61 protein-coding genes (2 of these 61 only partly in view) are annotated in these 57,671 nt (G+C 47.6%); 17 read left to right on the forward strand and 44 right to left on the reverse strand.

Annotated features, from left to right (window positions below; genetic code table 11):
- The 3 genes in view from dsdA to MHH91_RS12470 are tightly spaced (at most 17 nt apart) and all read right to left on the reverse strand, a layout consistent with a single transcriptional unit that may run on beyond the window.
- Positions 1–1,052: the 5' portion of a D-serine ammonia-lyase gene (gene dsdA, locus MHH91_RS12460; protein WP_013352775.1), read on the reverse strand. The gene continues 298 nt to the left of window position 1, outside the view; only the first 1,052 of its 1,350 coding nucleotides appear in the window; it begins with the start codon at positions 1,050–1,052; its stop codon lies off the left edge, out of view.
- A gap of 17 nt (positions 1,053–1,069) precedes the next feature.
- On the reverse strand, positions 1,070–1,846 hold the full coding sequence (locus tag MHH91_RS12465; RefSeq protein ID WP_013352776.1) for an SDR family NAD(P)-dependent oxidoreductase: 777 nt from the start codon (positions 1,844–1,846) through the stop codon (positions 1,070–1,072).
- Between the two features lie 5 nt (positions 1,847–1,851).
- Positions 1,852–2,811 (reverse strand): MBL fold metallo-hydrolase, encoded by a 960-nt coding sequence (locus MHH91_RS12470; protein ID WP_013352777.1) that lies wholly within the window; start codon positions 2,809–2,811, stop codon positions 1,852–1,854.
- 394 nt (positions 2,812–3,205) lie between these two features.
- Between MHH91_RS12470 and proC the strand changes: the two genes are divergently transcribed.
- Entirely contained in the window at positions 3,206–4,048 is an 843-nt protein-coding gene (proC, locus tag MHH91_RS12475) for a pyrroline-5-carboxylate reductase (protein ID WP_013352778.1), read from the forward strand.
- Positions 4,049–4,410: 362 nt separating this feature from the next.
- On the opposite strand, the gene MHH91_RS12480 is transcribed toward proC, so the two are convergent.
- Positions 4,411–5,289, reverse strand: a complete 879-nt coding sequence (locus tag MHH91_RS12480) for a LysR family transcriptional regulator (protein WP_013352779.1) — start codon at positions 5,287–5,289, stop codon at positions 4,411–4,413.
- 138 nt (positions 5,290–5,427) lie between these two features.
- On the opposite strand from MHH91_RS12480, the gene MHH91_RS12485 reads away from it, so the two are divergent.
- The 3 genes from MHH91_RS12485 to MHH91_RS12495 all read left to right on the forward strand — a co-directional run bounded on the left by MHH91_RS12485 (position 5,428) and on the right by MHH91_RS12495 (position 7,793).
- A complete protein-coding gene (locus MHH91_RS12485; protein ID WP_013352780.1) occupies positions 5,428–5,751 on the forward strand; it encodes a GlpM family protein in 324 nt (107 codons plus the stop codon).
- A gap of 136 nt (positions 5,752–5,887) precedes the next feature.
- Complete coding sequence (gene namA, locus MHH91_RS12490; RefSeq protein WP_014470634.1) at positions 5,888–6,904, forward strand: NADPH dehydrogenase NamA; 1,017 nt, start codon at positions 5,888–5,890, stop codon at positions 6,902–6,904.
- Positions 6,905–7,019: 115 nt separating this feature from the next.
- A complete protein-coding gene (locus tag MHH91_RS12495) occupies positions 7,020–7,793 on the forward strand; it encodes an alpha/beta fold hydrolase (protein WP_013352783.1) in 774 nt (257 codons plus the stop codon).
- Between the two features lie 49 nt (positions 7,794–7,842).
- Here the strand turns inward: MHH91_RS12495 and rpmG are convergent, their stop codons facing one another.
- Together rpmG and rnz are read right to left on the reverse strand one after the other, a co-directional pair.
- Positions 7,843–7,992, reverse strand: a complete 150-nt coding sequence (gene rpmG, locus MHH91_RS12500; protein ID WP_003226511.1) for a 50S ribosomal protein L33 — start codon at positions 7,990–7,992, stop codon at positions 7,843–7,845.
- A 78-nt stretch (positions 7,993–8,070) separates the two neighbouring features.
- A complete protein-coding gene (rnz, locus tag MHH91_RS12505) occupies positions 8,071–8,997 on the reverse strand; it encodes a ribonuclease Z (RefSeq protein WP_013352784.1) in 927 nt (308 codons plus the stop codon).
- Between the two features lie 208 nt (positions 8,998–9,205).
- On the opposite strand from rnz, the gene zwf reads away from it, so the two are divergent.
- Positions 9,206–10,675: a glucose-6-phosphate dehydrogenase gene (gene zwf, locus MHH91_RS12510; protein ID WP_013352785.1), complete on the forward strand. Its 1,470-nt coding sequence runs from the start codon at positions 9,206–9,208 to the stop codon at positions 10,673–10,675.
- An 87-nt stretch (positions 10,676–10,762) separates the two neighbouring features.
- Here zwf and gndA read toward each other — a convergent pair whose 3' ends face one another.
- Together gndA and MHH91_RS12520 are read right to left on the reverse strand one after the other, a co-directional pair.
- Complete coding sequence (gene gndA, locus MHH91_RS12515; protein ID WP_013352786.1) at positions 10,763–12,172, reverse strand: NADP-dependent phosphogluconate dehydrogenase; 1,410 nt, start codon at positions 12,170–12,172, stop codon at positions 10,763–10,765.
- A gap of 108 nt (positions 12,173–12,280) precedes the next feature.
- Entirely contained in the window at positions 12,281–13,525 is a 1,245-nt protein-coding gene (locus MHH91_RS12520; protein ID WP_025649868.1) for a DNA polymerase IV, read from the reverse strand.
- 76 nt (positions 13,526–13,601) lie between these two features.
- Between MHH91_RS12520 and MHH91_RS12525 the strand changes: the two genes are divergently transcribed.
- Entirely contained in the window at positions 13,602–13,883 is a 282-nt protein-coding gene (locus MHH91_RS12525) for a hypothetical protein (protein WP_013352788.1), read from the forward strand.
- A gap of 33 nt (positions 13,884–13,916) precedes the next feature.
- Entirely contained in the window at positions 13,917–14,753 is an 837-nt protein-coding gene (locus MHH91_RS12530) for a membrane protein insertase YidC (RefSeq protein ID WP_013352789.1), read from the forward strand.
- A gap of 92 nt (positions 14,754–14,845) precedes the next feature.
- Here the strand turns inward: MHH91_RS12530 and MHH91_RS12535 are convergent, their stop codons facing one another.
- From MHH91_RS12535 to mce, 3 genes are read right to left on the reverse strand one after another with little or no spacing between them, the layout of a single operon-like run.
- Entirely contained in the window at positions 14,846–15,961 is a 1,116-nt protein-coding gene (locus tag MHH91_RS12535) for a tripeptidase T (protein WP_014472086.1), read from the reverse strand.
- Between the two features lie 16 nt (positions 15,962–15,977).
- Positions 15,978–17,501 carry an acyl-CoA carboxylase subunit beta gene (locus MHH91_RS12540; RefSeq protein WP_014472087.1) on the reverse strand — a complete coding sequence of 508 codons (1,524 nt, stop codon included), beginning with the start codon at positions 17,499–17,501 and terminating at the stop codon, positions 15,978–15,980.
- Positions 17,488–17,916, reverse strand: coding sequence for a methylmalonyl-CoA epimerase (gene mce / locus MHH91_RS12545; RefSeq protein WP_013352792.1), 429 nt, complete (start codon positions 17,914–17,916; stop codon positions 17,488–17,490). The genes MHH91_RS12540 and mce overlap by 14 nt, the downstream gene beginning before the upstream one ends.
- Before the next feature lie 93 nt (positions 17,917–18,009).
- On the opposite strand from mce, the gene prli42 reads away from it, so the two are divergent.
- Complete coding sequence (gene prli42 / locus MHH91_RS12550; RefSeq protein ID WP_153015200.1) at positions 18,010–18,105, forward strand: stressosome-associated protein Prli42; 96 nt, start codon at positions 18,010–18,012, stop codon at positions 18,103–18,105.
- A gap of 13 nt (positions 18,106–18,118) precedes the next feature.
- Here prli42 and MHH91_RS12555 read toward each other — a convergent pair whose 3' ends face one another.
- From MHH91_RS12555 to brxB, 6 genes are all read right to left on the reverse strand, one after another.
- Positions 18,119–18,649, reverse strand: a complete 531-nt coding sequence (locus tag MHH91_RS12555; protein WP_013352793.1) for a L,D-transpeptidase — start codon at positions 18,647–18,649, stop codon at positions 18,119–18,121.
- Between the two features lie 68 nt (positions 18,650–18,717).
- Positions 18,718–19,671, reverse strand: coding sequence for an aromatic acid exporter family protein (locus MHH91_RS12560; protein ID WP_013352794.1), 954 nt, complete (start codon positions 19,669–19,671; stop codon positions 18,718–18,720).
- A 76-nt stretch (positions 19,672–19,747) separates the two neighbouring features.
- Positions 19,748–20,470: an amino acid ABC transporter ATP-binding protein gene (locus tag MHH91_RS12565; RefSeq protein WP_014470639.1), complete on the reverse strand. Its 723-nt coding sequence runs from the start codon at positions 20,468–20,470 to the stop codon at positions 19,748–19,750.
- Positions 20,463–21,122: an amino acid ABC transporter permease gene (locus MHH91_RS12570; protein WP_014470640.1), complete on the reverse strand. Its 660-nt coding sequence runs from the start codon at positions 21,120–21,122 to the stop codon at positions 20,463–20,465. The genes MHH91_RS12565 and MHH91_RS12570 overlap by 8 nt, the downstream gene beginning before the upstream one ends.
- A gap of 61 nt (positions 21,123–21,183) precedes the next feature.
- Positions 21,184–21,951 carry a transporter substrate-binding domain-containing protein gene (locus MHH91_RS12575; RefSeq protein ID WP_013352797.1) on the reverse strand — a complete coding sequence of 256 codons (768 nt, stop codon included), beginning with the start codon at positions 21,949–21,951 and terminating at the stop codon, positions 21,184–21,186.
- A gap of 246 nt (positions 21,952–22,197) precedes the next feature.
- A complete protein-coding gene (gene brxB, locus MHH91_RS12580) occupies positions 22,198–22,635 on the reverse strand; it encodes a bacilliredoxin BrxB (RefSeq protein ID WP_003153223.1) in 438 nt (145 codons plus the stop codon).
- A gap of 180 nt (positions 22,636–22,815) precedes the next feature.
- On the opposite strand from brxB, the gene MHH91_RS12585 reads away from it, so the two are divergent.
- Positions 22,816–23,712 (forward strand): YegS/Rv2252/BmrU family lipid kinase, encoded by an 897-nt coding sequence (locus MHH91_RS12585; RefSeq protein ID WP_013352798.1) that lies wholly within the window; start codon positions 22,816–22,818, stop codon positions 23,710–23,712.
- Positions 23,713–23,756: 44 nt separating this feature from the next.
- Here the strand turns inward: MHH91_RS12585 and MHH91_RS12590 are convergent, their stop codons facing one another.
- The 8 genes from MHH91_RS12590 to MHH91_RS12625 form a co-directional block, all read right to left on the reverse strand.
- Positions 23,757–25,016, reverse strand: a complete 1,260-nt coding sequence (locus MHH91_RS12590; protein ID WP_013352799.1) for a dihydrolipoamide acetyltransferase family protein — start codon at positions 25,014–25,016, stop codon at positions 23,757–23,759.
- A gap of 21 nt (positions 25,017–25,037) precedes the next feature.
- Positions 25,038–26,021: a 3-methyl-2-oxobutanoate dehydrogenase subunit beta gene (gene bfmBAB, locus MHH91_RS12595; RefSeq protein ID WP_013352800.1), complete on the reverse strand. Its 984-nt coding sequence runs from the start codon at positions 26,019–26,021 to the stop codon at positions 25,038–25,040.
- Between the two features lie 12 nt (positions 26,022–26,033).
- Positions 26,034–27,026 carry a thiamine pyrophosphate-dependent dehydrogenase E1 component subunit alpha gene (locus tag MHH91_RS12600; protein ID WP_013352801.1) on the reverse strand — a complete coding sequence of 331 codons (993 nt, stop codon included), beginning with the start codon at positions 27,024–27,026 and terminating at the stop codon, positions 26,034–26,036.
- Between the two features lie 22 nt (positions 27,027–27,048).
- Positions 27,049–28,470: a dihydrolipoyl dehydrogenase gene (gene lpdA / locus MHH91_RS12605; RefSeq protein WP_013352802.1), complete on the reverse strand. Its 1,422-nt coding sequence runs from the start codon at positions 28,468–28,470 to the stop codon at positions 27,049–27,051.
- Positions 28,460–29,575, reverse strand: a complete 1,116-nt coding sequence (gene buk, locus MHH91_RS12610) for a butyrate kinase (protein WP_088030540.1) — start codon at positions 29,573–29,575, stop codon at positions 28,460–28,462. Before buk ends, lpdA begins: the two co-directional genes overlap by 11 nt.
- Positions 29,576–29,592: 17 nt before the next feature.
- The gene (gene bcd / locus MHH91_RS12615) at positions 29,593–30,687 is read right to left on the reverse strand and encodes a branched-chain amino acid dehydrogenase (RefSeq protein ID WP_013352804.1); all 1,095 of its coding nucleotides are present in this window, start codon (positions 30,685–30,687) and stop codon (positions 29,593–29,595) included.
- Between the two features lie 13 nt (positions 30,688–30,700).
- Positions 30,701–31,594 (reverse strand): phosphate butyryltransferase, encoded by an 894-nt coding sequence (gene yqiS / locus MHH91_RS12620; protein ID WP_013352805.1) that lies wholly within the window; start codon positions 31,592–31,594, stop codon positions 30,701–30,703.
- A gap of 122 nt (positions 31,595–31,716) precedes the next feature.
- Positions 31,717–33,786: a sigma-54 interaction domain-containing protein gene (locus MHH91_RS12625; RefSeq protein WP_013352806.1), complete on the reverse strand. Its 2,070-nt coding sequence runs from the start codon at positions 33,784–33,786 to the stop codon at positions 31,717–31,719.
- Between the two features lie 153 nt (positions 33,787–33,939).
- Here MHH91_RS12625 and MHH91_RS12630 point away from each other — a divergent pair, with 153 nt between their 5' ends.
- Positions 33,940–34,182: a DUF2627 domain-containing protein gene (locus MHH91_RS12630; protein WP_013352807.1), complete on the forward strand. Its 243-nt coding sequence runs from the start codon at positions 33,940–33,942 to the stop codon at positions 34,180–34,182.
- 29 nt (positions 34,183–34,211) lie between these two features.
- On the opposite strand, the gene prpB is transcribed toward MHH91_RS12630, so the two are convergent.
- From prpB to ytaF, 10 genes are all read right to left on the reverse strand, one after another.
- Positions 34,212–35,117 (reverse strand): methylisocitrate lyase, encoded by a 906-nt coding sequence (gene prpB / locus MHH91_RS12635; protein WP_013352808.1) that lies wholly within the window; start codon positions 35,115–35,117, stop codon positions 34,212–34,214.
- An 18-nt stretch (positions 35,118–35,135) separates the two neighbouring features.
- Positions 35,136–36,563 carry a bifunctional 2-methylcitrate dehydratase/aconitate hydratase gene (locus MHH91_RS12640; protein ID WP_014470643.1) on the reverse strand — a complete coding sequence of 476 codons (1,428 nt, stop codon included), beginning with the start codon at positions 36,561–36,563 and terminating at the stop codon, positions 35,136–35,138.
- Positions 36,564–36,588: 25 nt separating this feature from the next.
- A complete protein-coding gene (gene mmgD, locus MHH91_RS12645) occupies positions 36,589–37,686 on the reverse strand; it encodes a citrate synthase (protein ID WP_013352810.1) in 1,098 nt (365 codons plus the stop codon).
- 23 nt (positions 37,687–37,709) lie between these two features.
- Entirely contained in the window at positions 37,710–38,843 is a 1,134-nt protein-coding gene (locus tag MHH91_RS12650; protein WP_013352811.1) for an acyl-CoA dehydrogenase, read from the reverse strand.
- A gap of 30 nt (positions 38,844–38,873) precedes the next feature.
- The gene (locus tag MHH91_RS12655) at positions 38,874–39,725 is read right to left on the reverse strand and encodes a 3-hydroxybutyryl-CoA dehydrogenase (protein WP_014472089.1); all 852 of its coding nucleotides are present in this window, start codon (positions 39,723–39,725) and stop codon (positions 38,874–38,876) included.
- Positions 39,726–39,745: 20 nt separating this feature from the next.
- Complete coding sequence (locus MHH91_RS12660) at positions 39,746–40,927, reverse strand: acetyl-CoA C-acetyltransferase (protein ID WP_013352814.1); 1,182 nt, start codon at positions 40,925–40,927, stop codon at positions 39,746–39,748.
- A 139-nt stretch (positions 40,928–41,066) separates the two neighbouring features.
- Positions 41,067–41,804, reverse strand: a complete 738-nt coding sequence (locus MHH91_RS12665; RefSeq protein WP_013352815.1) for a glycerophosphodiester phosphodiesterase — start codon at positions 41,802–41,804, stop codon at positions 41,067–41,069.
- A gap of 87 nt (positions 41,805–41,891) precedes the next feature.
- Complete coding sequence (locus tag MHH91_RS12670; RefSeq protein WP_013352816.1) at positions 41,892–42,518, reverse strand: N-acetylmuramoyl-L-alanine amidase family protein; 627 nt, start codon at positions 42,516–42,518, stop codon at positions 41,892–41,894.
- A 19-nt stretch (positions 42,519–42,537) separates the two neighbouring features.
- Positions 42,538–42,864 (reverse strand): hypothetical protein, encoded by a 327-nt coding sequence (locus tag MHH91_RS12675; RefSeq protein WP_038462916.1) that lies wholly within the window; start codon positions 42,862–42,864, stop codon positions 42,538–42,540.
- Between the two features lie 308 nt (positions 42,865–43,172).
- The gene (ytaF, locus tag MHH91_RS12680; protein WP_013352818.1) at positions 43,173–43,808 is read right to left on the reverse strand and encodes a sporulation membrane protein YtaF; all 636 of its coding nucleotides are present in this window, start codon (positions 43,806–43,808) and stop codon (positions 43,173–43,175) included.
- A 147-nt stretch (positions 43,809–43,955) separates the two neighbouring features.
- Here ytaF and MHH91_RS12685 point away from each other — a divergent pair, with 147 nt between their 5' ends.
- From MHH91_RS12685 to MHH91_RS12715, 7 genes are all read left to right on the forward strand, one after another.
- Entirely contained in the window at positions 43,956–44,588 is a 633-nt protein-coding gene (locus MHH91_RS12685; RefSeq protein ID WP_013352819.1) for a helix-turn-helix domain-containing protein, read from the forward strand.
- 292 nt (positions 44,589–44,880) lie between these two features.
- Entirely contained in the window at positions 44,881–45,018 is a 138-nt protein-coding gene (locus tag MHH91_RS12690; RefSeq protein ID WP_014470646.1) for a hypothetical protein, read from the forward strand.
- A gap of 93 nt (positions 45,019–45,111) precedes the next feature.
- On the forward strand, positions 45,112–46,230 hold the full coding sequence (locus tag MHH91_RS12695; protein WP_038463265.1) for an NADH-dependent flavin oxidoreductase: 1,119 nt from the start codon (positions 45,112–45,114) through the stop codon (positions 46,228–46,230).
- A 126-nt stretch (positions 46,231–46,356) separates the two neighbouring features.
- Complete coding sequence (locus MHH91_RS12700) at positions 46,357–46,569, forward strand: spore germination protein (RefSeq protein ID WP_014470647.1); 213 nt, start codon at positions 46,357–46,359, stop codon at positions 46,567–46,569.
- 124 nt (positions 46,570–46,693) lie between these two features.
- On the forward strand, positions 46,694–46,906 hold the full coding sequence (locus MHH91_RS12705) for a spore germination protein (RefSeq protein WP_013352823.1): 213 nt from the start codon (positions 46,694–46,696) through the stop codon (positions 46,904–46,906).
- 185 nt (positions 46,907–47,091) lie between these two features.
- Positions 47,092–48,273, forward strand: coding sequence for an alanine racemase (gene alr, locus MHH91_RS12710; RefSeq protein ID WP_013352824.1), 1,182 nt, complete (start codon positions 47,092–47,094; stop codon positions 48,271–48,273).
- A 60-nt stretch (positions 48,274–48,333) separates the two neighbouring features.
- A complete protein-coding gene (locus tag MHH91_RS12715) occupies positions 48,334–48,468 on the forward strand; it encodes a hypothetical protein (protein WP_014470649.1) in 135 nt (44 codons plus the stop codon).
- On the opposite strand, the gene spo0A is transcribed toward MHH91_RS12715, so the two are convergent.
- The 9 genes from spo0A to xseA form a co-directional block, all read right to left on the reverse strand.
- Entirely contained in the window at positions 48,463–49,263 is an 801-nt protein-coding gene (gene spo0A, locus MHH91_RS12720; protein WP_013352825.1) for a sporulation transcription factor Spo0A, read from the reverse strand. The genes MHH91_RS12715 and spo0A overlap by 6 nt on opposite strands.
- 280 nt (positions 49,264–49,543) lie before the next feature.
- A complete protein-coding gene (gene spoIVB, locus MHH91_RS12725) occupies positions 49,544–50,824 on the reverse strand; it encodes a SpoIVB peptidase (protein ID WP_014470651.1) in 1,281 nt (426 codons plus the stop codon).
- A gap of 163 nt (positions 50,825–50,987) precedes the next feature.
- Positions 50,988–52,718 carry a DNA repair protein RecN gene (gene recN / locus MHH91_RS12730; protein WP_013352827.1) on the reverse strand — a complete coding sequence of 577 codons (1,731 nt, stop codon included), beginning with the start codon at positions 52,716–52,718 and terminating at the stop codon, positions 50,988–50,990.
- A 31-nt stretch (positions 52,719–52,749) separates the two neighbouring features.
- Entirely contained in the window at positions 52,750–53,199 is a 450-nt protein-coding gene (ahrC, locus tag MHH91_RS12735; RefSeq protein WP_013352828.1) for a transcriptional regulator AhrC/ArgR, read from the reverse strand.
- Positions 53,200–53,295: 96 nt separating this feature from the next.
- Positions 53,296–54,141 (reverse strand): TlyA family RNA methyltransferase, encoded by an 846-nt coding sequence (locus MHH91_RS12740; protein ID WP_013352829.1) that lies wholly within the window; start codon positions 54,139–54,141, stop codon positions 53,296–53,298.
- The gene (gene dxs, locus MHH91_RS12745; RefSeq protein WP_014472093.1) at positions 54,138–56,039 is read right to left on the reverse strand and encodes a 1-deoxy-D-xylulose-5-phosphate synthase; all 1,902 of its coding nucleotides are present in this window, start codon (positions 56,037–56,039) and stop codon (positions 54,138–54,140) included. Before dxs ends, MHH91_RS12740 begins: the two co-directional genes overlap by 4 nt.
- A 142-nt stretch (positions 56,040–56,181) precedes the next feature.
- Entirely contained in the window at positions 56,182–57,072 is an 891-nt protein-coding gene (locus MHH91_RS12750; protein WP_013352831.1) for a polyprenyl synthetase family protein, read from the reverse strand.
- Complete coding sequence (locus MHH91_RS12755; RefSeq protein WP_013352832.1) at positions 57,062–57,316, reverse strand: exodeoxyribonuclease VII small subunit; 255 nt, start codon at positions 57,314–57,316, stop codon at positions 57,062–57,064. The genes MHH91_RS12750 and MHH91_RS12755 overlap by 11 nt, the downstream gene beginning before the upstream one ends.
- Positions 57,316–57,671 carry the final stretch of an exodeoxyribonuclease VII large subunit gene (xseA, locus tag MHH91_RS12760; protein ID WP_014470653.1) on the reverse strand. It continues 988 nt past the right edge of the window, so the window shows 356 of its 1,344 coding nt (coding positions 989–1,344); the start codon falls outside the window, past its right edge; it ends in the stop codon at positions 57,316–57,318. The genes MHH91_RS12755 and xseA overlap by 1 nt, the downstream gene beginning before the upstream one ends.

A 57,671-nucleotide genomic window follows, 5' to 3' on the forward strand; every position in this document is an offset into this window, starting at 1 on the left:
ATAAGAGGGCCGGCCAGTCCGGACGGCCTTCCCACCGCAAGTCCGTCGGCGGCCGTTTGATTATCAAGACCGATATCCTGCACGCTGATTCCGTCATGCAAACCGGAAAACAGCCCTAACAGCATACACGGTGAGTGCGTCGGCTCCCCGAAAAAAATATGGACATGTTCGCCATAGACCAGCTTTAGCGCAAGCGCGACGCCGCCCGGGCCTCCTCCGACCCCGCACGGCAGATAGACGAAAAGCGGCTCATCAGCATCAGGCTTTATGTTCATTTGATCGAGCTGCTTTTTCACACGTCCCCCCGCAACAGCATAGCCCAAAAACAGATCCCGTGAATGCTCATCATCAATAAAATAACAATAAGGGTCCTGCTGCGCCTGAATACGCCCCTCTTTAACAGCCAGACTGTAGTCTGCTTCGTATTCGATGACGCGGACCCCTTTTTCCCGGAGCAGCTCCTTTTTCCACTGCTTTGCGTCACCGGACATATGCACGGTCACACAAAAGCCGAGCTTCGCGCCGATTATGCCGATACTAAGGCCTAAATTGCCTGTAGAGCCGACGGCTATAGAATATTTCGAGAAAAAATCAGTAAACCGCTTCTCAGTCAATATGCTGTAATCATCATCTTTTGAGAGCATTCCCGCTTTTTGCGCGAGGTCTTCTGCATGCTTCAGCACTTCGTAAATCCCGCCGCGGGCTTTAATGGAACCGGAAATCGGCAGTTCATCGTCGCATTTCAAAAGCAGACGCCCAGGGAAAGCCCGGCCGGCGCTGTGTTCCAGACGTTTCTTCATTTCATTGATCAAGACAAGCGGAGATTCAATGAGACCTCCCGCCTCTTTCGTCTCCGGGAAAGCTGATGCGATATAAGGCGCAAACCGGCGCAGCCTTTCTTCCGCTTCAGCAATCTCCTCATTCCATTCAGCGGCATGTTTTATGTGATCATCGTTTTTGTGCGGGTTGATCCAAAAGACTTCACGCGCCTCCGCCATTTGCCTGACGAAAGGCTCTTCCATCAATGCCGTGCGTATATCCCGATCAGACATTTGCCTTCTCCCCCTTGTTACTTTTTCTTTAATACCCGGCCGGCCAGTTTTTCTGTAAACGAAGGGAAAAGCTGATACAGCTTCGTCCCGAGGCTCATCCATCCCGGAAGATTAATTTCCCGTTTATCCGTCAAAATCACGGACGTAATGCGCTCTGCCACACGGTCGGCATCAAGCATCCATCTGCCGACGCTTTTAACATAACTGCCCTCTTTATCTGCAATTGTAAAGAAGTCTGTTTTGATCGGTCCGGGATTAACCGTTGTCACAGCTACACCCGTACCGGCCAGCTCGAGCCGCAGGGCATTGGAATACCCTAAAACGGCATGTTTCGTAGCGGAATAAAGGCTTGATTTCGGCGTCGCCAGTTTGCCGGCCTGTGAAGCGATATTGATAATATGGCCGCTTTTGGCATGAAGCATCACCGGCAGACAGGCTTTCGTACAGGCGATTAATCCGAATACATTGACTTCAAACATTGACTTCATATCATCTAAAGATGAATCCGCCGCAGTTTCAAAAATACCGAACCCCGCGTTGTTAATTAATACGTCAACATGACCGATTAAACGCCTTACGTTTTCAGCTTCTTCTGCATGCCGGACGTCAAACGGAATGACATCACACCGTCCGCCCCGCGCAGTAATCGTATTTTTCACTTCCTGCAAGCGGTCTTCCCGCCTGGCGGATAAAAAAACATGGGCCCCTTCTGCCACGCAGGAATATGCAAGCCGTTCTCCAAGTCCGCCTGATGCTCCTGTGATCCAAATCCGTTTATCCGTTAATCTGCCCATTTCATTCACTCCTTTACAGCTTTAAACATCAAAGTGTTTCCCGACTGAAAAGATACGGCCTTCCCTTCAGCGGCCAGCACGTCAAGATGGCCGATCGTTTCTGACATTGTTAAAAACAATTCGTTTTCATACACAGCCGGAAACAGCCGCCGGCATACTTGGAAAGCCGTCAGCGTTTCCTCTGACAACAGGTGCAGCACATAGTCCGCCCGGTTTCTCTGTTTTTCAAGCCGCCTGTCAGCAGCTGGCCTTACGTCTGTCAGCAGATCGCCGTGCCCCGGATATAAAAAAGCCGGGTTGATGTCATACAGCCGTTTCATTGATTTCAAATAGTCGAGCATCGGGGATGAGCGCACACTCCCCTTTTCCGGAGCCTCCAGAATCGGATTGGTGGAGCTGTTGGACAAAAGCAGATCACCGCTGAACATTTCACCGTTTTTTTCATGGTAAAGCGCAATATGAGAAGCGGCATGACCCGGAATCTCAAGCACCGTCCAGCCATCAAGCCCGTCAATTTCCCCGCCTTCTCCCACTGTTTTCGTTAGCGGACGGTTTGCTGAAAATAAGTATGACAGCTTAACTGTTTTATGTATGTCTTCAGGTGTCAGAGGAACGCCCATTTCGGTCATAAGGGACAGAAAAAAATCCTCCTGCCGGGCGATATACGACTGATCCTGAGTCATGTACCTGTCATTCAGCGGATGCCCGACAACTTCCGTGTCATCAGAAAAAATGTGCAGCAAACCTGAGTGATCCGCGTGATGATGAGTGAGCACCACTTGTTCTATATCCGCTGCGGAGACCCCGTGTTCTTTAAGCTGCATTGAGAGTGATTCAGCCGCTTCCTTTGTATTCGGGCCGCAATCAATAAGGGTTAATGCGTCATCTTTTACTAAATAAACGATAACGTCGCCGACTGCAAACGGAGTCGGCACACGTATCGGAATGATCTTTCTCGCTGCCATATTTACGCTCCTTCGTTCTTTTCATTCCTGAATACTCATATTTTAGCCTTTTCTCATCCCTGTGTCATTATTGCCGCATATCAGAAAAAAAGATTGACATCCCGCTCTGCTGCATAGCATAATGAACAACAAACTAGAAAAAACGGAACGCGATGACGAGGAACTAGTATATAAACAACGGCAGCAGAGAGCAATGTCCCCGGCTGAAAGACATTGCGGCCCTCTTGTTTACAGAACCTGCCCTCAGAGCGGTTAGGAAAACCTAAACGTATCCCTCGTTACGGGATTTGAGCTGAGCACGGCTGATTCGTGCTAATGTAAGGTGGTACCGCGAAACCTTTTCGTCCTTTTTGACGGGAAGGTTTTTTGTGTTTTGGAAAGAAGGAGGATTTATATGAAGAAAATCGGTTTTATCGGGGCCGGATCAATGGCGGAAGCAATGGTGAACGGACTGCTGCAGAGCGGACTGACAGCCCCCGGACATATATACATGACAAACCGGTCAAATGACAGCCGGCTTGAAGAACTTCAAGACACGTACGGCGTGAAACCATGCCGGGATAAAGAAGAGTTTTTCAGCAATACCGACATTATCGTTCTCGCCTTTAAACCGAAAGATGCGGCAGAAAGCATTGAGAACATTCGCGAATACGTTAAAGATCAGCTTGTGATTTCTGTCATCGCAGGGCTGACGATTCACACCATTCAGCATTATTTCGGCAGAAAGCTTACCATCATCCGGGCGATGCCGAATACATCCGCGGCCATTCAACAATCGGCGACCGGTTTTTCTGCAAGCCCTGAGGCGAGTGAGGCTGAAATCCGGATGGCAAAAGAACTGCTGGAAACAATCGGAGAAGCGACGCTTTTTGAGGAAAAACACCTTGATGCCGTCACAGCCATTGCCGGAAGCGGCCCCGCCTATGTGTACCGATATGTCGAAGCGATGGAAAAGGCCGCCCTTCAAGTCGGCCTGCCGGAAGAGACGGCAAAAGAGCTGATTTTACAAACCATGGCTGGAGCGACGGAAATGCTCAGAAAAAGCAGCAAACGACCTGAGCGCCTGCGCAAGGAAATCACAAGCCCGGGCGGCACAACGGAAGCAGGCCTTCGCGCTTTAAACGAGCGCCGCTTTGAAGAAGCCATCATACACTGCATTACAGAAACCGCAGCCCGGAGCGCAGAAATTAAAGAACAATTCGCAGGCTCCGTTCTGCAAAAGACGGATCAATCATAAAGCATGGGGCTCCCCATGCTTTTTTTCGTCCATTTACAATTTCGGAAGACCGCTAACGGCTTACAGGTTTCTTTTCTTGCACTTATGAAAGAGGACGAGCGAGCAAAAGCGAAAAATAAGACTTTCCTGAAAAAAAGTTTGAAGCCGGGCTGCACCCATGAGGCAAAATCACATGTAGGGGAAGAACACATTAATCAAAAGCGGTGCATTGACGGTTGAGCTTCAGGACGAAGGCGTGAGCCGGCCCCCGGTGATGCCCATCAGTTTACCGGGGCGACGCCGCAGTTATCTTAATTCCTCGGGTCACTTATTTTGTGCCGGTCCATTATCCTCATCCTGCTTAAACGGCATATCAGGCTTCTTCAGACAGAAGCCTGATGGATCGCAACCCATTCTTTTATGCATTGAATCAGTTTCTGAACAGAAGGTGTCTGCGTCTCCTTTGCACGAGCTGTCAAAATGCCGATCTGCCTGCAGACATACCGGTCGAGCCGTTTGATGAGCACATCACAATCATTCACCAAAAGCTGCGGCAAGAGGCTGATCCCCAGATTGTTCCGCACCATTGCAATAATCGCTTCATCCCCTCTGATTTGATAGGCGATCCGCGGCGTGATTTTTTCTTCCTTCAGCACTTTCAGCACATCAAAATGTGTCTCCGGATAAGGCACGATACATTTGACGGACTCCATGACATGTAAAGGAACCGTTTCACATTGCGCCAATTCATGCTGCGGACTCATCACTACTACAATCGGGTCCTCGGCCAACGGGTAAAAATGCCTCTTCCCGCTGTGGGATGTCCCGATCGCCGCATCAACCTGATCGTCTTTCAGCCATTCTTCCAGTTCAGTTGAATTCCCTTCAAACAAATGCACCTTAATGGAAGGATACAGCACATTAAATTCTCTCAAAATTTTCGGCAGCCATTTTACCGCCACACTCGTAACAGTGCCGAGCCGGATTTCTCCTCTTTCTAATCCATTAATATTATCAACGGTTTCAGACAATTTTTCATAGTTTTTTTGAATTTCCTTCATAATATGTAACACTTTCAAGCCATTTGCGGTGGGCCTCACTCCATGCCGCTGTCTGATCAGAAGCGGAAAACCGTACTCTTCTTCTAATTTACTGATCATTTGGCTGATGTTCGGCTGTGTGTAATTCAATATGGCAGCGGCTTGGGTCAGGCTGCCGCTTTCAACCGTTTTAATAAAGGCTAAATGTTTCTTTAAATCCAACCGGCTTCATCTCCCAGATATCATTTCTTATTATCCAGCGCATTAGTTATATTTAGTTTACTTATACATCAATCAAAAATAAAATGGCAATGTCTCCATAATTATACTTGATAACAAACAGAAGGTGAGCGTTCCAGCATGAGTTTTCTCATTCAATTTTTGATCGGCGGCACCGTTATGGTGGCTGCTGCGTTTTTAAGCAAATCGAAATACTTATTTTTATCAGGCGTTATCACATTGCTGCCGATCATGACGTTGCTGAATATACAATTGCAGCTGAAAAATATGAGCGCCGACGATTTCAGAGCAGCTCAAAAAAACGGAATATTCGGTGCGTTCGGCGCGGTGATTTTCATCAGCAGTATTTTTATCCTGACAAACTGGTTCAAAGGAAGCCACTCCGTCATCGGTGCGTTTCTTATCTATATCTGCTATATGATCGCCTGTAAATGCCTGTTATGAAGATACAGCCCCCCTGTATAAAAAAATGCCCGGTCAGAACAATAAGAACATTACGCTCAGTTGTGAGCAGTTTATATGACTGAATGATCATAAGTTGTTATAATCAATTTCTAAAACATTCCGGGAGGCGAAATAAATGGCCAGAAAATTATTTACACCATGGACCGTTAAAGATGTAACGATCAAAAACCGTATTGTTATGGCACCGATGTGTATGTATTCCTCACATGAGAAGGACGGAAAACTGCAGCCTTTTCATATGGCGCACTACATATCGCGCGCAATCGGACAGGTCGGCCTGATAATCGTTGAAGCGACAGCTGTGAATCCGCAGGGACGCATTTCCGATCAGGATTTGGGCATTTGGAGCGACGATCATATCGAAGGTTTTGCCAAACTGACGGAACAAGTGAAAGCGCAAGGTTCAAAAATCGGCATTCAGCTCGCGCACGCGGGACGTAAAGCTGAGCTTGACGGAGACATTTACGCTCCTTCAGCCATTCCGTTCGACGAGCAGTCCAAAACACCGGCTGAAATGACGACAGAACAAATTAAAGAAACCATTCAGGAATTCAAACAGGCGGCGGCACGCGCGAAAGAAGCCGGCTTTGACATTATCGAGCTTCATGCGGCACACGGCTACTTAATGCACGAATTTTTGTCACCGCTGTCCAATCACCGCACAGACGAATACGGAGGATCACATGAAAATCGCTACCGCTTCTTAGGCGAGACGATTGACGCCGTCAAGGAAGTATGGGACGGCCCGTTATTTGTCCGTGTTTCTGCATCTGATTATACAGACAAGGGGCTGGACATTGCCGATCACATCGGTTTTGCGAAGTGGATGAAGGAACAGGGAGTCGACCTGATTGATTGCAGCTCAGGCGCACTCGTTCAAGCTGATATTAACGTCTTCCCCGGCTACCAAGTGAGCTTCGCAGAGAAAATCCGCGAGCAGGCCGAAATCGCAACAGGCGCCGTCGGTTTGATAACGACGGGAACAATGGCGGAAGAAATTCTGCAGAACAACCGCGCTGACCTTATTTTTGTCGCGAGAGAACTTCTGCGCGATCCGCACTTTGCAAGGAGTGCAGCGAAGCAGCTGAATACGGAAATACCGTCGCCGGTTCAATACGACAGAGCATGGTGACAGAAGAGACAGCCGGAGATTTTTCGATCCGGCTGTCTCTTTTTTTATTTTTTGAGAAACGATTGCCGAAGCTTCTCCGTCTTCCCTATAGAACCAATTAGAGGGGATGACTCCAATGAAAGCAGCATGGATGGAAAGGACATACTTGATTGACGGATGTCCGTTTTATACTAAACACCGTAAAGGTGCCGGCGAAGTGACGATCGTCTTTGAAGCCGGCTACGGCACTTCTTCTGAAACATGGACATCATTACTCGCTGACATAGATGAAGAATTTGGGGTTTTCACATATGACAGGGCCGGAATCGGCAAAAGCGGACAAAGCAAAAACAAGAGAACGGCGGATCACATGGTACAGGAATTAAACGCTCTACTGCTTAAAGCCGGCGTCAAGCCTCCTTACCTTGTCGTCTCGCATTCATACGGCACGATTATCAGCAGACTCTGGGCGAGCCGAAACCGCCGGGATATTCTCGGGATGGTATTGCTTGACCCGGTTTCTGAGGATCAGGAGACAAAAGTGCTTCCGCTTCTTCCCGAGGAAATGAAAGCCGCCTATCTGAAACAGTTCATACTAGAAGGATCACATGCGGAATTTTTGACGAGTCTTCGGCAGATTAAGCACCAGCAGCTTCATTTCAGCGATATGCCGCTGTTGATTTTATCATCGGGAGAGCGGGATGAGCGCTTAAAGCACGCGCATGAACAATGGGTAAACCTGCACAGAAATATGCTTGATATCTCGCATCAAAGCGGATGGATTCAGGCCAAAAACAGTTCTCACGCCATTCATCACGATGAACCGCACATCGTCCACCTGGCCATTTATGATGTTTGGTGTGCGGCGCGCCAGCAAATGAATGCGCCTGCCTATCAGGCGGTAAACTGATAAAACAAAAGCCATTGTGCCGCGGCACAATGGCTTTTTTATTCGTGATCTACTTTGTCTCACGGTGCAAAGTATACTTTTTCAACCGGGGTGAATACTTTTTCAGTTCTAACCGGTCCGGATTCGTCCGTTTGTTCTTCGTCGTAATATAATTTCTGTCCCCTGTCTCTGTGCAAGCCAATGTCACATTCACACGCATCATTTTCACCTCACGATCAAATCGTAACAATTACGTTTTATTATAGATCATCAAACAAAAATGTCAAGCGCACATTTTTTAAGAGCGCTCCACGGCAACCTCCATAAAGTCAAAGGCGACCTTACTGTTTTCAAATACCGCTTTCGCCTCATGTTCCAGCCGCTCTATCGGCGCTTCGCCTTGATACCTGGCGCTGATATGAGTTAAGATCAGCTGTTTGGCGCCTGCTTTTTTTGCTGTTTGCGCGGCCTGTTCTGTCGTCGCGTGATAATAATTATGCGCGAGCTTTGCATCTTCCTTGGCAAACGTCGCTTCATGAACAAGTACATCGGCATTGCGCGCCAGTTCCGTTACCCGCTCTGATACACGGGTATCCCCGGAAAAAGCGACGATTCTTCCCTTTTTCGGCGGCTCCAAAAAATCCTCACCATTAATTATTCTTCCATCGTCAAGCGTGACTGTTTCGCCTTTTTTGATTTTCTGGTAGACAGGTCCGGGCGGAATATTCATTTCTTTCAGTCTGCCGGCCTGCAATGCACCGGGAATATCCTTTTCCTGAATCCGATAGCCGAACGCTTCTACACCGTGAATGACGGATGCTGCGGTGACGATGAATTGGTCATCCTCAAAAACCGTTCCCTCTTCAATTTCATGTATGGCAAGAGGATAAGTCAAATGTGTCGCCGTCACTTTCAGGCTTGTTTCGATAAATGCTTTTATGCCTTTTGGCCCGTAAATCGCCAGCTCTTCTTCACCGCCTTGAAACGACCGGCTTCCCAATAAACCCGGAAGGCCGTAAACATGGTCGCCGTGAAGATGTGTGATGAATATCTTTTCAATTTTCCTCGGTTTAATTGTTGTATGTAAAATCTGATGCTGAGTGGCTTCCCCGCAATCAAACAGCCATACGGAGCGCCTTTCTTCAAGAAGCTTCAGCGCGACGGACGTTACGTTTCTCGTCTTTGCCGGCATGCCGGCCCCCGTCCCTAAAAATATTAATTCCACAATGCTTCCTCCTAGATCTTTGTACTACTAAGGATACAGGATCAGGCTGAAAATGTGAATTCGCCAGGGGCGCCCCCGGCATGATTAATTTTTTTCCGCAAACCGCAAAAAACAGGCTGAAATGTTTGCTTTCAATGAATTTTAGATTTAAAATGAAGGAAATATGCGGGGTTTTAAACCATGCTTCAGATAAAGTGAGGTACTCTAAGTGAAAACAAACGACAAACCAAAAGCAGTAATTGTAATATTTGGTGCCACAGGGGATTTGGCAAAACGAAAACTTTACCCATCCATTCATCGTTTATATAAAAATGGTCAAATTGGTGAAGAGTTTGCAGTTGTAGGTGTTGGAAGAAGACCTTGGTCAAACGAGGACCTCCGGGAAACCGTTAAAACGTCTGTTTCTTCGGCTGGGCAAAAAGACACAGACGATTTCACGTCTCATTTTTATTACCATCCGTTTGATGTAACGAATCCGGGTTCCTATCAGGAGCTGAATGTCCTGCTTGACCGGCTTGAGCATACATATGAAATCCCGAACAACAGAATGTTTTACTTGGCGATGGCCCCTGAATTTTTCGGCACTATCGCAAAATCGCTTAAAAACGAAGGTGTCACGGCGACAAAAGGCTGGTCCCGTCTCGTAATTGAAAAACCGTTCGGCCACGACCTGCCGAGTGCGAAAGAGCTTAACAAAGAAATACGCGAAGCGTTCACAGAAGATCAAATTTATCGGATCGACCATTACTTAGGCAAGCAAATGGTTCAAAACATCGAAGTCATCCGGTTTGCGAATGCACTGTTTGAGCCGCTGTGGAATAACCGCTACATCTCAAACATCCAGATTACGTCAAGTGAAGATCTCGGCGTTGAGGACCGTGCGAGATATTATGAGAAATCAGGCGCACTCCGCGATATGGTTCAGAATCATATTTTACAAATGGTCGCTCTTTTGGCGATGGAACCGCCGATTAAACTGAACACGGAAGAAATCCGCAGCGAAAAAGTGAAGGTGCTGAGAGCGCTACGCCCTGTCGCTCAAAACGAAGTGAATGATTACTTCGTCCGCGGACAATACCAAGCCGGAACGATCGACGGCACCCCTGTAGCGAGTTATACGGATGAGCATAACGTAGCGCCGGATTCCAATACGGAAACATTCGTGTCCGGTAAGCTGTTAATCGATAACTTCCGCTGGGCCGGCGTTCCGTTTTATATCCGCACAGGAAAACGGATGAAAGAAAAATCAACGAAAATTGTCGTTCAATTTAAAGACATTCCGATGAACCTTTATTACGGCAATGAAACGAATGTAAATCCGAACCTGCTTGTCATCCACATTCAGCCGGATGAAGGCATCACTTTATATCTGAACGCTAAAAAATTAGGCGGAGCCGCACACGCTCAGCCGATTAAGCTGGATTACTGCAGCAACTGCAGTGATGAAATGAACACACCGGAAGCCTATGAAAAATTAATTCACGACTGTCTGCTCGGCGATGCGACGAACTTCGCCCATTGGGATGAAGTAGCGCTTTCCTGGAATTTCGTCGATGCGATTTCCGAAACATGGGCTGCCGACAAAACCCTTTCTCCGAATTATGAAGCCGGATCAATGGGACCGAAGGCTTCGGATGACCTCTTGGAAAAAGACGGCCTTCACTGGTGGAATATATAATAATCAAAAAACCGCGGCGCCGTTCATTACGGCCCGCGGTTTTTACATATCAGAAAAGCCCCCGCAATAATTGCGGGGGCTTTTTCATTACTTCATCCATTCAGTATGGAAAATGCCTTCTTTATCCGTGCGTTCATACGTATGCGCGCCGAAGTAGTCACGCTGCGCTTGAATTAAGTTTGCAGGAAGCACTGCCGTACGGTAGCTGTCGTAATACGCAAGTGCGCTTGAGAACGAAGGTACCGGCACGCCTTGGGCTACCGCAAGTGAAATGACTTGGCGAAGAGCGCCTTGGTAGCTTTCTGCGATATTTTTGAAATAGCTGTCAAGAAGCAAGTTGTCAAGCTCCGGCTCACGGTCATACGCATCTTTGATCTTTTGCAGGAACGCCGCGCGGATGATACAGCCGCCGCGGAAGATCATAGCGATCTCACCGTATTTCAGATCCCAGTTATATTCTTCTGACGCGGCTTTCATTTGGGCGAAGCCTTGTGCGTAAGAACAGATTTTACTCATGAAGAGCGCTTTTCTGACCGCTTCAATCAGCTCTTCTTTATTTTCAGTAACCGGCTTAACGTCAGGTCCTGACAGAAGGCCGCTCGCTTTCACACGCTCATCTTTCATTGCGGAAATGAAACGCGCAAACACAGATTCAGTGATAATCGGAAGCGGTACGCCTAGGTCAAGAGCGCTTTGGCTTGTCCATTTACCCGTTCCTTTTTGGCCTGCTTTATCAAGGATGACATCAACAAGCGGTTTGCCTGTTTCTTCATCTTTTTTGGTGAAAATGTCAGCCGTGATTTCGATCAGATAGCTGTCAAGTTCCCCTTTGTTCCACTCAGCGAATACTTCGTGAAGCTCTTCGGCAGACAGTCCGAGCACCTGTTTCAGAATGAAGTAAGACTCAGAGATCAGCTGCATGTCACCGTATTCGATACCGTTGTGCACCATTTTCACATAGTGTCCCGCTCCGTCCGGGCCGATGTATGTCGTACAAGCTTCTCCGTCCACTTTAGCAGAAATGGCTTCTAAAATCGGTTTCACAAGTTCATGCGCTTCCTTTTGGCCGCCCGGCATAATAGAAGGCCCTTTCAGCGCTCCCTCTTCACCGCCTGATACACCCGTTCCGATAAAGTGAATGCCGCTTTCGGCAAGCTCTTTGTTCCGGCGCTGTGTATCTTTATAGTATGTATTTCCGCCGTCAATCAAAATATCGTCTTTTTCCAGATGAGGAAGAAGAGATTGAATCGTCGCATCCGTTGCAGTTCCCGCTTTAACCATTAATAGAATTTTGCGGGGCGTTTCAAGAGACTGGACAAACTCCTCAATGCTGTATGTACCGACAACATTTTTGCCTTTTGCCTCTTCTAAAAACTCTTCCGTTTTGCTGCTTGATCTGTTGTACACAGACACAGAAAATCCCCGGCTTTCGATGTTAAGAGCCAGATTTTTACCCATTACCGCAAGACCGATAACTCCGATTTGTTGTTTTGACATATTCTAACGTCCCTTCTTCAAACGTTTAACCATTTTAAAATTTAAATTAAAATAAAATGATATTTATACTAAAGAAATTATCATAGATAACCCCTTTTTTCAAGTTATTCAGCTTTTCTTTTCATCCTGAAAAAAGTCTCTGTTAAAGCTCGTTCCCTTTGTTTTGCTTTCTTCTTTTTTCATAACGGCGCCTTTTCTGATCAGGTTTCGGCCGTACTTTTCATTCAGCTGATTCATCATCTGAAAAATCGGCTCGTCCTTTGCATCCTCCTTGAACGAAAACAGATCAAGCTGTTTATACGCCTGCTGTTTTTCAACCAGTTCCGTTCCGGTGATGCCGAGAAGCCTTACTGGATTTTGGTTCCAATGTTTGTCAAACAGCTCCATTGCCGCTTCCATGATGTCTTTTTTCTGATCAACCGGATTGCTGAGGGTCATGCTTCTTGTGACCGTTTTCCAATCCGCATAACGGATCATGATGAACAGCCGGCAGGCCATGACCTCCTTACGCTGGAGCCGTTCGCTTACAGAAAGCGCGAGACGGTCAAACACGCCGGTTAATTCGTCCCAGTCAGCCGAATCATGCGACAGGGTGGATGAGTTGCCGACGCTTTTAAATTCATAAATCCGCTCGGGATCGACTTCTGCATGGTGGATGCCGTTCGCTTTATCCTTCAGTCTCGGGCCGTTTATACCGAGCAGCGTCTTCAGCGCATGCTCATCTCCTTTTGCCAGATCACCGATCGTTTTGATGCCGAGCGTTTTTATTTTTTCCGCAGTTTTCGTTCCTATACCGTGCATTTCTTCAATCGGAAGAGGCCACAATACGTCCGGCAGCTCTCTTTTTCTTAAAATGGTGATGCCGAGCGGTTTTTTCATGTCGGACGCCATTTTGGCGAGAAATTTATTCGGAGCGATGCCGATGCTTGACGGAAGCAAAAGCTCCTTTTGCAGTCTTGCCTGAATGTCTATGGCGGTCTCATACGCCCTGTGTCTGTGCGGTGTGTCTGTAATATCCATGTATCCTTCATCAATAGAAACGGGCTCGACTAAATCCGTATACTCCCTCAGGATGCTGAACATTTCTTTTGACGAACTCCGGTAGCGGTCAAAATTCGGAGGCACGACGATGAGTTCCGGACAGAGGCGTTTTGCCCGCCACACCGGCATGGTGGTCTTTACGCCCCGCGCTCTCGCTTCGTAGCTGCAGGTGACGATGATTCCTTTCCGTTCCTTCACGTTTCCGGCAACGGCGAGAGGTTTTCCCTTTAAAGACGGATCATACGCCATTTCTACGGAGGCATAGAAACTGTTCATATCGATATGAAATATAATTCTTCCTTTTCCGGCCACTCCCGGCGCCTCCTTTCCTTTCATAGACAAACCTCATATATATGTAGTAAAATAAAAGCTGAATGGATGTGATGAAATGATTCTTGAGTCAATGAATGACTTTTTATTTTTAGTCGATTTTTTCACAATTATTCTTCCCGCTCTGACCGCGATCGGCATCGCATTTCTTTTGCGTGAGTGCCGCGCAGGCGAGCATTGGAGAACGAAACGTATAGATGAACATCAAGCAGTCGTTCAGCTGAACCGAACAGACTTTCTTATTATTATATATCATCGCATTACAACTTGGATACGTAAAGTCATCCGCATGAATTCACCGGCGAATGATGATGAAGATGTCAGCTTCCTCCTTTTATAACGGCAAGTGATAATAAAAAGGAGGAGACATGAATTGTCTAAAACATATCAAAAATGGATTGCTTTCGGATTGTTTTTTATCGTGCTGTTCACAGGCCGCTCGGCGTTTGCGGCGACATCTCAGACTCAGACGGGAGGACTCGGAAATATCGGGTTTTTCCACGATTACCTGATCGAACCGTTTTCGGCCCTATTAAAAGGTGTGGCGGGCCTGTTCCACGGTGAGTACGGACTGTCGATTATTCTGGTGACGATTATCGTCCGGATCGTTGTATTGCCTTTGTTTGTGAACCAATTTAAGAAACAGCGGGTGTTCCAGGAAAAAATGGCTGTGATCAAACCGCAGGTCGACAGCATTCAGGCTAAAATGAAAAAAACGAAAGATGCGGAAAAACAAAAAGAACTGCAAATGGAAATGATGAAGCTTTACCGTGAGCATAATCTGAATCCGATGGCAATGGGATGTCTTCCGATGCTGGTACAATTCCCGATTCTGATCGGTTTTTATTACGCCATCCGCTCAACGCCGGAAATCGCTTCACACTCATTCCTGTGGTTCAGCCTAGGGCACTCTGATATGCTTGTATCCCTGTGCGCGGGGGCCATGTATTTCTTACAGGCTTATGTTTCCCAAAAACTAAACGAGAAATATTCACCGGCCGCTCAAAACCCGGCCGCGATGCAGTCAGCAAAAATCATGGTCTTTATTTTCCCTGTCATGATGACTGTTTTTTCACTTAACGTTCCGGCTGCGCTTCCGCTTTACTGGTTTACAAGCGGACTGTTTTTGACAGTGCAAAACGTACTTTTACAGCAGACGCATCATAAAAAGAAACAAGCTGCGGCTCAAGCGGAGCCCGTAAAGTCATAATACTGAACCTGCCGGATAAGTTCCGGCAGGTTTTTTTCATGCGTTTGCAGACGCGAAAAAAAAAAGCACCCAATTCATTGGGTGCTTCGTTTTCAGTTTGCCGCTGTTTCGATAATGGCAACGACCATTTCCGCCGTTTTCACGAGCTCTTCAATCGGCATTTTTTCATTTTTCGTGTGGATTTGTTCATAGCCTACTGACAGGTTGACTGTCGGAATGCCGTGGCCGGCAATGACGTTCGCGTCACTTCCGCCGCCGCTTGTCTGAAGCTCGCTCGGCCGGCCGATTTTTGCCGCCGCTTTTTTCGCGACTTCCACAACCTGATCGCCGTCCTGATATTTGAAACCCGGATACATGACCGCGATGTCAACTTCTGCGCGTCCACCCATCTCAGCTGCAGCAGATTCGAAAGCTTCTTTCATTTTCTGCACTTGCGCTTCCATTTTTTCAGGGACTAATGAACGCGCTTCAGCCAGAATATCGACTTGGTCGCAGACGATATTGGTTTGTGTGCCGCCTTCAAAACGCCCGATATTAGCCGTTGTTTCTTCATCAATACGGCCGAGCGGCATTTTTGAGATCGCTTTTGACGCGATTGTAATAGCGGAGATGCCTTTTTCCGGTTCTACTCCTGCATGAGCCGTTTTCCCGAAAATGGTTGCCCTCACTTTCGCTTGTGTCGGCGCGGCTACAATGATGTTGCCGACTTTCCCGTCTGAATCAAGCGCAAAACCGTATTTCGCGGTAATATCTGAACGATCCATTGCTTTTGCCCCGACTAATCCTGATTCTTCTCCGGCTGTGATGATGAATTCAATTGTTCCGTGCTCGATGTTTTGTTCTTTGAGTACTCTGATGGCTTCAAACATTGCGGCAAGGCCCGTCTTATCATCAGCGCCGAGAATCGTCGTGCCGTCGGTTTTTACATAACCGTCTTCCACAACCGGCTTAACGCCTTTGCCCGGGACAACCGTGTCCATGTGCGATGTGAAATAAATCGTATCCGCATCTTTTGTGCCCTTTAAAGTACAGATTAAATTGCCGGCTCCGTGACCCGTCACTTCTTTTGTATCGTCTTCTTTTACGCTCAATCCTAAATCAGTGAATTTTTGTTTGAGCACTTTGCTGATTTCCGCTTCATGCTTTGTTTCTGAATCAATTTGGACGAGTTCCAGAAATTCTTCCAGCAGGCGTTTTTCGTTTACCATTTACAGTTCCCTCCGTTTAAAGCGGTATATTACCGTGCTTTTTTTTCGGTCTTTCCTCTTCCTTATGCGCAAGCATGTCAAATGCCTGAATCAATTTTTTCCTCGAGTCTTCCGGCCGGATGATATCATCCACCATTCCGCAGGCCGCCGCTTTATACGGACCGGCATTTTCCTTTTCGTATATGGCTTTTTTTTCGCGCTTCGTTTTTTCCGGATCATCAGAAGCCTGTATGTCTCTGCGGTATAAAATCGACGACGCGCCTTCAGCTCCCATCACGGCAATTTCCGCATTCGGCCAGGCGAATACAAGATCTGCCCCGAGGCCTTTCGAATTCATGGCGACATAAGCGCCTCCGTAAGCTTTTCTGATGATGAGCGTCACTTTCGGCACGGCCGCTTCGGCAAAAGCATACAGCAATTTTGCTCCGTGACGGATGATTCCCGCGTGCTCCTGCTGAAGGCCCGGCAGAAATCCCGGTACATCAGCGATCGTTAACAGCGGAATATGAAACGCGTCGCAAAAACGGATGAATCTCGACGCTTTGTCAGCGGCATCTATCGTAAGGCTCCCCGCCAAATGTTTCGGCTGGTTTGCGATAACACCGACTGTGCGCCGTCCGATCTTCAGAAAACCGACAGCAATGTTTTTGGCAAAATACGGCTGAATGTCAAAAAACGTTCCGTCATCCGCCAGTTCTTTTATCACCTGTAACATATCGTAAGGTTTCGAACTGTCCGCGGGAACGAGGGTATTTAATAACGGCCTGGCGTCTTCCTTTTTAACGGGTGATGCCGTCTGTCTGCCGTGCGGAAGATAAGAAAGCAGCGTTTTCACTGCGGAAAGAGCCTCTTTTTCCGTTCGTGCGGAATAGTGGGCATTTCCGCTGATCACATTATGTATTCCCGCACCGCCTAAACTTTCCGCGTCAATCTGTTCACCCGTAACCTGTTCAATGACTTTCGGGCCTGTAATAAACATGTGCGACGTATTTTCCGCCATAATTACAAAATCCGTCAGAGCGGGTGAATAAACAGCACCGCCGGCACACGGCCCAAGGATGACGGAAATTTGCGGAATCACTCCCGAGTAAAGGACGTTGCGCCTAAAGATATGACCGTATCCATTTAATGATACCACACCCTCTTGAATTCTCGCACCACCTGAGTCGTTCAGCCCGATGATCGGGGTTTTATTTTTCGCGGCCAGATCCATCACCGCTGCGATTTTCTCCGCATGTGTCTCGCCGAGCGTCCCGCCGAGTACGGTAAAGTCATGAGCAAACAAATACACGGGCCGTCCGTCAATTGTGCCGTATCCGGTAATGACGCCGTCTCCCGGCGCATTTTGACACCCGGGCATGCGGCTTTTTGCAAACGGCTGAAGCTCTGAAAAACTGTCTTTGTCCAATAAATAGGCAATTCTTTCTCTTGCCGTCAGCTTGCCTTTTTTATGCTGTTTTTCATTTCTTTCCGCTCCGCCGCCGTTTGTTAAAAAGGAACGTTTTTCGTTTAAGTGTCTGATATGCTCACTCATGCTCATCTTGAGTTTCTCCTTTTTCAATTGTTTCACAAAGCTCAATCAGGACCCCGTTCGCCTCTTTTGGAGAGAGAAATGCGATTTTCTTCCCGCCCGCTCCGTTCTGCGGTTCATGATGGATCAATGTCATGCGGCATGATTCAAGCTCCTTGATCGTTTCCTTAATGTCGTCGCACCGGAACGCCAGATGATGAAGCCCTTCACCTCTTTTCTGTAAAAAAGAGCTGACGGGAGACGCGTCCGACAGCGGCTCAATCAGTTCAAGCTTTGTGCCTCCCGCTTCTAAAAAAGCAGCTTTCACATTTTGTCCGTTTACCAGCTCTTCTCCCATATAAGTAAGCCCCAGCATCCGTTCGTAAAATCCCCTTGCTGCATCAATAGAGCTGACGGCAATACCGACATGATCAAGTTTTTTCATAGCGCGGCCACCTGCTTTCCGCCATAGGATATGGCTTGTTCATACAAGCAAAACACGTTAAAATGATAAACAGTAATCTTAAGGAGTGAAACGATGTCTCAAAAATTCATGAAAAGCGCCGTCATCGTCATTCTAGGCGTATTTATACTGTCAACCGTCTTTTCAAGCATTATGATGTATTTGCGATAAAAAAGCAGGCGCCTCATTGCACAGGGATCTCCTGCTTTTTTATGAGGGCTTTCCGCTCTTTTGCAATGTTCTCAAATGAGCGGTTTTCTTTTGTAATCAACACTTTTGTTCCCTCAGGGATGATCCGAAAAATATGGATGACATCCCGGTTTTTCATACGGATGCAGCCGTTTGATACAAACCCTCCGATCAGCTCTTCTCTGTTTGTCCCGTGAATGCCGTATATCCTGCCGTCGGTTCCTCTCGCGTCAAAACCGATCCAGCGGACGCCGAGCGGATTTTCCGGCGCACCTCCCTCTACATTTTTCTTCCGATAATATGGATTTACGGCTTTAACCGTTACCGTAAATTCTCCTTCAGGCGTCAGATCATCTGTCTTTCCCGTCGCCACCTGATAAATGCCTTCTATTCGATTATCCTTCACAACGGCTAGCGCATTTGTGGCTTTATTGACGATTATATAAGGGTCACCCGGCAAAGGATTCGCGCCAAGCGGCCAAAGCGGGGACAGCAGCAGGGCGGCTGACAATAAAAAAAATCGCATGGGCTCCCCTCCTTTTTTCATTAGAATGACCAATGAAAGGAGGACTCATGCGATGATCCATGTGTTTTTTACAGCTTGATGCCTTTGAAATAACTTTTAATCACGAGATATTGCTCCATCTCACCGAGCAGGTGAAACAAAGCCGCCCGCGCTTCAAACTCCTCGCGTGTTGCCGGGAGCGGCATCTCTTCAAATTCTGTTCTCATATCTGCAAGTCTTTTTAAAAATTTATGAGCGGTATTGCCGGGGTGAATGGCTTCCCTTAAATCATGGATGAAATGGGCAATCATTTTTCCCTGCTCCACCGTTATTGAAATAGAAGTAATCTTCGGCAGCAGCCGTTCGATGATTTCAAATTGTTTCTGTCTCATCTTAAAATAGTGATAATAGAGATTTTCATGGCGCAAAATATGATTCTGCACGTCCCGGTAGGCAAGGTTTTTCGCCTCTTGAATCATCTGATGCGTCTCCGGTATTTCCTTTCCCGTCCAATCTTGCTCACCAGTTAACAAATACCGTTCGATTTCAGCGAAGATGACGGCAAAATTGTCCTCAATTTTTTTCCGGTACGCCGCAAGTTTCCTATCGAGGCTCGGCATATACAGATTCATTAACAGCGCGACACCGATACCTACGGTGATCAGCTGGAACTCATTCCAGATAAACGCCATCGTAATGCCGCCGGACATATATAGATGAAGAATGATAACTGAGCTTGTGACGATCCCTTCGTTTATTTTCAAGACGACTGTAGTTGGAATAAACAGCACAAGCAATATTCCGATCACAAACGGATAATAGCCGATCAGTCCGAAAAAGACATATGAAAAGACGATTGCCAATAAACAGGCGGCAAATCGGGCCCACGAGGCCTGAAGCGACCGCTTTTGCGTAATTTGGATGCACAATATGGTGATGATTCCTGCGGATGCGAAGTTTTGCAGATGCAACAGCTGAGCTAAATAAATGGCCAGCGCCGTTCCAAGTGCGGTCTTTAGTGTGCGGTAACCGATTTTAAACATTGCTTGCTCCATTCTGTTTGTTTCTTTCTCAAAAAAAAGAAGAAGAGCACGCTTCTTCTTTTCTTACAGTTATATTTTATAATATTTTTTCTAAAAAGTCCTGTGCTCTTTTTGACTTCGGAGAAAGAAAAAATTCTTCCGGCTGCCCGTCTTCCACTATCGTGCCTTCATCCATAAATAATACGCGGTCTGCGACTTCTTTGGCAAATCCCATTTCGTGCGTGACGATGACCATCGTCATGCCCGTTTGAGCGAGCTCCTTCATAACCTCAAGAACTTCTTTGACCATTTCCGGGTCAAGAGCTGAGGTCGGCTCGTCAAACAGCATGATGTCAGGATTCATGGCAAGGGCACGCGCGATGGCGACACGCTGCTTCTGCCCGCCTGACAAACGGTTCGGATAGTCGTTCCGTTTTTCAAGCAGTCCGACTTTTTCAAGGAGAGCGCACGCCTTTTCCTCCGCCGCCTTTTTGGACTCTTTCTTCACGCTGACCGGCGCATATATGATATTTTCAAGCACCGTTTTATGCGGAAACAGATGAAAATGCTGAAATACCATCCCGATATTTTCCCGCACTTTCAGTTTATTCGTTTTAGCAGCGGTGATTTCTTTTTCTTTAATGGCAATCGTTCCGCCGCTCGGGGTTTCCAGCAGATTTAAGCAGCGCAGAAACGTTGATTTGCCGGAGCCGGAAGGTCCGATGACAGCGACGACTTCCCCTTCTGCGATCTGTGTTGAAATGTTTTTCAGTACTTCATGTTTTCCGAATGATTTTGACAGGTTGTCGACCTTAATCATTGGCTTTCAGCTTCCTTTCTACGCCTTTTCCGATGAATGCTAAGATCAAAACGAGCACGTAATAGATGAAACCGGCCACAATGAGAGGTTCTAAATAGTTGTATGTTGCGGCACCGGACTGGTAGGCCCGTCTCATAATATCGCCGAGACCGATTACGGTGACGATCGCCGATTCTTTCGTCAAGGTGATTAATTCGTTAATAATGGCCGGAGAAATGTTTTTAAATGCCTGCGGCAGAAGCAGATCTTTCATCATTTTTCCGTACGGCACACCGAGAGCGACGGCCGCTTCTTTTTGTCCTTTGTCAATCGCGTTGATTCCCGCTCTGATAATTTCAGAGACGTAAGCTGCTGAATTAAGTGATAATGCGGTGACCGCCGCCCAAAATTGGTCGATCTGAAAGCCGAGAAGCTGCGGCATCCCGAAATAAATAATCATCAGCTGCAGCACGAGCGGCGTGCCGCGGAATATCGAAGTATAAAAATCCGCAATCCATTTCAGCGGACTGATCGTGCTGATTTTAAACAAACTGAGCACGATGCCTAATACAAGGCCGATGACCGCTGAAACGAGCACAATTTTCAATGTGACGGCAAGGCCTTCCAATATAAAAGGAATTTGGGGTATTGTCGCTGAGAAATCCAAATTCATACGTTTGATCTCCTTTACCTGTATTCAAGATAAAAAGCTCAACGAAAAGTTGAGCTTTCTTTTATTTCTCGTTGGTGAACCATTTCTTCTTCAGTTTTTCGATTTCTCCGTTTTTCTCCATTTCTTTCAGCGCTTTGTTAAACTTCGCTGTCAGATCACTGTCTTTGCGGAACGCAATCGCGGAACCCGATTCGTCTGATTTCGCATCTGCTGATGCAAAGCCCTGCAGATCATTATTTGAACTGAAATAGCCTTGTGCTACGATGTCTTCGATAATCGCGGCATCAAAACGCCCGGATTTAATCTCTTCCGTTAAGTCTGAAATGCGGTTGCGGTCTTCAAGCTGGAAACCGTATTTCGAAGCAAGTTTCTTGCCTTTTTCTTCTTGAATGGAGCCGAGCTGAACACCGACGGTTTTGCCTTTCAGATCATCCAGGGATTTAATGCTGCTTCCCTTTTTCGTAACGATCATATTGTTAGCAGTATAATAAATACCGGAGAAATCCACTTGCTTTTTCCGTTCCGGCGTAGGTGTCATTCCTGATAAAATCATATCAACCTGCTTAGACTTCAGGGCTGTGATCAGGCTGTTGAAGTCCATATCCTGCACCTCAACGTCATAGCCGGTCTTTTTGCCCAGAGCTTTTGCCAAATCAACGTCAAACCCGACGATCTGATCGCCGTCTTTATATTCAAATGGTTTATAATCAGCCGATGTACCCATAATCAATTTGTTCTTTCCGCCCTCTGAGCCTGAATTGCCTGATCCGCAGGCGGACAGCGCAAAGGTGATACATGCGGCAACCAATACCAACAGCCATTTCTTCATGATTATTTTCCTCCATATCTGCTTATCTCTTAAAATTGAATATTTATTCGTTAATCTGTATTTTAAACACTTTTTAATAGTTATGCAATACTATTTTCGAAAAATATATTTCCTTATCTGCGTTTATTATAGTCGTTGATTCCCGAATGAGTGACAACTGAACGCCGGTGCATAAATAATTTATATTTATACAAACCCAATATAAAAAAACCCCGCAAGCGCTCGGCTCCGGGGTTTTCCTTTCACTTATACTTCTTCACAATATTCTTCAAATGCTTCCTGCAGTTTTGTGACGACGGCCATAGGCTCATGTCCTTCAATTTCATGGCGTTCCACCATTTTCATGATTTTCCCGTCTTTTAAAATCGCAAATGACGGAGAGGACGGCGGATAGCCTTCAAAGTATTCTCTCGCTTTGGCTGTCGCTTCTTTGTCCTGTCCGGCAAATACTGTCACAAGCTGATCGGGGCGTTTATCGTAATGCACGGAATGGTACGCCGCAGGTCTTGCAATTCCGCCTGCGCATCCGCACACAGAGTTGACCATGACAAGTGTCGTTCCTTTTTTCGAAAGCGCTTCGTCCACTTCCTCAGCGGTTTTCAGCTCCGTATACCCGGCGGCCGTGATTTCCTGGCGGGCTTGACGCACGACATCATTCATAAATAAATTAAAATCCATATTCAACTGGGACCTCTCCTTTTTGATCATCTATTCTTATGATAGCAAGGAACCTGCCCTATCGGCAAATGACACCGCTCATATCCGAATGTTTTTTGTCCCTTTTATGTTCCTCTATTTAAGTTTATGACCTTTTAAAAACGGGAAACTTGTTAAGGAGATTGTCTGAAATAAAGGAGCAGTCGTATGAGCCAACGGAAAGCAGTATTAATTTATAACGGTAACGCCGGTCAGAAACAGATTGATAAAACGCTCGGCACGGTCGTCCCCATTTTGGCCCAGTCAGCTGATGAGCTTTTGATTAAACCGACCAAACATCAGGATGATGCCCGTCGGTTTTGTGAAAATCTCGACAGCTCGGTTGACCATTTATATATTTTAGGGGGAGACGGTACGGTGCATCAATGCATCAACAGCATCAGCAAGCTTGATCACAGACCCGCTGTCGGCATTTTGCCGGGAGGAACGTGCAATGATTTCTCACGGGCGCTCGGCATTCCGCAAAACCTTCAAAAGGCCGCTGAAGCGCTCGCGGCTGGGCATAAACGGATGATTGACGTCTGTAAATCGGATGACGGCTATTTTCTGAACTTCTGGGGCATCGGGCTGATCACTGAAGCCTCCAGCCATATCAATGAAACAGAAAAAGCATGGCTCGGAAAAATCAGCTACTTCACGAGCGCCTTGCGGACGATGACAAGCGCGAACCCTTTTCCCGTCAAATTGACGATCGACGGCGAGGTGAAAGAAGATGAAGCCGTTATGGTGCTTGTCATGAACGGGCATTACATCGGGACAAACAGAGTTCCCCTGCCTGATGCAAACCTTCAGGACGGCTTAGCCGATGTGTTAATCTGCCGCAACACAAGCCTTGGAGCATTGCGGGAGCTGATGACAATGGAACAGGGTACATTTGATGATTTCAAAGGGGAGCTGTCCTATATTCAAGCCTCCAGAATTGAAATCGAAACCGGACGCGAGATGGACGCCGATACGGATGGCGAGGTATACGGAAAGACACCTTGCACGATCGAAGTGAAAAAACATCATCTCACTATGCTTGTTCCCGAAGATTCAGAATGAAACTGAAAAAACTCCCTTTGCCACCCGGGCAAAAGGAGTTTTTTTTAATAGACTGAAGTATTTTCGTCAATGTTTTCTAAGATCTCTTTGACGCGTCCGAGGAAACGGCCGCACACAAGCCCGTCGAGCACTCTGTGATCCAAAGACAGGCAAAGATTAACCATGTCACGCACGGCAATCATCCCGTTATTCATGACAACCGGACGTTTGACAATTGATTCTACCTGAAGAATCGCCGCCTGCGGATGGTTGATAATGCCCATAGACTGAACCGAGCCGAAAGATCCCGTGTTATTGACGGTAAATGTGCCGCCCTGCATATCATCGGCGGTAAGTTTTCCGTCTCTCACTTTTTTCGCAAGGTCTGTTATTTCTCTGGCTATGCCTTTAATCGTTTTTTCATCAGCATGCTTAATAACCGGAACAAAAAGCGAATCTTCTGTGGCAACGGCAATGGAGATATTAATGTCTTTCTTTTGGACGATTTTGTCTCCCGCCCACATGCTGTTCATCTGCGGGAATTCTTTGAGAGCCTGCGCCGCCGCTTTCACAAAGAAAGCAAAAAATGTTAAATTGAAGCCTTCTTTCTGTTTAAACGAGTCTTTTATGCTGTTTCTGTATGCCGTCATGTTTGTGACGTCGACTTCCATCATCGTCCAGGCATGCGGAATTTCTGTTTTGCTTTTATGCATATTGGCTGCGATGGCTTTTCTGACGCCTGTAACCGGAATTTCAATATCACCGGCTGACAGAGCTGGCGCCGGTGCTTGTTTTTGCTGCTGTTTCGGCTCTTGCGGGGCTTGAACGGCAGCCGCTTTCGGCGTTTCCGTCTTCTGCTGCATGCCCGAATCAATGATCTTTTGAATGTCTTTCCGTGTAATTCTTCCGCCTGCACCCGTTCCTTCAACTTGTTCAAGCTGAATGCCGTGTTCTCCCGCTAATCTGAGCACGGCCGGCGAATAACGCGCTTTATTTGACCGGTCTTTGCCCGCTCCGTGTGAAGGGTTATTTGCAGGTGTGCTTTGCTCTTCTTCCCGCTTCGGCGCTTCTTGGGTTTCCGTTTTTTCTGTTTCAATTTTGCAGATTATCTCGCCGACCGCAAGAGTCTGCCCTTCTTCTCCTACAAGTTCTGTAATCGTGCCCGTAAAAGAAGACGGCACCTCCGCATTCACTTTATCTGTCATGACCTCGGCGATGGGGTCGTATTTATTCACATGATCACCGGGGGATACCAGCCATTTGCTGATCGTCCCTTCTGTTACACTCTCTCCGAGCTGCGGCATCGCCATTTGTTCAATCGCCATGTCAAAAACCTCCTTACGTCTTTAAAACTCCGCTAATTCTCTCATTGCGGCTTCTGCTTTGTCAGGATTCATCATGAAGTATTTTTCCATCGTCGGCGCATAAGGCATCGCCGGAACATCAGGACCTGCAAGCCGCTTGATCGGCGCGTCTAAATCAAATAAGCAGTTCTCAGAAATAATGGCGGCGACTTCGCTCATAATGCTGCCTTCTTTCGTATCTTCTGTGATCAGCAAAACTTTTCCCGTTTTAGACGCGGCTTCAATGATGGCTTCTTTATCTAACGGATAGACCGTACGCAAGTCTAATACGTGCGCGGAAATTCCGTCTTTTTCAAGACGCTCGGCAGCCTGCAGAGCGAAATGAACGCATAATCCGTACGTAATGACAGTAATGTCGCTGCCTTCGCGTTTTACATCGGCCTTACCGATCGGAAGGACATAATCATCGGCAGGGACTTCGCCTTTAATCAGGCGGTATGCCCGCTTATGCTCGAAAAACAGCACGGGGTCATCATCACGAACTGCAGCTTTTAACAGCCCTTTTGCGTCATAAGGAGTTGAAGGCATGACAATTTTAAGTCCCGGCTGGTTGGCAAAAATGGCCTCAACAGATTGGGAGTGATACAATGCGCCATGCACGCCGCCTCCGTATGGCGCTCTGATGACCATCGGACAGCTCCAATCATTGTTTGAACGGTAGCGGATTTTTGCCGCTTCTGAAATGATTTGATTGACCGCAGGAAGAATGAAATCGGCAAATTGCATCTCCGCGATCGGACGCATGCCGTACATCGCGGCGCCGATACCGACACCGGCAATCGCTGATTCCGCAAGCGGCGTATCCATAACCCGCTCTTCTCCGAACTGCTCATAAAGACCTGCCGTGGCTTTAAACACGCCGCCTTTTCTCCCGACGTCTTCCCCGAGAACAAAAACGCGCGGATCTCTTTCCATTTCTTCTTTCATTGCTGCATTAATACTGTCAATATAAGACATTACAGACATAAGTATTCCTCCCTACTTCGCATAAACGTGATCAAGCGTTGATTCAGGAGATGCGTATGGCGCTTTCTCCGCTTCGTCTGTCGCTTCGTTTACGATGGCCATGATGTCATCCAGCATGGCCTTTTCTTCTTCTTCGCCGAGAAGCCCGGCTTCTTGCAGGTATGCTTTGTATATGAGAAGCGGATCTTGTTTCTTTGCTTCTTCTACTTCTTTACGTTCTCTGTAGCTGCTGTCGTCGTCATCACTGGAATGCGGCGTCAAACGGTAGGAAACCGTTTCTATTAATGTAGGGCCTTCGCCTTTAGACGCCCGTTCGCGCGCTTCTTTCACAGCCTGATAAACTTCCAGCAGGTCGTTTCCGTCAACAGTGACTCCCGGCATGCCGTAGCCTACCGCCCGGTCGGAAATATTCTCGCAGGCCACCTGTCTGTCATACGGGACAGAGATGGCATACTTATTGTTTTCACACATGAAAATGACCGGCAGTTTATGCACGGCGGCAAAGTTTGCCCCTTCGTGAAAATCTCCCTGGTTGGAAGATCCTTCTCCAAAGGTAACGAAAGAGACGATATCCTTTTTATCCATGCGTCCCGCAAGCGCGATTCCGACCGCGTGAGGCACCTGCGTCGTCACAGGGGATGAGCCCGTTACGATTCTGTTTTTCTTTTGCCCGAAGTGGCCCGGCATCTGCCTCCCGCCTGAATTCGGGTCAGCCGCTTTCGCAAAACCGGACATCATCAAATCCTTTGCAGTCATACCGAATGCAAGCACTACCCCCATATCTCTGTAGTACGGAAGCACATAGTCGGTATCACGGTTTAAAGCATAAGCCGCGCCTACTTGAGCCGCTTCCTGCCCTTGACATGAAATAACGAACGGAATTTTGCCCGAGCGGTTTAACAGCCACATTCTTTCGTCGATTTTTCTGGCTAACAGCATGGTTCTGTACATTTCAACGGCTTCCGCGTCAGAAAGCCCTAATGCTTGATGGCGGTTTGTAGTCATTCAAACCCCTCCTTCTTTCCTTTTAAAAATGAATCGCGTTTCCGTCTGCGGCTAACGCAGCTTCTCCAATCGCCTCTGAAAGCGACGGATGCGGGTGTATGGACTGACCGATTTCCCACGGCGTCGCATCGAGCACCTTGGCAAGCCCCGCTTCAGAAATCATATCGGTGACGTGCGGACCGATCATATGAACACCGAGAATATCATCTGTATTCCGGTCGGCGACGATTTTGACAAAGCCGTCGCTTTCTCCGTATACAAGAGCCTTTCCGATCGCCATGAACGGAAACTTCCCGATCTTAAGTTCATGGCCTTTTCCGGCGGCTTCTTCTTCTGTCATACCGACACTCGCCGCTTCCGGATTTGAATAAATGCATTTCGGCACAAGGGCGGCATCAAGCGGAGCCGGATTAAGACCCGCCATATGCTCAACCGCAATGATACCTTCACGGGAGGCCACATGTGCAAGCTGCAGCCCGCCGACGACATCACCGATCGCATAAATATGCGATTCCTTCGTCTGTCCGGATTCGTTTACGAGGATAGAACCGTTTTCCAAAGCAATGTCCGTATTTTCGAGCCCGATTCCTTCAATATTCGGCTGGCGGCCGATGGAAACAAGCATTTGTTCCGCGTGATACGTTTCGCTTTCTCCATTCTTTTCAGCTTCAATTGAAACGCCGTCCGCTTTTTCCAATGTATCCGGAAGCACTTTCGCACCCGTTACGATCTTAATTCCTTTTTTCGTTAACAGTTTTTCCATTTCGCTTGAAATATCACGGTCTTCAGTCGGCAAAATGCGGTCCGCGTATTCAATTACAGTGATATTGACGCCGAAATCATTCAGCATGGATGCCCATTCAATACCGATGACACCGCCGCCGACGATTATCATGGATTGAGGCAGACGTTCAAGCTGCAGCGCTTCATCTGACGTCAGAATATAAGTACCGTCTGCTTCTAAACCTGGAAGCATTTTCGGCCTTGAACCGGTTGCGATAATTAATTGTTTCGGTATCAGCATGTCATTTTCTTCACCATTTGCGTATTCGACGGAAATGGTACCCGGAAGAGGTGAGAAGATGGAAGGGCCGAGCATACGTCCGTACCCGTTGAATACATCAATCTTCCCCTTTTTCATCAGATGGGCGACACCTCCGGCCAGCCGGTCAACGATTCCCTGCTTTCGTTTTTGCACGCTGTCAAAACGGAGAGAGACACCTTCCGTTTCAATGCCGAATGCTGCCGCTTCCTTTGCGGTCCGATACACTTCTGCGCTTCTTAACAGCGCTTTACTCGGAATACATCCTTTATGAAGGCATGTTCCCCCGAGTTGTTCTTTTTCTACAACGGCCGTTTTTAAGCCAAGCTGGGCCGCTCTGATGGCGGCAACATAACCGCCCGTGCCGCCGCCCAGAATGACCACATCATACTCAGTCGCCATTTGTTTTCACTCCTTCGCCGATCTGATATTGTTTCGCCTGCTCCTCACCGGCTAAAACCCGAAGCGCGCCTTGCGCAAGTGATTGCAGTTCATTTTCTCCCGGATACACCAGTACATCCGAAATCCAATCTATGTACGATCTGATGGCGGAAACGAAATCTTTCCCGTACGCCAATCCGCCTGTCAGGACGATAATGTCTACTTTTCCTTTTAAAACGGCGCTAGCCGCCCCGATTTCTTTCGCTATCTGATAAGCCATGGCGTCATAAATGAGCCGCGCATTTTCATCTCCGTCCTGAATGCGTTTTTCCACTTTCACCGCGTCCGTTGTTCCCAGGTAGCCGGAGAGTCCGCCCGTGCCGACAAGTTTTTTCATCATATCGGCTTTTGAATACTTGCCGGAAAAACACATCTCCACCAGATCACCCGCCGGAACGGTTCCCGCACGTTCCGGACTGAATGGCCCTTCTCCGTGAAGCCCATTGTTGACATCAGTCACCCGTCCGCAGTCATGAACGCCGACTGTGATGCCGCCGCCCATATGAGTGACGATCATCTTCATCTGTTCATACCGCTTGCCGAGAGACGCCGCCGCCGTACGGGCAACGGCTTTTTGGTTTAAAGCGTGGAAAATGCTTTTCCGCTTGATTTCAGGCATTCCAGATACTTTAGCAAGGGGTGTCATCTCATCCACCACGACAGGATCGACGATATACGCCGGGATATTAAGTCCGTCAGCTATTTCCCTGGCAATAATCCCGCCCAGATTCGAAGCATGCTGGCCATTGTACCCGTTTTTCAAATCAGTGATCATGGCGTCATTCACTTCATATGTGCCGCCCTCAATCGGTCTGAGCAGGCCGCCTCTGGCACAAACGGCATCAAACTTTGAAATGTTGATGCCCTGTTCGTGCAGAGACTCAAGTATGCTTATTTTTCGAAATTCGTATTGGTCGATAATGCTGTTAAATGTTTTCAGCTCTTCTTCGGGGTGCCGCAGCGTCTTTTCAAAGATACAGCGTTCATTGTGAAAGACACCGATTTTCGTTGATGTTGAGCCTGGATTCAGAATGAGAATGCGTTTTTCCTGTTCGAACATTTTCATACCTCCAGATCAAATTCCTATCGTCTGCTTAATACACTTTGGCCGTTTTGCAGAAACTGGCTTCTTGAACGGCGCATGCGCTCAATTCGCTCTTCAGCCAGACGGTCAGCCGCTAAGTAAGTCGGAATGCCGTCACGCGCAGAAATATCGAGCACCCGTTCAATATTTGCATAGATGCCTTCAACCTTTTTCAAAGCCCGCTCAGCATTATAGCCGTAAAGCTCATCAGCTACATTGATGACACCGCCGGCATTGATGACATAATCCGGCGCGTACACGATTCCCATTTCATGAATGGTATCACCATGACGTGTTTCTTTCAGCTGGTTATTGGCCGCCCCCGCAATAACTTTCGCCTTCAGCTGTTTAATCGTGTCATCGTTAATGACGGCACCGAGGGCACACGGAGCATAAATATCGCACGCCTGTGAGTAAATGTCGTCCGGATCAACGGCACGGGCCCCGAAGTCTTCAACGGCACGTTTAACAGATTCTTTATTGATATCCGTCACGATTAAAGAAGCACCTTCTTCGTGAAGATGGCGGCAAAGATTGTAAGCCACATTTCCCACACCTTGCACGGCAATTGTTTTTCCTTCCAGCGAATCAGTGCCAAACGCCGCTTTAGCAGCAGCTTTCATCCCTTTGTAGACACCGTATGCCGTAACCGGAGATGGGTTTCCTGATGAACCGAATGCCGGAGAAATCCCTGTTACATAGTCTGTTTCATCATGAATAATATCCATATCTTCAACGGTTGTGCCGACGTCTTCCGCCGTAATGTATCTTCCGTTTAAGCCTTGAATGTACCGGCCGAATGCGCGGAACATTTCTTCATTCTTATCTTTGCGCGGGTCCCCGATAATAACGGTTTTCCCGCCGCCTAAGTTTAAACCGGCAGCCGCATTTTTATAAGTCATGCCTTTTGCAAGTCTTAATGCATCTTCAATTGCCGCTTCTTCACTGTCATATGTCCACATTCTCGTTCCGCCGAGTGCAGGGCCGAGCGTTGTATCATGAATCGCGATGATCGCTTTTAAGCCTGACTGTTCATCTTGGCAGAATACCAATTGTTCGTAATCATAAGTTTCCATATATTTAAAAATTTCCATAGGTACGTTCCTCCTACTGTTCTTGTGATGCGCAAATCGCAAGCGCAATTGAATACAGTTTATTTTCTGCGGTATCCGCTCTGCTCGTTAATGCAATCGGCGCCTTCGCACCCGCGATGACGGCAGCAACATTTGCTTTCGCAAAATAAATCATTGACTTATAAAGCATATTTCCAGCCTCTATTGAAGGAACCAAGAGAATATCCGCCTGGCCCGCTACGCTTCCGGAAATCCCTTTTTGCAGTGCTGCAGCTTGAGATACGGCATTATCCAAAGCAAGCGGTCCGTCCGCGATACAGCCTGTAATCTGGCCTCTATTGCACATTTGGACGATCGCAGCCGCGTTCAGCGTCGCCTCCATTTTCGGATTAACCGTTTCAATAGCCGCAAGGACTGCGGCTTTCGGCATAGGGTTCCCTACTGAATGCGCGACATGAACCGCATTTTGCAGAATATGCCGGAGCTCTTCAAGAGACGGGGCGATGTTCAGCGCTGAATCAGTCACATACATCAGCCGGTCATAGTCCGGCACCTCAAAAACGGCTACATGTGATAACACACTTTTAGAACGCAGCCCTTCCTGGCGGTTTAAAACCGACTTCAGAAGAGTTGAGCTCGGCAGATTCCCTTTCATTAAAATATCCGCCTCTTGTTCGCGTACTGCGCGCACTGCTTTTGCCGCAGATTCTTCGGGTGAATCGGCGTGGATAATGTCAGCATTGAACTTCGGCTCATTTGCCAGAAGCTCTTTCAGCTTTTCGCTGTCACCCGTCAGTAAAAATCGTGCCGACAAGTGCTCTGCCGCCATTTTGACAGCCTGGATTACTTCTTTATCTGCTGCGTGGGCCACTGCAATGGTTTTTGCGTTTTTTGCCGCGGCTTTTTCAACTAAGTCTCTCAGCTTCATTTTGTACCACCTTCCTTGTTCGAATCCGCTTTTATCAATGCAAGTTCCGTGCCAAATGTTCGGGAGGGTTATTCCGGCCTTTTTTCAAGAAAACATGCAGCTGTTTGCGCTTTCTCTGCAATTTATTGCATGCCGTCATTTGCAAGGCCGTACTTGTCCATTTTGTAGTACAGATTCCGAATGCTGACGCCAAGCGCTTTTGCCGTTTTGGTTCGGTTGAATTTATGCTTTTCAAGCGTTTTTTGAATGACGTGCGCTTCAAATTTTTCAACGGCCTGAGAGAGTTTTTCTCCTTCCACATCCGGAAAATCACTTCGGGCGCCGCTTTTTTCACTCAGCTCTGTTTCAAAAACAGGCAGATGCTGCTGTTCTATCCGCTCCATGTGCGGCTCTAAAAATATCATCGCCCGGCCGAGAACATTTTCGAGCTCTCGGACGTTTCCCGGCCAGCTGTAGGCTGATAAAGCACGCAGCGCGTTCGGCGCGAGCCCCTTTACGTTGCGGCCGTAATCCTGATTGATTTTTTCGATGAGCCGAATGCTCAGCGCTTCAATATCCTCTTTGCGCTGCCGAAGCGGCGGGATTGAGATCGGATAGCGGTTAATCCGGTAATACAGGTCTTCCCGGAACGTTCCTTCCGCCATGGCCTTTTCGATATTGACGTTTGTCGCTGCGATAATTCTGACATTGACAGAAATCGCTTTAGCACCGCCGACTCTGGTAATTTCTTTTTCCTGCAGAACCCTGAGCAGCTTCGCCTGGGTGCTTTGGGTCAGCTCTCCGATTTCATCTAAGAAAATGCTGCCGTTATTCGCTTCTTCAAAAAGCCCTTTTTTGCCCCCGCGCCTCGCGCCCGTAAACGCGCCTTCCTCATAGCCGAAAAGCTCGGATTCCAGCAGGGATTCAGACAGGGCCGCACAATTAACCCGAATGAACTTATTGTATTTTCTGTCGCTTTCGTTATGGATGGCGTGGGCGAAAAGTTCTTTTCCGGTGCCGGATTCTCCCCGCAGCAGAATCGTCGCCGGCGTTTTCGCCCCGAGCTTCGCCTGTTCAAGGGCGACCAGCATTTGTTCACTCGTGCCGATAATGTCGTCAAACGTGTATTTCGCTTCAAGCGTGCGGATGATCTGCCGCGCCCGGTTCAATTCAGCAGTCAGTGTTTTAATTTCTGACACATCGTGAATGACTCCGACGCTGCCTTTTAAAATGCCGTCCACAATAACCGGCGCAACATTCACGATGACATCCTTTTTATTGGGGCCGACTTTCATTCTTACGCCCCGTACAGGCCGCCTTGTCCCCAATACTTTCAGGTGCATGCTTTCTCCTTCTGAGATATCGGTGGAGGCGGGTTTTCCGATGACTTCGCTTTCTGACAGCCCGGTCATTTTTGTATACGCTTTGTTGATTAACATTCCGATGCCGTTTTCATCAACGACGGAAATGGCTTCGTCTGACGATTGAATAATCGCTTCAAGCATGGTGCGGATTTGTTTTAAGTTCGTTACCTCTTCTGCCAGCTCAACTGCGTCCGTGATGTCTTTAAACACGCATAACGCACCGAGAAGCTTTCCGCCTTCATCAATGATCGGCAGTCTTGTCGTGACAATCTGCAGGTGCTTTCCGAGAAGCTGCTTCTGGTTATATTCCGGCTCTCTCGTCTCCAGAATCCGCGGCAGTTTTGTGTTCGGCACGACATCTTTAATTTGGCGGCCGATGACATGCTCCCGTTTTTGGCCGACCATTTTTTCAGCCATCTGATTAAATAAAATGATCGTTTCGTTGACGTCTATAAAAATCATGCCATCGTGGGTTGAATTAAAAATCCGGTCATGCTTATACGTCTGTGACTTCAGCATTTGAATAAGCTGCTGCTTTTCCTCCATCAGCTGAAACACCATGTACGCCAATTTCCCCGGCATGACGATGGTTTGTTCTTTTTTCTCATGGAGCAGTTCATCCATGACCGCTTTGTCACCTGTTGTATGGATGATAATATCTATATCTTCGGTTATGTAAGGTTTCCAATCTGATGAGGTTGCAATTCCATATCTCCGGGCTTCTTGCAGCCCTTGCGCCTCCGGATCTTGGTCAACCACCGCAATAATCCGGATCAATTTTGTTTTCATCAAAATCTGTAAGAGCGCCGTGCCTCCTTTACCAGCACCTATAATCAGCACCTTCTGCATCCCGATACCCCTTTGTATGAAAAAATTTGCACACCTGTATTTTCCGTTGCAATAATTTGCACAACCCCTATGTTACCATGTTTTCATCTCTTGACAAAATATTTTTTCGATTGGACAATAAAGGAAATCATATCGAAAAGGGGTTTTCTGAATATGAGCCGGCTTGTTGCGCTTTTGATCCTGGTCCTCCCCGGCGCTGTTGCGGCGCTCGGCATTAAGCTGATGAGAGATGCATTATTCGGGCATACGTTTGCCCCGTTTCCGTCCCTTTTTCTTCAGGGAGCGGCCGGACTGGCGTTTTTTTTGTTCGGTCTTTATATTCTGGCCGGATTTATTCTGTACCGAGATCGGAAACGCAATCAAGTCAGCCCGCGGTTCAGGAAAAAAAAGCTGTAAAAAAAAGCCCTTGCAAAAAAGGGCTTTTTTCAGTCATCCGGCAGTATCGTTTTTGCAATGGATTGATCAAGTTCCTCATAGTCATGGTAAGCGATCGTTTCATATAATTCTTTTCTCGTCTGCATATCCGAAAGCCCCTCTTTTTGCGAGCCTTCTTCTTTTATAAGGCGGAAAATACGCTCAAAAGCCTTGGCCGCCGTCCTGAGAGACGTGACAGGGTAAATGACCATCTGACAGCCCATGCCGGAGAATTCTTCAGCGCTGTAATACGGCGTTTTTCCGAATTCAGTCATATTTGCGAGAATCGGCACACTGATTTGTTTGGAAAACGCTCTGAATTCACTTTCTGATTGGAGCGCTTCCGGGAAAATGGCGTCAGCACCCGCTTTTATATAAGCGGCCGCTCGTTTTAATGCGCCCTCCAGCCCTTCCTGCTGTCTGGCGTCTGTCCTCGCAACAACGAGAAGAGTCGGCGCTGCCTGCTTGACCGCTTGGATTTTCTGCGCCATTTCTTCGATCGGCACGAGCTGCTTCCCATTCAGATGCCCGCATTTTTTCGGCAGGCGCTGGTCCTCCATTTGGACGGCGGCTGCGCGCGCTTCATACATTTCTTTCGCCGTCCGGGCGGCATTCAGCACTCCTCCGAAACCCGTATCAATATCCACAAGGACAGGCAGGTCAGATGCACGGACCAGGTCTTTAACACGTTCAGCCATTTCCGCCGACGTGATGATGCCTAAATCGGGAAGCCCTCTGCTCGCCGTGTAAGCCGCGCCTGACAAATAAAGAGCCGAAAACCCCGTTTTCTTGGCGATAAGAGCAGCCATCGCATCGTGAGCGCCGGGGATCTGCAATAGCTCCGGCGCTGTCATCTGCGTACGGAACCGCTCTGCAAGCTCCTCTTGAGACGACTGCCTGCTGACGATCCACGTCATGTTTGTCACCCTCCTACTTTATACGAGAAATAAGTCCATAAATTCAATAACGCTGAGCTGCTGCATCCGTCCGCTATGTTTGCAGGCTTCTTCTATTTTATGCTGCTGCTTCAGTGAAAAATGAGTGCTGACGTTTGCTGAAAACTTGGCAAGAATATTCGGAACGGCTTCTTTTCTGCGGAATCGGTGCCCGAGCGGGTATTCACATTCAATCCGTTCCGTAGCTGTGCCGTCTGTAAAATGCACCTGCACGGCATTTGAGATGGATCGCTTATGCGGGTCTAAGTAATCTTTTGAGTACGCTTTATGTTCCGTCACCTCCATTTTGCTCCGCAATGTATCAATTCTCGGGTCAGAGGCCGTTTCCTCTTCATAATGGTCTGCCGTAATATCTCCGAAAAGCAGCCCGATTGCCGTAATGTACTGCAGGCAATGATCCCGGTCAGCCGGATTGTGAAGCGGGCCTTTTTTATCAATAATCCGGATGGCTGACTCATGCGTCAAAATCGTGATTCTGTCGATTTCCCCGATGCGGTCTTTCACCTCAGGATGGAGTTGGACCGCGCATTCCGCAGCTGTTTGGGCGTGGAATTCAGCCGGATAGGATACTTTAAACAAAACATTCTCCATAACATAGGAACCAAGCGGGCGGGCAAGCTTCATTTCCTGCTGATTAAATAATACATCTTGAAATCCCCATCCCGGTGCGGTCAGCGCCGTCGGGTATCCCATTTCACCTTTCAGCGCCATGAGGGCCAAATACACGCCTCTGCTCGTCGCATCACCGGCCGCCCATGATTTGCGCGATCCGGTGTTCGGCGCATGCCGGTACGTTCTGAGGCTTGAATTGTCAATCCAGGCGTGTGATACGGCGTTGCTGATTTCCTCTTTTGAACCGCCCAGCATTTGCGTGCAAACAGCCGCAGTCGCCACTTTCACAAACAGCACATGGTCCAGTCCGACTCTGTTTAAACTGTTTTCCAAAGCGAGAATACCTTGGATTTCGTGCGCTTTGATCATTGCGCGAAGCACATCGCGCACGGTAAACGGTTCTTTCCCTTCAGACACCCTTACTCTGGAAATATAGTCCGCACAGGCCAAAATGCCTCCGAGATTGTCAGACGGATGACCCCATTCCGCCGCAAGCCACGTATCATTATAATCGAGCCATCTGTTGATACATCCGATATTAAAAGCGGCCGTGACGGGGTCTAAAACAAAAGGCGTGCCGGGGACTCTGCTTCCGTTCGGCACGGAGGTTCCCGGAACAATCGGGCCGAGCAGCTTTGTACATTCGGGATAGCTGAGCGCCAGAATTCCGCAGCCTATCGTATCAAGAAGCACATGTCCTGCCGTAGTGAAAGCTTCTGAACTGTCAATCTCTTGATGGAGCACATAATCAGAAATCTCTTCGATCACGGCGTCCATTCGGCGGGTTTCTGTCATATTTTCATCTTCCTTTCTCATCTGTTTACAGACGCGCTCCGGTATAGCGGACACGCGGGCGGAAAAGCCGGTTTCGGCTGTGCTGTTCAATGACGTGCGCGCATAGGCCGACCGTCCGTGCGCTGAAGAATATAGGCGTGTACAGCGGAATCGGAATGCCGAGCATGTAATAGACCGGCGCTGCGTAGTAATCTAAATTCGGGTAAAGGCCTTTTTTCTCCCGCATGACGGTTTCACCGGCTTCACACATGTTATAAAGACGGAAATCACCCGAAAGATCAGACAGCTTTTTCAATGCTTCTTTCATCATGAGCGCCCTCGGGTCCATTTTTTTCATGTAGACGCGGTGACCGAAGCCCATGATTTTTTCTTTGTTTGCGAGTTTTTGAGTTAACAATTGTATAAACCCGTCTGTATCTTTCGCTTCTTCAAGCATGTACATAACCGCTTCGTTCGCTCCACCGTGAAGGTTTCCCTTCAATGAGGCGACGGCTCCGGTCAGAGCGCCGTATATATCCGATTGTGTCGAAGCAATGACGCGGGCCGTAAACGTTGAGTTCGGCAATTCATGCTCACTGTATAAAAGAAGCGACCGGTCGAATATTTCTTCTTCCAAGGATGACGGGGTTTTTCCGGTAATCATATATAAAAAGTTTGCGCTGTACGATAAGGTCCCGACAGGCGCTAAAGGCTCCAGCCCGTTTATGACACGATAGCTGTTGACGGTAAGATTCGGCATTTTGCCTATCAGCCCGCGGACACGGTGCTGATTCACAGATGAGGTGCGGTCATCAATGTCCTTGTCAAAGCCTCCAAGCGCGGACAAACCCGTCCTCAGTCCGTCCATCGGGTGAGTATGTTCTGGCAGCAGACGGCAGATGTGCAAGATTTCCTCAGGAAGGTATCCGCCGCGCCGGACGTCCTCTTCAAGCGCCGCCTTCTCTTTCGCATCAGGAAGTCTGTCTTCCAATAAGAGGTGGACAATGTCCATATAGCCGGCCGTTTTAGAAAGCTCAATCAGATCGTGGCCTTTGATCAAAATACTGCCCTGCTGTGTATCCAGAAAAGAAATTCCCGTTTCCACCGCAATAACGCCATCTAAACCGGGAGAATAAGATTCCATGATTTCGCTCCTTTTCGCACATTTTATTGAAGAAGATACTTAGAAATAATCAGCCTTTGAATCTCATTGGTGCCTTCATAGATTTGCGTGACCTTCGCATCCCGAAATAAACGCTCCGCAGGATACTCTTTCATATAGCCGTAGCCGCCGTGAATCTGCACAGCCTCAACCGCCGCTTTCATCGCCGCATCAGACGCGAACTGCTTTGCCATTGATGCTTCTTTTCCGCACGGAAGCCCGCGCTGATACAGATCAGCAGCATGATAGACCAATAACTTGGCAGCTTCCGCATTCGTCGCCATGTCAGAAAGTTTAAAAGAAACAGCCTGATTCGAGGCGATGGGCCTGCCGAACTGGCTGCGGGTTTTGGAGTACTCGACAGAGCAGCCGAGCGCCGCTTCGATAATCCCGAGCGCCTGAGCCGCTATGCCGATCCGCCCGACATCAAGGTTTTTCATGGCGATTGAAAAACCCTCGCCCTCTTCGCCGAGCCTGTTCTCAATTGGAATTTCCGCTTGGTCAAATTGCAATTCGACAGTGCTGGAACCTAACAGTCCGAGCTTTTTTTCTTTTTTTCCGATAGAAAAGCCGGGTGTGTTTTTTTCAACGATAAAAGCGGATATCCCCTTCCTCCCTTTAGCCGGGTCGGTTAAGGCAAATGTCAGATACAGATCTGCCGCTCCGCCGTTTGTAATAAAGATTTTTGAACCGTTCAGAATATAGGAACCGCCTTTTCTCACGGCCGTTGTTTTCAGGCCTCCCGCATCAGATCCGGATTGAGGCTCAGTAAGTGCAAACGCCCCTACATATTCGCCCGCTGCCAGCTTTGGAATGTACATTTGTTTTTGGGCTTCTGTCCCGAAATGCAAAATCGGGTTTGTCCCTACCGATGTGTGGACGGATAAAATAACGCCGACAGCCGCGCTTACTTTTGATATTTCATGAATCGCTAAAATATAAGATGTTATATCAGCGCCCGCTCCGCCATAAGCTTCCGGGACGGGAATCCCCATTAACCCCGCTTCCCCCATTTTTTTAATCAGCCGGTCCGGAAATTCATCGGTTGTTTCCATGATCTCAACCATCGGCGCGACTTCCTTGCGCGCAAAATCACGCACCATTTTTCTCATCATGATGTGCTCTTCTGTAAAATGCACGGCTGCCGCCTCCCCCTCATGATTTTTATGTCATCTGTTGTACTCATAAAAACCGCGCCCGCTTTTTTTGCCGAGCCAGCCGGCGCTGACATATTTTCTGAGCAGAGGGCATGGACGATATTTCGAATCTCCGAGTCCCGAATAGAGAACCTCCATAATGGAAAGGCACGTATCCAATCCGATGAAATCGGCTAATGTTAAAGGCCCCATCGGATGACGCATGCCGAGCTTCATCACATCGTCAATCGCTTCCTTTGAGGCCGCACCTTCGTAAAGGCAATAAACGGCCTCGTTAATCATCGGCATTAATATGCGATTAGATATAAAGCCTGGAAAGTCATTGACTTCAACAGGTATTTTTTTCATCTGAACGGCAAGCTTCTTTACTGTTTCCGATGTTTCTTCCGACGTGGCAAGCCCCCTGATGACTTCGACAAGCTCCATGACGGGAACCGGATTCATAAAATGCATGCCGATTACTTTTTCAGGCCTTTTGGTGACAGCGGCAAGCTCCGTAATGGGAAGAGAAGACGTATTGCTTGCCAATACGGTATGAGGGGGACACAGTTTATCGAGTGTGCCGAGCAATTCGGCCTTTGCTTTTTTGTTTTCGGCAATCGCTTCTATTACAAAATCAGCATTTCCCGCGTCCGTTAATTCTGCCGGGGAAATGCTGCTGAAAACGGCATCTGTTTCATGCTGTGTCTTTCGTCCTTTCGCCTGATCTTTCTCCAGATTTGTTTTGATGCGGCGAAGGCCTTTTGTCACCATTTCCGGCTCCCAGTCGTATAACATGACGGTAAACCCAGCTTCGGCAGCTGTCTGTGCGATGCCGGCTCCCATCTGTCCGGCACCTGCGACCATGATTGTTTTCATCTTCATCTGACGCTCCCTTCGTTATATCAGTACACCTCCAGCAGGACGGCGTCTCCTTGAGCCGCTCCGCTGCATATTGCCGCTATGCCTAAACCTCCGCCGCGCCGCTTTAATTCGTATATCAAACTCATGATGATTCTGGCTCCGCTTGCGCCGATCGGATGGCCGAACGCAATTGCCCCCCCGTTAACATTCACTTTCTCCCGGCTGAACCCGGCTATTTTTTCGCTCACGAGGACGACGGACGCAAATGCTTCATTCACTTCAAACAAATCGATGTCGTCAACGGACAAACCGGTTTTTTTCAAGAGCCGGCTGATGGCTTCTCCCGGCGCGCTTGCAAGCTCGGACGCTTCCAGTCCGACAGACGCAAAACCAAGTATCGCAGCGAGCGGTCTGACATGCTGCTTCGCGGCTTTTTCCTCCGACATCAGCACAAATGCTCCGGCGCCGTCATTTACACCGGGAGCGTTTCCGGCGGTGACCGTTCCGTCGGCTGTAAAAATAGGTTTGAGCTTTGCGAGCTGGTCAAGGCTTGTATCCGGACGCAGCCCCTCATCTGCTGCAACAGTATGCTGTTTGCCCTTTTTGCCGGTCCAGGTGACGGGGACGATTTCTTCATGCAATTTACCCGTCTCAGCTGCCTCAGCCGCGCGTTTCTGGCTTAAAAGAGCGTAATGATCCTGTTCATCTCGGGAAATGCCGTACTTTTTGGCCGCAGAGCTTCCGTGGACAGCCATATGCACCTGATCAAACGCACAGGTCAGCCCGTCATGAACCATTAAATCCTGAAAAACCCCGTCTCCCATCCTCACACCCCAGCGGCCGGCCGGAATGGCGTACGGAATGTTGCTCATGCTTTCCATACCGCCTGCAATCAGCACGTCCGCATCTTTCGCCCGGATGATTTGATCACAGATGGTAACGGCTCTGAGCCCCGATGCACAGACCTTATTAATGGTTTCAGCCGGAACGGACCATGGAAGCCCGGCATGCCTCGCAGCCTGCCGCGCCGGAATCTGCCCCGCGCCCGCCTGGACGACCATTCCCATCACCGCACCTTCTGCTTCACTTTCACTGATGCCGGCGCGCTTGATTGCTTCTTTTATGGCAATGCCGCCAAGCTCGGCTGCTTTTACCTCTTTTAATGCCCCGCCGAATTTTCCGAACGGCGTTCTAGCCGCACTGACGATAACCGTTTTTCCCACACTTTTGCCTCACTTTCAATAAGATAAAAGATAACGCTTACACAAAACGCCCTGTTCCAATATATGAACCGGCTGACCAAGTTATGATCGCCCCGTGCTGTTTCTGCCCATAAAAAAAGAGGACTGTCTGAACAGTCCTCTAGTTGCAGCATTCTTCTTTTATTGAAAGAGCCAGCTTTGGATAATCGGTAAAAAATGCGTCTGCTCCCGCTTTTATCAGCTGCTTCATATCTTCCGGCCGATTGACGGTGAACGGACGGAGCGCCGCTTGGTGTTTTGCAAGATGTTTGATCACTTCAGCGCTGACCGCCGGCGTGCCGAGCTTCGGATGATAACCAGAAGCTGGAATTGAAGCAAGATACCGTTCAGGCCGGTAAAGCACATCCATCGTCAGCACCGCCCGTTCTATCTCAGGTGCCAGGGCGTGGCAAAGCGCGAGGCTCTCATGATTAAATGAAGAAAAAATAACGCGCTGTTCCAGTCCGTAATACCTGACTTTTTTGATCACTTCTTCTTCCATTCCCTCGTAACGGAACACGCTGTTTTTCAGCTCAATATTGATCAGAAAATCAGCACGCTCCGCAAAACGCAGCACGTCTGACAAAAGCGGAATTCTGACTCCTTTAAACGAATCTTTCCATTTGCCGGCGGCATCTGCGGTTCTGATTTTCTCATACGCCGTATCTTTCACAAATCCTTTCAAAGACGTCGTACGGTCAAGGGTTTCGTCGTGAATAACCACGATTCGGCCGTCTTTTGTCATTTGTACGTCAAGTTCGATTCCGTCAGCTCCGGCCTCAATCGCTTTCGTGAACGCGAGCATCGTATTTTCGGGATAGTCGCCCGACGCCCCCCGGTGGGCAAAAATAGTCGTCATATGTGTCACCTCAGGTGTTTGTCATCGGTTTTCTCTATTATAATCGTTATGCACATAAGGAGGGCGCTATTTACATATATTTTATAATTATTGCCCGCTGTAATAGGTTTCGATTCCGTTTACAACAGCGTCTGCGGCATGCTCTTGTCCACTCTCGTTTTTCAGCTTGTCCGCATCTTGAGAATTTGTGATAAAGCCTAATTCAGCCAGCACACTCGGCATTTTTGAATATGTAATGACATAAAAAGGGGCTTCTTTTACACCTCTGTCCCTCATCTCTAAAGACGAGACAAGCTGCTGTTGAATGTCAGAAGCAAGCCTCTCACTGTCTGCTCCTTCATATGTTGAATTAAAATACGTCTCTGTGCCCGATGCCGTTGATACGGCTGAATTCGTATGGAGGCTGACGAATAAATCGGATTGGCTGGCGCTTGCTTTCGCCACCCGCTCGTCCAAACTTAAAAAAGTATCATCCGTTCTTGAAGCAACAGGTTTTGCGCCTTCTGCCTCCAATTTGGCGATCACCTTGTTTGACACCGCTAAATTGATATTTTTCTCCAGCAGTCCATTTCCGCCGGCCCCGCTGTCTTCTCCGCCATGCCCGGCATCGATATAAATGGTTTTTCCTTGCACAGATTCAGCTGCATAAGCGGACGGTGCAAGAAGAAGCAGAGCGGCACCGAATGCTGCAGCGCTTTTTGTCAGTAAACCCACGTGTTTTCCTCCCCGTTCTTTACATATCTGTTTCTCTTTTCAGTTTTTCAAGCCGTAATTGTCCGTTGCTCTCTTTTTTATAGGTGATTTGCACCGCCGTATGTTCAGGCAGAGACTGACATTCAAACCGCTTAGAAAAAGGCACCTTCACCTCTTGCCGCTCTCCGTCAATTTTCACCGCGATCGTATCGTTTCCGGACGCTTTTATGAATGTTCCTTCCTGTGTAAATGACGGCGCCGAATCCGCCTCTGCGGTATACTCGCAGCCTGATAACAGCCATGCGGTGAAGATCAGAAGTATGACAGATATGACAGACTTCACACAGATCACCTCACGTTTTCTCATTCGGCTTTATCTTTGAACAGAATGGGCGATTTGTAAAGGGCGCCTTCGTTCCTCCAGTGCTTTTCCATATTTGGAATGAAGGATTTCTGACCCGCTGATTACCTGAACTTAGAAAGAAAACGAGCTGATCCGTCTATGAAAAAGGTTCTGTCTGAAGAGCGGATATGCAGAATTTAACGGAAACGGACGACTTTCTATTCATTTTGATAAAATATCAGGTCATCAAAAAAAGAGAGCCTCATCATGCGCTCTCCCGAATAGAATTGTTCATATTTATTTTGAGTTTTTCATAAAATGAACGGGACAACTTAAAAGAGCAGCGTATTGACGGCAATGATGAGAATAATCACTCCGCTCAGCACCGTGCTGAACTGTCCGACATGGAAAGATCCGATGCGCAATGACGAAGCTTTTTTTCCAAGCAAGCAGCCGAGCCATATGGTCAGAAAACTTCCGAACGCCGCAGTGATGGAAATTGCGGCGGGAGAAAGCCCGATCAGACCTGCGCTTAATCCGTTAGTCAGCGCATTTGCGGATACGGCCACTCCGAGGACCATGGATTCCAATATACCGATTTCTCCCGAACCGTCAGCATCTGCTGTCTCCGGGTTTTGTAACAGACCGGCAAAACGGCCTTTTTTTCTTGATGACACATCAGCACGCGCTGAATTTTCTTTTTTTCTCGGCACAGCCAGCAGGATGATGCGGATGCCGATGACAGATAAGATAAAAGCCGCCAGCAAGACGGGAAAAAAACCAGGCAGAACGGCTGAAATCCATTTGCCGAAATAAATCCCGATATAACTGAATAAAAAACAGATAAAAGCGATCATCATATTTGACGCGTGCGATATTTTGATCTTTCTGATGCCGTATGACATCCCCACTCCTAAATTATCAATGCTCGAGGACACTGCCAAACCTAAAATCAATAACCAAGCCATGTTATTTTCTCCCCATTCTTTGATGTCTTTTCAACATGTTGCGCTGTTGAATCTACACTATCCTATTCAGCAGTACAGAAAAGGTACCTTTTCTGCAAAAAATTATTGACTGATTATCATCATTCCGGCGGAAACGAGGTGACACCCTTGGCAGAAAATGAAAATAATACATTGGGCCCCCTTTTAAAATCACTGCTTGATAAGCACTCGCTCTCCATGAGAAAACTCGGCGCCTTAACCAACATTGATACGGCCACCATCTCCCGGATTATAAACGGCAAGCAGAAGGCCAATTTAAAGCATCTTCAGGAATTTTCAAAACACCTCCGCACCCCGCTGGAGGAATTGCTTGAGGCGTCAGGCATAGACATCGGCCATGATAAAGAAGCTGCGCCGCAAGATCCGATGCACGCGATTCAGGATATGCTGAATATGGCGGAGATGTTTGATCAGCCTTTTTCCCGGGAGCAAATTGAACGCGAGCTGACCAGATATGAACAATATGCCAAAACCCAGCAGGGCCATCGCCTGATTTGTGATGAGTTTCAAAAGAAAATGGATAACGAAGAAAGCGTCGGCCCTTTTATTGATCACTTGAAAAACATGCATCATCAATATATGGATGAATCAACACCGGCTGAAGACCGCGCGATTCTCGGGAGCGCGCTGCTGTATTATATTTTGGCGACGGACGTCATTCCGGATTACATGTTTCCGATCGGCTATCTGGACGACGCGATCGCCGTTCAAATCGCTTTGCATCGGCTGAAAAAAAAGTAAAGGCGCTTAAAAAAGCGCCCTTTTTTGTTGAAAAATATGAAACACCGCATTACGGTTTTGTCAAAACAGAGACAGCTGTCATATGATACATTAACCTAACAAAAAGGAGGGTGTCTTCTATGGACAGCAACACAGTTGTGGCAGTGTGCGCTCTGTTAAGTGTTGTGATTCAGATCGGAACGATATTCGCCGCAGGAAAGTGGAAAAAAGAATAAAAAACAAATTGACGGTTTTTTCGCACAAGCGTATGCTTATAAATAATCTTGTAAATGATTAGAAAGAAGTTATGCATATGAAAAAAATCATTCTCCTCTTCGCCGCCGCTGTCATATTCAGCTCGATCGGCCATCAAATTTCAGGCGGATATAAAGATCCCGAAAAAGAACGGAGAAAACCGTTCCATTCATTTAAATGGTTCAGCCGATCATAATCTCAGGATAAAGCACAGGCAAAATAATTGCACACAATTAAAACATAAGCTAGAATACGGACGAGTTAAACTCCTAAGGAAGAAGGCGAAATGATGAAACAAATTTATAAACCGCTGTTTGAACCTTTTACGTTTGAAAGCGGCGTTACCATACCAAACCGTATTTCTGTCGCACCGATGACACACTATTCATCAAACGATGACGGAACAATTTCAGACCGTGAATTAAGCTACATTACTCCCCGTTCAAAAGAAATGGGCATGGTCATTACGGCATGTGCAAACGTAACACCTGATGGCAAAGCGTTTCCCGGCCAGCCCGGTATCTATGATGATTCTCACATTCCCGGCTTGAAAAAACTCGCTCAGGCGATCCAGTCTCAAGGAGCGAAAGCCGTTGTGCAGATTCACCATGGCGGATTGGAATGCCCTCCTGAACTCGTGCCAAACAAAGACGTCGTCAGCCCGAGCGGCTCAGAAGAAGACGGCAGACAAACTTCCCGGGCTCTTACTGAACAAGAAGTTGAGCACATCGTAAAAGCATTCGGCGAAGCGACACGCAGAGCGATTGAAGCCGGCTTTGACGGTGTTGAAATTCACGGGGCAAACGGGTACCTGATTCAACAATTTTATTCTCCGAAAACCAATCAGCGCACAGACCGCTGGGGCGGAAGCGATGAAAAACGCCTTGCGTTCCCGCTTGCAGTCGTTGACGCTGTCAAACAGGCGATTGCTGCACACGCTGAAAATCCATTTGTTCTCGGCTACCGCCTGTCACCGGAAGAGCCGGAAACACCTGGGATTACAATGAAAGAAACCTTCCTGCTCGCCGACGCGCTTGCGGAACAAAACTTGGATTACCTGCATATTTCACTGATGGACGTCAATTCCAAAGCCCGCCGCGGCGCAGATACTTCACGTACACGGATGGATTTATTAAACGAACGCGTTGGCCATAAAGTGCCGCTGATGGCGGTCGGTTCTATCTATACCGCGGATGAAGCGCTAGCCGTATTAGAAAGCGGGATTCCGCTGGTGGCTCTGGGACGTGTCATTCTGATCAACCCCGAATGGTCGGTGCTGATCAAAGAAGGCCGCGAGCAGGAAATCGAAAAAGCAATAAAAGCATCTGAAATTGAGAAATACCGACTCCCTGAACCGTTATGGGAAATGATCCAGAATACAGGCGGCTGGGTGCCGTTTGAAAAATAACCACAAAAAACTGCCGGATGTCCGGCAGTTTTTTTGGTTCATAAATTTTTACCGCTTTGTTTACTCCTATTTCTGACACACTGCGTACATATAGTAAATAGATTAATAGAAAGGAGACCGTATATGATGGCTGGATTTCCTATTACGATTAACAGTCTTTCCGGAAACGGGGTTGTCAATGTCGGCGGCGCGTTTTCGATAAGTCCTTTAACCGTATCAAAAACAGTCTACGGCTCAGGAGGAGGAAATATCGGTATGGTTCTGCAAATGAATCAATCCAGCACGGCTCAATCTTCAAGTTCTCAATTCTCTGATCAAAATGTAATGAAAACACTATGATATCTGTATTTCCCTCCTATTCCGGCTCACAGCAGCCGGATTTTTTTACCGTTTTGTTTAATCTTATTTCAGATCACAGCGTACATATAGTTAGTAGACTTAGAGAGAAAGGAGAAAAAATAGAATGAGCGGTTGCCCGATTACGATAAACAACGTATCAGGAAACGGAGTTGTCAATGTTGGCGGCGCTATATCCATCAGTCCGGTGACTGCATCAAAAACCGTTTTCGGTGCCGGAGGAGGAAATATCGGTATTGTCATTCAAAGCAATGCTGTGAGCCAGGCCAAAATGTTTGAGCATCAATTTTCAGATCAGAATATTGTGAAGTCAATTTAAGGGCTGCCACGCAGCCCTTATAGACACGTAAAGCGTCAATATAAGCAGGCCGACAGAATCACTGAAAACAATCAGCGGTCACCTTCTCATGTTTTGAATGATTTCAGTTAAGAGTGAATAGAATGCAGATTGAAAGCATGAAAACACGACAGTACTGAATCTCATTACGGAAAGAAGGAATCGCGATGAAAAAACTTTGCCGGGAAGTTTGGATTGAAGTTGACCTTGATGCGATAAAAAAGAATATACGGGCGATCCGCCGCCATATTCCGAATAAGTCTAAGATTATGGCCGTCGTAAAAGCAAACGCGTATGGCCACGGGTCTGTCGAAGTAGCGCGGCAGGCACTGGAAAGCGGAGCGAGCGAGCTCGCAGTCGCCAGCGTTGAAGAGGGGATTGTGTTACGAAGAGCGGGGATTACGGCACCGATCCTTGTACTCGGCTTTACCGCTCTCAGCTGTGTGAAAAAGTCTGCCGTCTGGAATATAACATTGTCAGCGTTTCAAGTCAGCTGGATCAAAAAAGCGAATCAGATATTGGAAGAAGAAGCGGTTTCGAAACGGCTGTCCATTCATATTAATGTGGATACCGGGATGGGCCGGCTTGGTGTACGCACAGAAAAAGACCTGTTAGCAGTTGTAAAAGCGCTCAAGTCGAGTACATACCTGTCATGGGACGGGATCTTTACCCATTTTTCAACAGCGGATGAACCTGATACTGAATTGACGATGCTGCAGCACGAAAAATTTATCAGCTTTCTCCGTTTTTTAAAAGATCAAGGCATTACGCTCCCTACCGTGCATATGTGCAACACAGCAGCCGCTATCGCTTTCCCGGAATTCAGCGCCGATATGATCCGTTTAGGCATCGGTTTATATGGATTATACCCGTCCGCCTATATCAAGGAGCTGGATCTTGTAAAACTCACGCCCGCACTCAGTTTAAAGGCGCGTATCGCTTATGTGAAAGCCATGGTGACAGAGCCCCGGACCGTCAGTTATGGTGCTACATATATCGCCGAACCGGGTGAAATCATCGCAACAATTCCGATCGGCTATGCTGACGGTTACTCGCGCGCCCTTTCCAACCGCGGGTTTATTCTTTATCGCGGCAGACGGGTGCCGGTGGCGGGGAGAGTGACGATGGATATGATTATGGTCAGTTTGGGTGAGAGTGAGGGCAAACAAGGAGAAGAAGTCGTCATCTACGGTAAACAAAAAGGAGCCGAGATTTCAGTTGATGAGATTGCCGAAATGCTAGGTACGATTAATTATGAAGTCGTATCTACGTTAAGCCGTCGCGTCCCCCGCTTTTATATCAGAGACGGCGAGATCATCAAAGTATCAGCTCCCGTATTATACGTGTAGGTCTCATAAACCCCGCTTTTATGCAGCATCAAGATTCCTCGGACCAGAGGGATTTTGCTTATGTATAAAAATTCAGATGCCGGTGCGAGTGATTCACTTTTTTCACCGGCAAAAGCACAAAACGCCTTCTCTTCCGCATTGATTCACGGAAAAGAAGACGAAAAAAGACATCCTGCCATTCAGCTTGCGTTATGAAGCTTTATGCTCCAATCTCAGCTTGTCAGCAACCATCGCGATGAATTCTGAATTGGTTGGTTTTGCTTTTGTCATGCTCACAGTATACCCGAACAGCGAAGAAATGGAGTCAATATTTCCCCTGCTCCATGCAACTTCAATGGCATGGCGGATGGCCCGTTCTACACGGCTTGCGGTCGTGTTGAATTTTTTGGCGATGTCGGGATAAAGGACTTTTGTGATGCTGCCGAGAAGTTCAATATCGTTATACACCATGGAAATGGCTTCACGCAAATAAAGATAGCCTTTGATATGGGCAGGCACACCGATCTCATGGATAATGCTTGTAATGCTGGCATCGAGATTTTTCCGCTTCGGCTCAGGCTGACTGCGGATAATGCTGCTTTGCGCGGACGGCGCACGGTGTGTGACGCTGCTGACATTGCCGCTTACCTGGCGGATATGGCCGACAAGGTTTTCCATATCAAACGGCTTCAGGATGAAGTAGGACGCACCTAAATCGACGGCTTTTTTCGTAACGTCTTCCTGACCGAATGCCGTCAGCATGATGACGTTCGGCTGCTTCGCAAGTTCTGATTCCCGGAGGCGCTCCAAAACCGCAAGACCGTCCAGATGCGGCATAATAATGTCTAAAACGAGCACATCGGGATTTTTATCTTTAAACAAAGAAAGGCATTCCTGTCCGTTATAAGCAACGCCGAGCACTTCCATATCATCCTGTCCCTCTATATATTCACTCAACAGGCTTACAAGCTCTCGATTATCATCAGCAACACAAACTTTAATTTTCTCCACGTTTCTTCCTCCCCCAATGTATTAACAGGACGCAACCCATTTGACTGCTACATGTTACATTCGACAAAACCACTACTTCCCCTTTTAAAAAATCCATTTTTACCAATAATAGTGGTATATCTTTGTTTTTCTAGCATTTTCTAGGTTTTTCGACTAAAAATTAAGTTTGACAAATCAGGAAACGTGAATTTGTCGAAAAATCTTCATGTCTTATTTTACATGAATCCAGGAAAGAAGTGAAGAACGAATCAAATAAAAAAACTGCCGGATCATCCGGCAGTCAGCTTGCTTTATCTTTTCCGTAAACATCAACGCCCGCTTCAGAAAGCATCCATTCGATATGAACCCCGTAGCCGCTTGTCGGATCATTGACAAACACGTGGGTAACAGCTCCGACGACTTTCCCGTTCTGGATGATCGGGCTTCCGCTCATTCCCTGAACGATTCCGCCGGTTTTTTTCAGCAGTTTCGGATCGGTTACCTTTAATACCATACCCTTTGTCGCCGGGAATTTTTGCGGCGTGGTGCTGACGATTTCAATATCAAATTTCTCTACTTTATCGTTTTCAATAACCGTCAGCATTTGCGCCGGTCCTTTTTTTACTTCATTTGACAAAGCAATCGGAAGCGCTTTGTCGGAAATATTGTTTTGAATCGGCTGATGCAGTTTCCCAAAGATGCCGAACGGACTGTTGCGGTTAATATCGCCGATCGTTTTCCGTTCTGACGAAAACCTTGCCAGTTTTTCGCCGGGATTGCCGCCTTTTCCTTTTTCAATGGAGGTTACAGTTGAATGGACGATTTCTCCGTCTTCTACAACAATCGGTTTTTTCGTATCCATATCAGAAATGACGTGGCCCAATGCGCCGTATTTTTTTGTTTTCGGTTCAAAAAATGTCATCGTGCCGATGCCGGCTGCCGAATCGCGGATATAAAGGCCGATTCGATATTTTCCTTCAGCTTCATCCTTTGTCGGAATCAGCTTTGTCTTGATTTTTTGCTTATCGCGTTTCACCAATAAATCCAATGATTCTCCGGTTGTGCCCGCTTTTTGAATAAACGGGGCGATATCGCTCATTTTTTCAATTTTATGTCCGTTCATTTTAATAATGATGTCGCCAGATTCAATTCCCGCTTGTTCTCCCGGAGACTTTTTTCCATCCTTTGTCATCACCTGATGAAAGCCGACGACCAAAACACCGACTGAATGCAGTTTTACACCGATGGACTGTCCGCCCGGAATGACCTTTAATTCAGGAAGCACACGCACTTTCGTTTTTTTAATGGGAAATCCGGCAAGATCATATACTACTTCTGACCGGCCTTGTTTTTGCCCTGTTATGTTTGCATGACCATGCTCTTCTTTCAGCGTAAAGGCTTCTGATAATTCGCCCTTTTCAGCGCTTATTGATGCATTGACCGGAACGGCTTGTGTCTGTTTTTCAAAGACGCTCATTTGCGACGGTATCAGTAAATATTCTTTAAACGGCTTAAAAAAGCCTACACTTAGTAAAGAAACAAGGAGAATTACACCTATTGCTTTCCTCATGTTATCGTGCATTCATTCCTTCACTCTCCTCGCTCCTATCCCACACCACTTTCTTTTTCTGCTACATCTATACTTTTGCCTTCCTGCGCTTGATTTATAACCGGCATACGAAGAAAAACATTGGATACACTGTTAGAGAAATGGAACAAAAAAATAAGCTGCCTGTATCAGCAGCTTATCCTGTCGTTTTTACCTGTCCGGCCTGTTTTAAAAGCTCTTTTGCATGCCGTTTTGTCAGATCTGTCACTTCGACGCCCGCAATCATGCGGCCGATTTCCGCTACCTTGTCCTGCTGGGAAAGCGGCGTGACATGCGTCGTCGTCCGGCCGTCTTTTAATTCTTTCGCGATCAAAAGGTGCGTGTCCGCCATGGCGGCAACCTGCGGGAGATGTGTAATGCAGAGCACCTGTGAACCGGTAGATACTTTATGGATTTTTTCCGCGATGGCCTGCGCAACCCGCCCGCTTACACCGGTGTCCACTTCGTCAAAGATGATGGAAGTGACATCCTGCTGAGAAGAAAAAATACTCTTTATCGCCAGCATCACCCTTGAAAGTTCGCCGCCGGACGCAACCTTTGACAGCGGCTTGAGAGGCTCACCGGTATTTGTTGAAATTAAAAATTTCACAAGGTCAATGCCCTTTTGGGTAAGCTGCACGGGCTGGCCGTTGACAACTGGCGCTTCATCGGCTGACGGATCGGTTTTCACAAGAAATTCCGTATCAAACGTAGATTTGCCCATATACAGACTTTTTAATTCCTGATGAATCGCTTCAGCCAGTTTTTTGGCCCATGCTTTTCTGATTTTTGATAAGTTGGCGGCTTCTACGGCCACATCTTTGCCCACGGACTCCAGTTCCTTCTTCAGCGTTTCAAGGTGGCTGTCACGGTTCTCGATTTGATCAATTTCCTCTTCTATCTTTGAGCCGTATTCCAGAATATCTTCTACCGTCGCTCCGTATTTGCGCTTCAGCTGTTTAATCTCGTTTAAACGGGTTTCAATAAAATTCAGCCGTTCCGGATCATATTCCAGATCATCTAACAAATTGCGCATCTGAAAGGTTGCATCTTCCAGCAGATAATAGGAACTTGACACAGTTTCGGACAGCTTTTGCAGCGGTTCATTGATATCCGAAATGTCTTCAAGCTGGGCAGAAGCCATTCCGACCCAGTCGAGACCCCCCTGCTCACTGCGGAGCGCATTATAGGCGTTTTGCAATGATTCATAAATTTTCTCAAAGTTGGATATTTGCTTCCGTTCTTCCTGAAGAAGCTCGTCTTCATTCAATTCAAGCTTAGCCGATTCGATTTCTTCAAGCTGAAATTGGATCAGATCTAACCGATGCGCCATTTCCTGCTCGCTCTCTGACAGCTTCTTCACTTTTTTGAGCAGCTTCATATAACGGTCATAGCCTTCACGGTAAGCCTGAAGCGCTGATTCGGCCTCAGCGCCCGCAAATTTATCTAAAAGCTCTAAATGCTTGTCGTCCTCCATTAACAGCTGGTTATCATGCTGTCCGTGAATATCTAATAAAAGTCTGCCGATCTCCCTTAAAGCCGCGATCGTTACTAATTTTCCGTTGACACGGCAGACGCTTTTTCCTCCGGCATTGATGTCCCTTCTCATGACAATCATGTCGTCAGATGCGTCTATTCCCTGCTCACGGCACACCTCAAAAACGGGATGGCCGCTGTCTAAAAGAAACAGTCCTTCAAGCTCGGCCTTTGTTTCACCGTAACGGACAAATTCAGACGACCCGCGGCCGCCGACTAACAGGGAAACGGCGTCTATAATAATTGACTTGCCGGCTCCTGTTTCTCCCGTCAGGACGGTGAGCCCCCGTTCAAACGAGATCGTCAGTTCCTCTATAATGGCAAAGTTTTTTATTGATAGTTCAGCTAACAAACAGCATTCCACCTTTTATCTGATAATTACGCTACAGCAGCTCCAAAAGACGGCTTTGAACGCCTTCCGTATCTTCAGGCGTCCTGCAGATGATCAAAATTGTGTCATCTCCGCAAATCGTGCCCATGATTTCCTCCCATTCGAGATTATCCATCAAAGCACCGATTGCCTGAGCATTCCCCGGCATCGTCTTTAATACGATCATATGGCTTGCTGAGTCAATTTTTACGAACGCATCCATTAATGAACGCTTCAGTTTTGACAGCGGGTTGAACCGCTGATCCGCCGGCAGGCTGTATTTGTAGGAGCCGTTATTCGTAGGCACCTTTACGAGATGCAGCTCTTTAATGTCTCTGGAAACAGTCGCCTGGGTTACCTTATACCCTTCTTCTCTCAGCATGTCAACTAAGTCATCCTGCGTTTCAATCTCCTGGCTTGTAATAAGCTCTCTGATTTTTATATGCCTTTGGCCTTTTGTCATGTAAGCACCTCTGTTTTCAAGCTGTTCTTGTCATTATGTTAACCGCTTCTTGATAAAAAGTACATGATGGCAGAAAAAAGGAATAATAGCCCCCTATTATTCCGGTACATCTGTCTTTTTGGCTTTTAATGTCTCATGTGCTTCGCGGACGGTACGGAGAATGTCTTCTTCCGGCAGTTCAGTGCCGTTTCCGTCTTCTCCCTCCCAGTTCAGATGAAGCAGAAACTCAATATTGCCGTCTCCCCCTGTAATCGGTGAGAAGGACAGTCCTTTCACTGCATATCCTTCAGAGGCGGCAAATTGATTCATACGGCGGAGAACGTCAGCATGAACGCCGGGATCTCTGACAATGCCTTTTTTTCCGACTGATTCCCGTCCGGCTTCAAATTGCGGCTTCACCAGAGCGATACAATCGCTTCCCGGTACAAGCAGCGTTTTTAAAACCGGCAGAATGAGGCGGAGTGAGATGAAAGACACATCGATCGTCGCAAATTCCGGCAAACCCTCTGTGAAATCAGAAGGCTCGGAATAGCGGAAATTCGTCCGTTCCATTACGACGACCCTCTCGTCCTGCCTCAGCTTCCAAGCAAGCTGATTATAGCCGACATCTACTGCGTATGACCGCTCGGCGCCGTTTTGGAGGGCGCAATCTGTAAATCCTCCTGTCGACGAGCCGATGTCAATCATCGTTTTGCCTGTTACTGAGACAGGGAACACCTCAAGAGCTTTTTCAAGCTTTAATCCGCCCCTGCTGACGTATTTAAGAGGGTTTCCTTTTACCGTTAACGGAAGATCCCGGGCGATTTTTTCACCCGGCTTGTCCAATCGGTTTTCATTTGAGTACACGATCCCCGCCATAATGGCGCGTTTCGCTTTTTCCCGCGTCTCCGCAAGTCCTTTTTCTACAAGAAGTACATCTAATCGTTCTTTTTTTGCTGTCATGATCCAATTCCTTTATGTGTCTTCGGCGGCATCAGCAGTTTAATCCGGTTCATAACCTCAGCCTTCGTGAGACCGATTTCTTCAAGCAGGGCGGTTACGCTTCCGTGCTCAATAAACCGGTCAGGGATGCCCATTCTGTCAATCGGCGTATGATACATGCCGAGGTCATGAGCGAATTCAAGAATCGTGCTTCCGAATCCGCCTTCAAGCACGGCTTCTTCAATCGTTAAAATCGGAAGACCTTCATTAAGAATCGCCTTCATCATTTGTTTATCAATCGGTTTTATGAACCGCGCATTGACGACACGCACGGACAGGCCTTCTTTTTGCAGTTCTTCAGCTGCTTCAAGCGCCATCTCAATCGTTGTTCCGAATGTTAAAATAACCGCGTCTTTTCCGGGACGGAGCACTTCCCATGTTCCGATCGGAATGCTTTTCAGCTCTTTATCCATCTTTACGCCGAGTCCGTTTTCGCGCGGGAAGCGCATCGCAATCGGACCTTCTTCATAGCTAAGGGCTGTATTGACCATATGGCGGCCTTCATTTTCATCTTTCGGCATCATCAAAACGAGGTTTGGTATATGACGCAAAAAGGCAATATCAAAGACGCCTTGATGCGTCTCCCCGTCAGCACCGACCAAACCGGCCCGGTCAATGCCGATAAATACATTCGCGTTTTGACGGCAGATGTCATGGACGACCTGATCGTAGGCCCGCTGCAAAAAGGTCGAATAAATCGCAAGAAACGGCTTCATGCCCTGAAGCGCCATTCCCGCGGCCATTGTCGCCGCATGCTGTTCTGCGATTCCGACGTCAAACATGCGCTCAGGAAATTCTTTCGCAAACCCTTCCAGCTTAGAGCCGACAGGCATGGCCGGTGTAATCGCGACAATTCTGTCATCCTCACGCGCCAGCTCCTGCACGGTGCCGCTGACAAGCCCGCTCCATGAAGGCGCCGCGGCTTTCGGTTTGACGAAATCGCCCGTATTGATTTTGTACGGACCCGTCCCGTGCCATGTGCCGATCGTGTCGGTTTCAGCCGGTTTATAGCCTTTGCCCTTTTTCGTGATGACATGTAAAAGGACAGGACCTTTCGTTTTTTTGGCGTATTGCAGGTTTTCAATCAGTTCGTGATAGGAATGACCGTCAACCGGGCCTAAATACGTAAAGCCCAGCTCTTCAAAAAACATGCCTGACACAAGCATATATTTTAAGCTGTCTTTTATCCGTTCCGCTGTGGCGGCCAATTTTCCGCCGACGGCCGGGATGCGCTTAAATAAATATTCAAGCTCGTCTTTTACCCATTGGTATTTGCCGGCCGTGCGAAGCCTGCCCAGCATAGAATGAATCGCCCCGACATTCGGCGCAATGCTCATCTCATTATCATTCAGGATGACGATCATGTCTTTTTTCTCATCGCCGATATGGTTCAGCGCTTCAAGCGCCATTCCTCCGGTTAAAGCCCCGTCTCCGATAATCGGGATGATATATTCTTTCGTCCCTTTAATATCACGGGCGGCAGCCATTCCCATCGCCCCTGAGAGCGATGTTGAGCTGTGGCCTGTTTCCCATACGTCGTGTTCGCTTTCGCTGCGTTTCGGGAAACCGCAAAGCCCTTTATATTGGCGCAAGGTTTCAAACTCCTTGCCGCGTCCGGTTAACAGTTTGTGAACATAGGACTGATGTCCGACATCCCATAAAAATTTATCCTTCGGACTGTCAAATTCTTTGTGAAGCGCAATTGTCAGCTCGACAACCCCGAGGTTCGGCCCGATATGGCCCCCTGAGGCAGACAGCGATGTAATGAGAAAATTGCGGATCTCCTCACTCAGCTCTTCCAGCTGTTCAATTGACATCTTTTTAAGAAATGACGGGTCCTGTATTGATAAAAGATCCAAAGCGGATCAACTCACTTTCAGCATGAATTTCTGCAAATTAAACAGTGTCTTTTTGAAAAAAGAAAAAGACTCTCCTTGTATTTTCATCGAAACTGCTTACATTTTACCATAGGAGCGGCAGCCCCTTCAAATCGGGATCGTTTTAATGATCTCTCGCCGCAATTAAGTCGCAGAGATCATGCAGCAATTCTTTCTCAAGAGAAAGGCCGCTTACGATCTGTTTCGCCTCGCTGATATGATGCGCAAGCTTCTCTTTCGCGCCTTCGAGCGTTAAAAGCGACGGATACGTTGACTTTTCATTCGTCGTGTCTGAACCGACCGGTTTGCCGATCTTCTCCTCATGACCTTCGATATCAAGGATGTCGTCTCTGATTTGAAACCCGATGCCGATATGGCTGCTGAACAAGCGCAGCTTCTCGATTTCATCCTCCGGCGCATCTGCCAAAATGGCGCCCGCCGTCACGGAAAAACCGAGGAGCTTGGCCGTTTTCCGCTCATGAATGGATTCCAGCTCTTTCAGCGTTACCTGCTTTTGCTCCGCTTCCATGTCGGCAGCCTGTCCTCCGACCATCCCTTCCGTTCCTGCCGCGCTGATCAGTTCATCGACGAGACGGAGCCGTTTCTCAGCTGAAACCTCCTCAGACACGTGAGATGTGATCAATTTAAAGCTTTCTGTCAGAAGCCCGTCGCCGGCAAGTACGGCTGCCGCTTCTCCGAAGACTTTATGATTTGTCGGCTTCCCCCGGCGCAAATCATCATCGTCCATGCAAGGAAGATCATCATGGATTAAGGAATACGTATGAATCATTTCGACAGCGCATCCGACCGGAATCCCGTCTTTTTCATCTTTTCCGTAAGCATTCAAAACGGCCAAAACAACGAGAGGGCGCAGCCTTTTCCCGCCCGCTTCCAAAGAATACAGCATGGATTTTTTGAGGGATTCGGGCATGTCCAGCCGTTCTGTATACAAAGAAAGCTGCTGTTCAATCATTTGTTTGCGTGATGCTAAAAATGCGTCCAGTTTATTTGTCACCTTCGTCTTCCTCCTGAACGCTGAAAGGTGCAAGTTCTCCGTTATCTTTTAGAATAAAGTCCATTTGTTTTTCGACATGCTGAAGCTTTTCATGGCACATTTTTGAAAGGGCCATCCCTTCCTGAAAATAGTTAATCGCCTGCTCCAGCGGCACGTCGCCTTCTTCAAGCTTTGCCACAATGCCTTCAAGGCCTTTCATCGCCTCTTCAAATGTCAGCTCTTCACTTTTTTTGGTTTCTTTCATTATCGTTCGCCTCTCTTTTGCAATACTTCACACGTCAGAACGCCGTCTGTCATCTTTACTTCAAGCGTGTCATTTTGTTCTACTTGATCAACGCTTTTGATCAGCTCTTTGTCTTTATAGGCCAGACTGTATCCTCTCTCCATAACTTGAAGGGGACTTAATGCATTCAGTTTACCAAGAACCGTCTGAAACTGCGAATGAAGCTGCTTCAGCTGGACATTCATGCTCCGCTCCAGCTGATTTGAGCGCTCTTCGTACCGTTTTTTTGCCTGTTTCAGCTGGTTTTCTGGGTGAAGGGCCGTTAATCTGTACGTATTCCGCTCCAGCTGCCTTTGCTTCCGGTCCGTAAGCCCTG

This window comes from Bacillus sp. FSL K6-2819 (assembly GCF_038008305.1).
Taxonomy (GTDB): domain Bacteria; phylum Bacillota; class Bacilli; order Bacillales; family Bacillaceae; genus Bacillus; species Bacillus amyloliquefaciens.

Coding starts and splice junctions, on each gene's coding strand:
- MHH91_RS12755 (WP_013352832.1), bottom strand. CDS start 57,316: ATGAAAGAAACCAAAAAAAGTGAAGAGCTGACATTTGAAGAGGCGATG.
- buk (WP_088030540.1), bottom strand. CDS start 29,575: ATGAAAATGTTCGAACAGGAAAAACGCATTCTCATTCTGAATCCAGGC.
- MHH91_RS12625 (WP_013352806.1), bottom strand. CDS start 33,786: ATGCAGAAGGTGCTGATTATAGGTGCTGGTAAAGGAGGCACGGCGCTC.
- MHH91_RS12700 (WP_014470647.1), top strand. CDS start 46,357: ATGGCTGGATTTCCTATTACGATTAACAGTCTTTCCGGAAACGGGGTT.
- MHH91_RS12470 (WP_013352777.1), bottom strand. CDS start 2,811: ATGGCAGCGAGAAAGATCATTCCGATACGTGTGCCGACTCCGTTTGCA.
- alr (WP_013352824.1), top strand. CDS start 47,092: ATGAAAAAACTTTGCCGGGAAGTTTGGATTGAAGTTGACCTTGATGCG.
- bcd (WP_013352804.1), bottom strand. CDS start 30,687: ATGGAAATTTTTAAATATATGGAAACTTATGATTACGAACAATTGGTA.
- MHH91_RS12555 (WP_013352793.1), bottom strand. CDS start 18,649: ATGCGATTTTTTTTATTGTCAGCCGCCCTGCTGCTGTCCCCGCTTTGG.
- MHH91_RS12600 (WP_013352801.1), bottom strand. CDS start 27,026: ATGACTACAAACCGCCATCAAGCATTAGGGCTTTCTGACGCGGAAGCC.
- prpB (WP_013352808.1), bottom strand. CDS start 35,117: ATGACGTGGATCGTCAGCAGGCAGTCGTCTCAAGAGGAGCTTGCAGAG.
- MHH91_RS12540 (WP_014472087.1), bottom strand. CDS start 17,501: ATGAGCATGAGTGAGCATATCAGACACTTAAACGAAAAACGTTCCTTT.
- MHH91_RS12665 (WP_013352815.1), bottom strand. CDS start 41,804: ATGACGACTATTTTTGCCCACCGGGGGGCGTCGGGCGACTATCCCGAA.
- ytaF (WP_013352818.1), bottom strand. CDS start 43,808: ATGGCTTGGTTATTGATTTTAGGTTTGGCAGTGTCCTCGAGCATTGAT.
- proC (WP_013352778.1), top strand. CDS start 3,206: ATGAAGAAAATCGGTTTTATCGGGGCCGGATCAATGGCGGAAGCAATG.
- lpdA (WP_013352802.1), bottom strand. CDS start 28,470: ATGGCGACTGAGTATGATGTGGTCATTCTGGGCGGCGGCACGGGCGGT.
- MHH91_RS12695 (WP_038463265.1), top strand. CDS start 45,112: ATGAAACAAATTTATAAACCGCTGTTTGAACCTTTTACGTTTGAAAGC.
- MHH91_RS12570 (WP_014470640.1), bottom strand. CDS start 21,122: ATGAATTTGGATTTCTCAGCGACAATACCCCAAATTCCTTTTATATTG.
- MHH91_RS12525 (WP_013352788.1), top strand. CDS start 13,602: ATGATTCTTGAGTCAATGAATGACTTTTTATTTTTAGTCGATTTTTTC.
- yqiS (WP_013352805.1), bottom strand. CDS start 31,594: ATGAAGCTGAGAGACTTAGTTGAAAAAGCCGCGGCAAAAAACGCAAAA.
- MHH91_RS12630 (WP_013352807.1), top strand. CDS start 33,940: ATGAGCCGGCTTGTTGCGCTTTTGATCCTGGTCCTCCCCGGCGCTGTT.
- namA (WP_014470634.1), top strand. CDS start 5,888: ATGGCCAGAAAATTATTTACACCATGGACCGTTAAAGATGTAACGATC.
- MHH91_RS12675 (WP_038462916.1), bottom strand. CDS start 42,864: ATGAGAAAACGTGAGGTGATCTGTGTGAAGTCTGTCATATCTGTCATA.
- MHH91_RS12705 (WP_013352823.1), top strand. CDS start 46,694: ATGAGCGGTTGCCCGATTACGATAAACAACGTATCAGGAAACGGAGTT.
- MHH91_RS12565 (WP_014470639.1), bottom strand. CDS start 20,470: ATGATTAAGGTCGACAACCTGTCAAAATCATTCGGAAAACATGAAGTA.
- MHH91_RS12465 (WP_013352776.1), bottom strand. CDS start 1,846: ATGGGCAGATTAACGGATAAACGGATTTGGATCACAGGAGCATCAGGC.
- MHH91_RS12560 (WP_013352794.1), bottom strand. CDS start 19,671: ATGTTTAAAATCGGTTACCGCACACTAAAGACCGCACTTGGAACGGCG.
- MHH91_RS12585 (WP_013352798.1), top strand. CDS start 22,816: ATGAGCCAACGGAAAGCAGTATTAATTTATAACGGTAACGCCGGTCAG.
- mmgD (WP_013352810.1), bottom strand. CDS start 37,686: ATGGAATCTTATTCTCCCGGTTTAGATGGCGTTATTGCGGTGGAAACG.
- MHH91_RS12495 (WP_013352783.1), top strand. CDS start 7,020: ATGAAAGCAGCATGGATGGAAAGGACATACTTGATTGACGGATGTCCG.
- prli42 (WP_153015200.1), top strand. CDS start 18,010: ATGTCTCAAAAATTCATGAAAAGCGCCGTCATCGTCATTCTAGGCGTA.
- MHH91_RS12590 (WP_013352799.1), bottom strand. CDS start 25,016: ATGGCGATTGAACAAATGGCGATGCCGCAGCTCGGAGAGAGTGTAACA.
- MHH91_RS12640 (WP_014470643.1), bottom strand. CDS start 36,563: ATGACAGAAACCCGCCGAATGGACGCCGTGATCGAAGAGATTTCTGAT.
- MHH91_RS12575 (WP_013352797.1), bottom strand. CDS start 21,951: ATGAAGAAATGGCTGTTGGTATTGGTTGCCGCATGTATCACCTTTGCG.
- MHH91_RS12485 (WP_013352780.1), top strand. CDS start 5,428: ATGAGTTTTCTCATTCAATTTTTGATCGGCGGCACCGTTATGGTGGCT.
- MHH91_RS12535 (WP_014472086.1), bottom strand. CDS start 15,961: ATGGTAAACGAAAAACGCCTGCTGGAAGAATTTCTGGAACTCGTCCAA.
- rpmG (WP_003226511.1), bottom strand. CDS start 7,992: ATGCGTGTGAATGTGACATTGGCTTGCACAGAGACAGGGGACAGAAAT.
- mce (WP_013352792.1), bottom strand. CDS start 17,916: ATGAAAAAACTTGATCATGTCGGTATTGCCGTCAGCTCTATTGATGCA.
- bfmBAB (WP_013352800.1), bottom strand. CDS start 26,021: ATGTCTGTAATGTCTTATATTGACAGTATTAATGCAGCAATGAAAGAA.
- MHH91_RS12690 (WP_014470646.1), top strand. CDS start 44,881: ATGAAAAAAATCATTCTCCTCTTCGCCGCCGCTGTCATATTCAGCTCG.
- MHH91_RS12740 (WP_013352829.1), bottom strand. CDS start 54,141: ATGACAGCAAAAAAAGAACGATTAGATGTACTTCTTGTAGAAAAAGGA.
- ahrC (WP_013352828.1), bottom strand. CDS start 53,199: ATGACAAAAGGCCAAAGGCATATAAAAATCAGAGAGCTTATTACAAGC.
- gndA (WP_013352786.1), bottom strand. CDS start 12,172: ATGTCAAAACAACAAATCGGAGTTATCGGTCTTGCGGTAATGGGTAAA.
- MHH91_RS12715 (WP_014470649.1), top strand. CDS start 48,334: ATGTATAAAAATTCAGATGCCGGTGCGAGTGATTCACTTTTTTCACCG.
- MHH91_RS12655 (WP_014472089.1), bottom strand. CDS start 39,725: ATGAAGATGAAAACAATCATGGTCGCAGGTGCCGGACAGATGGGAGCC.
- spoIVB (WP_014470651.1), bottom strand. CDS start 50,824: ATGCACGATAACATGAGGAAAGCAATAGGTGTAATTCTCCTTGTTTCT.